Origin of the sequence: Nonomuraea fuscirosea (assembly GCF_003001935.1) — a bacterium.
In the GTDB taxonomy this organism is placed as follows: Bacteria; Actinomycetota; Actinomycetes; order Streptosporangiales; family Streptosporangiaceae; genus Nonomuraea; species Nonomuraea fuscirosea.
Window position 1 is genome coordinate 225057 of record NZ_PVNG01000010.1, and the last position, 56836, is coordinate 281892.

General features: G+C 69.5%; 56 protein-coding genes and 2 tRNA genes (2 of these 58 only partly in view). 42 read left to right on the forward strand and 16 right to left on the reverse strand.

Translation table 11 applies throughout. The features are described 5' to 3' along the window. A protein-coding gene (locus tag B0I32_RS23975; protein WP_106243236.1) for an FAD-dependent monooxygenase crosses the window boundary here: on the reverse strand, window positions 1-169 show its beginning. Its footprint begins 1346 nt before the window's first position; 169 of the gene's 1515 nt are visible here — the first part of the coding sequence; its start codon is at window positions 167-169; its stop codon lies beyond the left edge, outside the window. Window positions 170-348: 179 nt separating this feature from the next. On the opposite strand from B0I32_RS23975, the gene B0I32_RS23980 reads away from it, so the two are divergent. From B0I32_RS23980 to B0I32_RS24025, 11 genes are all read left to right on the forward strand, one after another. Then, window positions 349-765, forward strand: a complete 417-nt coding sequence (locus B0I32_RS23980; RefSeq protein ID WP_245955993.1) for a cupin domain-containing protein — start codon at window positions 349-351, stop codon at window positions 763-765. Continuing rightward, complete coding sequence (locus B0I32_RS23985; RefSeq protein WP_106243241.1) at window positions 762-2033, forward strand: beta-ketoacyl-[acyl-carrier-protein] synthase family protein; 1272 nt, start codon at window positions 762-764, stop codon at window positions 2031-2033. The genes B0I32_RS23980 and B0I32_RS23985 overlap by 4 nt, the downstream gene beginning before the upstream one ends. Continuing rightward, window positions 2030-3253 carry a ketosynthase chain-length factor gene (locus tag B0I32_RS23990; protein ID WP_106243243.1) on the forward strand — a complete coding sequence of 408 codons (1224 nt, stop codon included), beginning with the start codon at window positions 2030-2032 and terminating at the stop codon, window positions 3251-3253. Before B0I32_RS23985 ends, B0I32_RS23990 begins: the two co-directional genes overlap by 4 nt. Before the next feature lie 92 nt (window positions 3254-3345). Next, window positions 3346-3609 carry an acyl carrier protein gene (locus B0I32_RS23995; RefSeq protein WP_106243245.1) on the forward strand — a complete coding sequence of 88 codons (264 nt, stop codon included), beginning with the start codon at window positions 3346-3348 and terminating at the stop codon, window positions 3607-3609. Continuing rightward, the gene (locus B0I32_RS24000; protein ID WP_106243247.1) at window positions 3606-4070 is read left to right on the forward strand and encodes an SRPBCC family protein; all 465 of its coding nucleotides are present in this window, start codon (window positions 3606-3608) and stop codon (window positions 4068-4070) included. The genes B0I32_RS23995 and B0I32_RS24000 overlap by 4 nt, the downstream gene beginning before the upstream one ends. Window positions 4071-4080: 10 nt before the next feature. Beyond that, on the forward strand, window positions 4081-4551 hold the full coding sequence (locus tag B0I32_RS24005; RefSeq protein ID WP_106243249.1) for an anthrone oxygenase family protein: 471 nt from the start codon (window positions 4081-4083) through the stop codon (window positions 4549-4551). A gap of 28 nt (window positions 4552-4579) precedes the next feature. Beyond that, a complete protein-coding gene (locus tag B0I32_RS57825; RefSeq protein WP_181307706.1) occupies window positions 4580-4744 on the forward strand; it encodes a hypothetical protein in 165 nt (54 codons plus the stop codon). Beyond that, window positions 4741-6402: an acetyl-CoA carboxylase carboxyltransferase subunit alpha gene (locus B0I32_RS24010; protein ID WP_106243251.1), complete on the forward strand. Its 1662-nt coding sequence runs from the start codon at window positions 4741-4743 to the stop codon at window positions 6400-6402. Before B0I32_RS57825 ends, B0I32_RS24010 begins: the two co-directional genes overlap by 4 nt. Further along, on the forward strand, window positions 6399-6833 hold the full coding sequence (locus B0I32_RS24015; RefSeq protein WP_106243254.1) for an acetyl-CoA carboxylase biotin carboxyl carrier protein: 435 nt from the start codon (window positions 6399-6401) through the stop codon (window positions 6831-6833). The genes B0I32_RS24010 and B0I32_RS24015 overlap by 4 nt, the downstream gene beginning before the upstream one ends. Window position 6834: 1 nt before the next feature. Then, complete coding sequence (locus B0I32_RS24020; RefSeq protein WP_106243256.1) at window positions 6835-8193, forward strand: acetyl-CoA carboxylase biotin carboxylase subunit; 1359 nt, start codon at window positions 6835-6837, stop codon at window positions 8191-8193. A 415-nt stretch (window positions 8194-8608) separates the two neighbouring features. After that, window positions 8609-9406, forward strand: coding sequence for an AfsR/SARP family transcriptional regulator (locus B0I32_RS24025; RefSeq protein ID WP_106243258.1), 798 nt, complete (start codon window positions 8609-8611; stop codon window positions 9404-9406). Here the strand turns inward: B0I32_RS24025 and B0I32_RS24030 are convergent. Then, complete coding sequence (locus B0I32_RS24030) at window positions 9389-10054, reverse strand: class I SAM-dependent methyltransferase (RefSeq protein ID WP_106243261.1); 666 nt, start codon at window positions 10052-10054, stop codon at window positions 9389-9391. The genes B0I32_RS24025 and B0I32_RS24030 overlap by 18 nt on opposite strands. A gap of 195 nt (window positions 10055-10249) precedes the next feature. Next, a complete protein-coding gene (locus B0I32_RS24035) occupies window positions 10250-11722 on the reverse strand; it encodes a dihydrolipoyl dehydrogenase family protein (protein ID WP_245955994.1) in 1473 nt (490 codons plus the stop codon). 216 nt (window positions 11723-11938) lie between these two features. Between B0I32_RS24035 and B0I32_RS24040 the strand changes: the two genes are divergently transcribed. The 6 genes from B0I32_RS24040 to B0I32_RS24065 all read left to right on the forward strand — a co-directional run bounded on the left by B0I32_RS24040 (window position 11939) and on the right by B0I32_RS24065 (window position 17079). Beyond that, a complete protein-coding gene (locus B0I32_RS24040; RefSeq protein ID WP_219911989.1) occupies window positions 11939-12742 on the forward strand; it encodes an SDR family NAD(P)-dependent oxidoreductase in 804 nt (267 codons plus the stop codon). Between the two features lie 63 nt (window positions 12743-12805). Continuing rightward, complete coding sequence (locus B0I32_RS24045; RefSeq protein ID WP_106243266.1) at window positions 12806-13510, forward strand: alpha/beta fold hydrolase; 705 nt, start codon at window positions 12806-12808, stop codon at window positions 13508-13510. Between the two features lie 65 nt (window positions 13511-13575). Next, a complete protein-coding gene (locus B0I32_RS57830) occupies window positions 13576-13827 on the forward strand; it encodes a response regulator transcription factor (protein ID WP_181307741.1) in 252 nt (83 codons plus the stop codon). Window positions 13828-13930: 103 nt separating this feature from the next. Further along, complete coding sequence (locus tag B0I32_RS24055; protein ID WP_106243268.1) at window positions 13931-14650, forward strand: GntR family transcriptional regulator; 720 nt, start codon at window positions 13931-13933, stop codon at window positions 14648-14650. A gap of 145 nt (window positions 14651-14795) precedes the next feature. Beyond that, window positions 14796-16280: an alpha/beta hydrolase family protein gene (locus tag B0I32_RS24060; protein ID WP_219911990.1), complete on the forward strand. Its 1485-nt coding sequence runs from the start codon at window positions 14796-14798 to the stop codon at window positions 16278-16280. A 79-nt stretch (window positions 16281-16359) separates the two neighbouring features. Then, a complete protein-coding gene (locus B0I32_RS24065; protein ID WP_181307708.1) occupies window positions 16360-17079 on the forward strand; it encodes a GntR family transcriptional regulator in 720 nt (239 codons plus the stop codon). Between the two features lie 89 nt (window positions 17080-17168). On the opposite strand, the gene B0I32_RS24070 is transcribed toward B0I32_RS24065, so the two are convergent. After that, entirely contained in the window at window positions 17169-18158 is a 990-nt protein-coding gene (locus B0I32_RS24070) for an NmrA/HSCARG family protein (RefSeq protein ID WP_106243273.1), read from the reverse strand. Window positions 18159-18250: 92 nt separating this feature from the next. Between B0I32_RS24070 and B0I32_RS24075 the strand changes: the two genes are divergently transcribed. Next, a complete protein-coding gene (locus B0I32_RS24075) occupies window positions 18251-18724 on the forward strand; it encodes a MarR family winged helix-turn-helix transcriptional regulator (protein WP_106243276.1) in 474 nt (157 codons plus the stop codon). A gap of 97 nt (window positions 18725-18821) precedes the next feature. Here the strand turns inward: B0I32_RS24075 and B0I32_RS24080 are convergent, their stop codons facing one another. Further along, window positions 18822-19559, reverse strand: a complete 738-nt coding sequence (locus B0I32_RS24080) for an SDR family NAD(P)-dependent oxidoreductase (protein ID WP_106243279.1) — start codon at window positions 19557-19559, stop codon at window positions 18822-18824. Window positions 19560-19905: 346 nt separating this feature from the next. On the opposite strand from B0I32_RS24080, the gene B0I32_RS24085 reads away from it, so the two are divergent. Together B0I32_RS24085 and B0I32_RS24090 are read left to right on the forward strand one after the other, a co-directional pair. Beyond that, complete coding sequence (locus tag B0I32_RS24085) at window positions 19906-20658, forward strand: SDR family oxidoreductase (RefSeq protein ID WP_106243281.1); 753 nt, start codon at window positions 19906-19908, stop codon at window positions 20656-20658. 152 nt (window positions 20659-20810) lie between these two features. Next, window positions 20811-21830, forward strand: a complete 1020-nt coding sequence (locus tag B0I32_RS24090; RefSeq protein WP_106243284.1) for a ferritin-like domain-containing protein — start codon at window positions 20811-20813, stop codon at window positions 21828-21830. 47 nt (window positions 21831-21877) lie between these two features. On the opposite strand, the gene B0I32_RS24095 is transcribed toward B0I32_RS24090, so the two are convergent. From B0I32_RS24095 to B0I32_RS24105, 3 genes are all read right to left on the reverse strand, one after another. After that, entirely contained in the window at window positions 21878-22759 is an 882-nt protein-coding gene (locus B0I32_RS24095) for a helix-turn-helix transcriptional regulator (RefSeq protein ID WP_219912000.1), read from the reverse strand. Between the two features lie 92 nt (window positions 22760-22851). After that, the gene (locus B0I32_RS24100) at window positions 22852-23649 is read right to left on the reverse strand and encodes an SDR family oxidoreductase (RefSeq protein WP_106243289.1); all 798 of its coding nucleotides are present in this window, start codon (window positions 23647-23649) and stop codon (window positions 22852-22854) included. 204 nt (window positions 23650-23853) lie between these two features. Beyond that, window positions 23854-25407: an extracellular catalytic domain type 1 short-chain-length polyhydroxyalkanoate depolymerase gene (locus B0I32_RS24105; protein ID WP_106243291.1), complete on the reverse strand. Its 1554-nt coding sequence runs from the start codon at window positions 25405-25407 to the stop codon at window positions 23854-23856. A 245-nt stretch (window positions 25408-25652) separates the two neighbouring features. Between B0I32_RS24105 and B0I32_RS24110 the strand changes: the two genes are divergently transcribed. Beyond that, the gene (locus B0I32_RS24110; protein WP_245955995.1) at window positions 25653-26123 is read left to right on the forward strand and encodes a MarR family winged helix-turn-helix transcriptional regulator; all 471 of its coding nucleotides are present in this window, start codon (window positions 25653-25655) and stop codon (window positions 26121-26123) included. 47 nt (window positions 26124-26170) lie between these two features. Here B0I32_RS24110 and B0I32_RS24115 read toward each other — a convergent pair whose 3' ends face one another. The 3 genes from B0I32_RS24115 to B0I32_RS24125 form a co-directional block, all read right to left on the reverse strand. Further along, the gene (locus tag B0I32_RS24115; RefSeq protein ID WP_106243294.1) at window positions 26171-27109 is read right to left on the reverse strand and encodes an aldo/keto reductase; all 939 of its coding nucleotides are present in this window, start codon (window positions 27107-27109) and stop codon (window positions 26171-26173) included. Between the two features lie 49 nt (window positions 27110-27158). Further along, window positions 27159-27500 (reverse strand): winged helix-turn-helix transcriptional regulator, encoded by a 342-nt coding sequence (locus B0I32_RS24120; RefSeq protein WP_106243296.1) that lies wholly within the window; start codon window positions 27498-27500, stop codon window positions 27159-27161. Window positions 27501-27668: 168 nt separating this feature from the next. Then, on the reverse strand, window positions 27669-28418 hold the full coding sequence (locus B0I32_RS24125; RefSeq protein ID WP_106243298.1) for an SDR family NAD(P)-dependent oxidoreductase: 750 nt from the start codon (window positions 28416-28418) through the stop codon (window positions 27669-27671). A gap of 131 nt (window positions 28419-28549) precedes the next feature. Here B0I32_RS24125 and B0I32_RS24130 point away from each other — a divergent pair, with 131 nt between their 5' ends. The 7 genes from B0I32_RS24130 (at window position 28550) to B0I32_RS24160 (ending at window position 35209) form a co-directional block, all read left to right on the forward strand. Then, the gene (locus B0I32_RS24130) at window positions 28550-28984 is read left to right on the forward strand and encodes an Rrf2 family transcriptional regulator (RefSeq protein WP_106243300.1); all 435 of its coding nucleotides are present in this window, start codon (window positions 28550-28552) and stop codon (window positions 28982-28984) included. A 165-nt stretch (window positions 28985-29149) separates the two neighbouring features. Continuing rightward, window positions 29150-30268 (forward strand): sensor histidine kinase, encoded by a 1119-nt coding sequence (locus B0I32_RS24135; RefSeq protein ID WP_106243302.1) that lies wholly within the window; start codon window positions 29150-29152, stop codon window positions 30266-30268. Window positions 30269-30276: 8 nt separating this feature from the next. Then, on the forward strand, window positions 30277-30879 hold the full coding sequence (locus B0I32_RS24140; RefSeq protein WP_106243304.1) for a response regulator transcription factor: 603 nt from the start codon (window positions 30277-30279) through the stop codon (window positions 30877-30879). Between the two features lie 119 nt (window positions 30880-30998). Continuing rightward, entirely contained in the window at window positions 30999-31883 is an 885-nt protein-coding gene (locus B0I32_RS24145) for an ABC transporter ATP-binding protein (protein ID WP_106243306.1), read from the forward strand. 46 nt (window positions 31884-31929) lie between these two features. Continuing rightward, a complete protein-coding gene (locus B0I32_RS24150) occupies window positions 31930-32709 on the forward strand; it encodes an ABC transporter permease (protein ID WP_106243309.1) in 780 nt (259 codons plus the stop codon). An 11-nt stretch (window positions 32710-32720) separates the two neighbouring features. Then, window positions 32721-34478, forward strand: coding sequence for an alpha/beta fold hydrolase (locus tag B0I32_RS24155; protein WP_181307709.1), 1758 nt, complete (start codon window positions 32721-32723; stop codon window positions 34476-34478). Further along, window positions 34475-35209 (forward strand): GOLPH3/VPS74 family protein, encoded by a 735-nt coding sequence (locus B0I32_RS24160; RefSeq protein ID WP_106243313.1) that lies wholly within the window; start codon window positions 34475-34477, stop codon window positions 35207-35209. Before B0I32_RS24155 ends, B0I32_RS24160 begins: the two co-directional genes overlap by 4 nt. A 214-nt stretch (window positions 35210-35423) precedes the next feature. Here the strand turns inward: B0I32_RS24160 and B0I32_RS24165 are convergent, their stop codons facing one another. Together B0I32_RS24165 and B0I32_RS24170 are read right to left on the reverse strand one after the other, a co-directional pair. Continuing rightward, window positions 35424-37505, reverse strand: coding sequence for a tetratricopeptide repeat protein (locus B0I32_RS24165; protein ID WP_106243316.1), 2082 nt, complete (start codon window positions 37503-37505; stop codon window positions 35424-35426). A gap of 245 nt (window positions 37506-37750) precedes the next feature. Beyond that, window positions 37751-38215 carry a hypothetical protein gene (locus tag B0I32_RS24170; protein WP_146178295.1) on the reverse strand — a complete coding sequence of 155 codons (465 nt, stop codon included), beginning with the start codon at window positions 38213-38215 and terminating at the stop codon, window positions 37751-37753. Window positions 38216-38876: 661 nt separating this feature from the next. Here B0I32_RS24170 and B0I32_RS24185 point away from each other — a divergent pair. Next, entirely contained in the window at window positions 38877-40109 is a 1233-nt protein-coding gene (locus tag B0I32_RS24185) for an IS256 family transposase (RefSeq protein ID WP_106243326.1), read from the forward strand. Between the two features lie 217 nt (window positions 40110-40326). On the opposite strand, the gene B0I32_RS24190 is transcribed toward B0I32_RS24185, so the two are convergent. Beyond that, a tRNA-Leu gene (locus B0I32_RS24190) sits at window positions 40327-40412 on the reverse strand. Window positions 40413-40833: 421 nt separating this feature from the next. Here B0I32_RS24190 and B0I32_RS24195 point away from each other — a divergent pair. Beyond that, window positions 40834-41397 (forward strand): hypothetical protein, encoded by a 564-nt coding sequence (locus tag B0I32_RS24195; protein WP_245955996.1) that lies wholly within the window; start codon window positions 40834-40836, stop codon window positions 41395-41397. Between the two features lie 382 nt (window positions 41398-41779). Next, window positions 41780-43819 (forward strand): chaplin, encoded by a 2040-nt coding sequence (locus tag B0I32_RS24200; RefSeq protein WP_106243328.1) that lies wholly within the window; start codon window positions 41780-41782, stop codon window positions 43817-43819. 117 nt (window positions 43820-43936) lie between these two features. Here B0I32_RS24200 and B0I32_RS24205 read toward each other — a convergent pair whose 3' ends face one another. After that, window positions 43937-44122, reverse strand: coding sequence for a DUF5703 family protein (locus B0I32_RS24205; protein ID WP_106243331.1), 186 nt, complete (start codon window positions 44120-44122; stop codon window positions 43937-43939). Window positions 44123-44312: 190 nt separating this feature from the next. Between B0I32_RS24205 and topA the strand changes: the two genes are divergently transcribed. From topA to B0I32_RS24250, 9 genes are all read left to right on the forward strand, one after another. Beyond that, the gene (topA, locus tag B0I32_RS24210) at window positions 44313-47012 is read left to right on the forward strand and encodes a type I DNA topoisomerase (protein ID WP_106243334.1); all 2700 of its coding nucleotides are present in this window, start codon (window positions 44313-44315) and stop codon (window positions 47010-47012) included. Between the two features lie 70 nt (window positions 47013-47082). After that, complete coding sequence (locus tag B0I32_RS24215; protein WP_106243336.1) at window positions 47083-48372, forward strand: metallophosphoesterase; 1290 nt, start codon at window positions 47083-47085, stop codon at window positions 48370-48372. 75 nt (window positions 48373-48447) lie between these two features. After that, window positions 48448-49005 (forward strand): helix-turn-helix transcriptional regulator, encoded by a 558-nt coding sequence (locus B0I32_RS24220; RefSeq protein ID WP_106243339.1) that lies wholly within the window; start codon window positions 48448-48450, stop codon window positions 49003-49005. Between the two features lie 139 nt (window positions 49006-49144). Next, the gene (gene tmk / locus B0I32_RS24225) at window positions 49145-51187 is read left to right on the forward strand and encodes a dTMP kinase (RefSeq protein ID WP_106243340.1); all 2043 of its coding nucleotides are present in this window, start codon (window positions 49145-49147) and stop codon (window positions 51185-51187) included. 9 nt (window positions 51188-51196) lie between these two features. Then, a complete protein-coding gene (locus B0I32_RS24230) occupies window positions 51197-52369 on the forward strand; it encodes a DNA polymerase III subunit delta' (protein ID WP_106243344.1) in 1173 nt (390 codons plus the stop codon). 63 nt (window positions 52370-52432) lie between these two features. Then, entirely contained in the window at window positions 52433-53002 is a 570-nt protein-coding gene (locus B0I32_RS24235; protein WP_245955997.1) for a SigE family RNA polymerase sigma factor, read from the forward strand. Next, a complete protein-coding gene (locus B0I32_RS24240; RefSeq protein WP_146178296.1) occupies window positions 52999-54042 on the forward strand; it encodes a permease-like cell division protein FtsX in 1044 nt (347 codons plus the stop codon). Before B0I32_RS24235 ends, B0I32_RS24240 begins: the two co-directional genes overlap by 4 nt. Window positions 54043-54186: 144 nt before the next feature. Next, on the forward strand, window positions 54187-55011 hold the full coding sequence (locus B0I32_RS24245) for a PSP1 domain-containing protein (protein ID WP_245956008.1): 825 nt from the start codon (window positions 54187-54189) through the stop codon (window positions 55009-55011). A 504-nt stretch (window positions 55012-55515) separates the two neighbouring features. Further along, window positions 55516-55589, forward strand: a tRNA-Thr gene (locus B0I32_RS24250). A 74-nt stretch (window positions 55590-55663) separates the two neighbouring features. Here B0I32_RS24250 and B0I32_RS24255 read toward each other — a convergent pair. Beyond that, window positions 55664-56083, reverse strand: a complete 420-nt coding sequence (locus tag B0I32_RS24255) for a tyrosine-type recombinase/integrase (RefSeq protein WP_219911991.1) — start codon at window positions 56081-56083, stop codon at window positions 55664-55666. A gap of 191 nt (window positions 56084-56274) precedes the next feature. Here B0I32_RS24255 and B0I32_RS24260 point away from each other — a divergent pair, with 191 nt between their 5' ends. Together B0I32_RS24260 and B0I32_RS24265 are read left to right on the forward strand one after the other, a co-directional pair. Further along, a complete protein-coding gene (locus tag B0I32_RS24260; RefSeq protein WP_281262616.1) occupies window positions 56275-56481 on the forward strand; it encodes a UTRA domain-containing protein in 207 nt (68 codons plus the stop codon). 76 nt (window positions 56482-56557) lie between these two features. Further along, window positions 56558-56836, forward strand: the 5' portion of a protein-coding gene (locus tag B0I32_RS24265; protein WP_181307710.1) for a GIY-YIG nuclease family protein. Its footprint extends 105 nt past the window's final position; only the first 279 of its 384 coding nucleotides appear in the window; it begins with the start codon at window positions 56558-56560; the stop codon falls past the right edge of the window.

Here is a 56836-nt window from a genome sequence, read left to right on the forward strand (position 1 = left end):
GCAGTTCCATGCCCCTGGGGTTGAACCCCCGGGCACGCGGATGAATGGAGAGCCCTTCATGCTTCTCCACGAGCAGGTTGGCCACGCCCTGGGCCGAGAGGAAGGCGGCGGCGGAGAGCCCGGTGAGTCCACCCCCCACGATCAGCACCTCGGTCGTCTCGTGCCTCATCGTTCCTCCTTGAGTCCTGACGTCGCGTTGCCGGAGGTCTGCGAGTGAAGCACCGGCGGCTCGCGATCCGCTTGGAGACGGTTCGAGCCTGTCTCACGAACCATTCCCTAACGGCCTTCGAAGCGCTTCGTTCACATTGAGGGGATATCCGCGCGCTCATAGGGAGTCTCATGCCGACCATGGACACTGTGATCGACTTCAGTGACGCCGTCGTCAACACCAAGCGCGGCGGCGAGATCCGCATCCTGCTCAGCCCGAAGAGCGGAGGCTCCTCCACGGGCCTGATGGGTGTCGTCACGCTGGCCCCTGGAGAGTTCGTCTCCGAGCACTACCATCCCTATTCGGAAGAGCACCTCTACGTGATGTCCGGGCGGCCGGTGCTGCGGATCGAGGGAAGCCCCGTTCCGCTCGCGCCGCGCCAGGCGATCCTCGTCCCCAAGGGCATCCGCCACCGGCTGGAGAACCCGTCGAGCGACCCGGTCGAGGTCGTCTTCCACCTGTGCCCGCTGGCCCCCGCACCTGAGCTCGGGCACGTCGACACGGAGGAGCCGCCGGGCAGCCGGGCGACGCGACCTGACGGGGAGCCGACTCGATGAGTCCCCGGCGGGCCGTCATCACCGGCATCGGTGTCATGGCACCGGGCGGCACGGGCCGGGAGGCGTTCTGGGACCTGGTGACGTCCGGCAAAACGGCGACGCGCACCATCTCGCTGTTCGATCCCACCGGCTTCCGGTCCAGGGTCGCCGCCGAATGTGACTTCGACGCGGCGGCGCTCGGGCTCACCCCGCGGGAGATCCGCCGTATGGACCGCGCGGCCCAGCTGGCCGTGGTGAGCGCGCGGGAGGCGGTGTCCGACTCGGGGCTGGAGCCGGAACGGCTGAATCCGCACCGGGTGGGCGTGGCGCTCGGCAGCGCTGTGGGCTGCACGATGCGGCTGGAGCAGGAGTACGTCGTGCTGAGTGACCACGGCAGGCACTGGGACGTCGACCACGCCTACGCCGTGCCGCACCTGTACGACTACATGGTGCCCAGCACGCTGGCCCGCGAGGTGGCCTGGGCCTGCGGCGCCGAGGGCCCGGTGGCCCTGATCTCGACGGGCTGCACCTCCGGCATGGACGCGGTGGGCCACGGTGCCCGCATCATCGAGGAGGGGGCCGCCGACGTGGTCGTCGCGGGGGCGACCGACGCCCCCATCTCGCCGATCAGTGTCGCGTGCTTCGACGCGATCAAGGCCACATCGCCCAACAACGACGATCCCGAGCACGCCTCCCGGCCCTTCGATCTGAACCGTGACGGGTTCGTGCTGGGTGAGGGGGCCGCCGCGTTCGTTCTGGAGCCGGAGGACGAGGCGAGGCGGCGTGGAGCACACATCTATGCCGCCATCACCGGCTACGCCACGCGCAGCAACGCCTTTCACATGACCGGTCTCAAACCCGACGGGCGCGAGATGGCCGAGGCCATCGGGCACGCTTTGCACGAGGCCCAGGCGTCCGCCGAGGACGTCCACTACATCAACGCCCACGGTTCGGGGACCAAACAGAACGACAGGCACGAGACCGCCGCCTTCAAGCGGAGTCTCGGCGATCGGGCTCGCGAGATCCCGGTCAGCTCGATCAAGTCCATGGTGGGGCATTCGCTGGGCTCGATCGGCGCCATCGAACTGGCGGCGTGCGCCCTGGTGATCAACCGCGGTGTGGTCCCGCCTACGGCCAACCTGCACACCCCCGACCCCGAATGCGATCTGGACTACGTTCCGCTCACGGCGCGGGAATGCCGGGTGGCCGGCGTGCTCAGCGTGGCCAGCGGCTTCGGTGGTTTCCAGAGCGCGATGATCCTCCAGGAGCTGGGGGCGGTCCGGGGATGAGAGCTCGATCCGTGGTGACGGGCATCGGCGTCGTCGCCCCCAACGGCGCCGATCTCGAGGACTACTGGGCGGCCACGCTGAGCGGCAGGAGCGGCATCGCTCCCATGACCCGGCCGGCCGCCTCGTCCTACCCCCTCCGCCTGGCGGGGGAGGTGCCGGCGTTCGCCGCCGAGGACCACGTGCCGGGGCGCATCGCCGTCCAGACCGACCGCTGGACCCATCTCGGCCTGGCCGCGTCGGCCATGGCCCTGGCCGACGCCGACGCCGATCCGGCCGCCTTTCCCGAATACGACATGGCCGTGGTCACGGCCAGCTCCTCCGGCGGCACGGAGTTCGGCCAGCGGGAGATCCAGAAGCTGTGGAGCAGGGGACCGCGGTCCGTGGGGGCCTACCAGTCGATCGCCTGGTTCTACGCCGCCTCCACCGGACAGACCTCCATCAGGTACGGAATGCGCGGTCCCTGCCGCGTGCTGGCCACCGAGCAGACCGGAGGGATCGAGGCGCTGGCCGAGGCCAGGCGGATCCTGCGTGGTGGCGCCCGCCTGGTGCTGGCCGGCGGCACGGACGCCTCGCTGTGTCCGTACGGGATCGTGGCCCAGTTCACCAACGGGCAGATCAGCCGCGCAACCGTCCCCGAGCAGGCCTACCTGCCCTTCGATCGGCGAGCCGACGGCTACGTGCCCGGCGAGGGCGGCGCCATGATGGTGCTGGAGGATCTCGACGAGGCGCGGCGGCGCGGCGTCACCGACGTGTACGGCGAGATCGTGGGTTACGGCGCCACATTCGACCCCCCTCCCGATTCGCGACGACCTCCCAACCTGCGCCGCGCCATTCAGGTCGCCTTCGACGACGCCGGACTGACCGCCGGGGACATCGATGTCGTGTTCGCCGATGCCCATGGGACGCCGTCGGCCGACCGGCTGGAGGCGGAGACCCTGGTCTCGCTGTTCGGCGAGCGGAGTGTCCCGGTGACCGCGCCCAAGACCATGACGGGCCGGTTGTACGCCGGCGGCGCCGCTCTGGACGTGGCCACCGCGCTGCTGTCGCTACGCGACCAGACCATCCCGCCCACGGTGGGAATCCACCGTCCTGCCTTCGCGTCCGCCCTCGATCTGGTCGTCGATCAGGCTCGTCCCGCCACACTCCGCACCGCGCTCGTCGTGGCGCGCGGCCATGGCGGATTCAACGCCGCGTTGATCGTTCGACTGATTCTCGACTGAACGTCGTTCGGTAACCGACCCGTCTTTACCAGGATCACCAATGGTCGTTTCACCGTAACCGGAAACGACACGTCACTAGGGGAGAACGCATCGTGAGAGAGTTCACGCTCGATGATCTCAAGCGCATCCTCCGAGCGAGCGGAGGGGAGTCCGACGTCACCTCGCTGGAAGGCGACATAGCCGACATCGCCTTCGGCGATCTCGGCTATGACTCCCTGGCCGTCCTCGAACTGGCCGGCCGCGTCGAGGACGAGTACGCCGTGGTCGTGCCCGACGCCGCCGTCCAGGAACTGCCCACGCCCGCGGCCGTGGTCGACTTCGTGAACGCGCGACTGCGTGAGGCGGTCAGCCGATGAGCGTGCACACCGACAACGCCGTCGTCATCGACGCTCCGATGGACCTCGTCTGGCGTATGACCAACGATGTCTCCACCTGGCCGGACCTGTTCAGCGAGTACTCGGCGGCCGAGATCCTGGAGACGCGTGGCGCGACGATCCGTTTCCGGCTCACCATGCACCCTGACGAGAACGGCAATCAGTGGACCTGGGTGTCCGAGCGTACGCCTGACCCCGAGTCGCGCACCGTCACCGCACACCGGGTGGAGAAGGGCGTGTTCGAGTTCATGAACATCCGCTGGGAGTATCACGAGGTGCCCGGTGGCGTGGAGATGCGCTGGCTGCAGGACTTCGCGATGAGGTCCGACGCTCCCGTGGACGACGCGACGATGCGGGATCGGATCAACCGCAACTCCGTGGTTCAGCTGGCCCGGATCAAGAAGCAGGTCGAGGCCGCGGCCGCCCCGTCGAGCGATCGGTGACGGAGGAGACATGCAGGCCTACCTCCCGATCCTCATCGCTGTCGCGCTCCTGGCCAGCGGCATCGCCGCAGGCGTCCTGCTGTGGTCGGTCATGGGCGGAGTCCCGCTCCTGCTCAGCCTGCCCGCGGAGCGCTACGTCGAGATCCACCAGTTCTGGGGTAGCCGCTTCGACGGGCTCCAGCCGCTGCTCGTCAGCGTGACCGTGGTCCTGGGTGCGCTCCTGGCGATCCTCGCGCCGGCGCGACCGGCCAGTGCGCTCTTCGCCGTGTCGGCCGTCGCCGCGCTCGCCGTGATCATCATCTCCCGCTTCAGGAACGTCCCGCTGAAGCGCAAGGTGATGCGCCTGGACGCGCACAACCTGCCAGCCGACTGGGAGCAGCTGGACCCACGGCGCGCGTGGGCCGCCTGGAACCTGGCCCGCACCGTCTGCGGAGTCCTGGCGTTCACGGTCAACGTGGCCGCCGTCTCCCTGCTCATCTGACGTGCGGCCGGAAGAGGTGACACGGCGCATGAGCCTCGCGAAGACCTCGGTCCGCCGCCTGATCCGTCGCATTGGCGCCTACCTGCTGAGCGGGCTCAGCGAGATCGGCGCCACGTGGCACCAGTGGGACTACCTCACCTTCACCCCCATGATCCCGTTCCCGCCCGAGACGGAAGAGAGGACGGATCGGTGACGGAAGCCCCGGTGTGGATCGTCTGCCGGCAGTGCGGCGTCCGCCTGTACCGGAAGAGGTTCGAGCAGGAGCTCCAGGTGTGCCGCGAGTGCGGCCACCACGCCAGACTCGACGCGTTCCAGCGGATCGACCAGCTCCTCGACCAGGGCTCGGCCGGCGAGATGGACTTCGGGACCCCGGCCGGAGATCCGCTCGGTTTCACCGACCGGATGGCCTATCCCGACCGGCTCGCGGCGGCGCGTGCGGCCACGGGCCTGTGCGATGCCGCGGTCAGCGTGCGGGGCACGATCGAGGGCCGGCCGGTGATCCTGCTGGTGATGGACTTCGCGTTCCTCGGCGGCAGCCTGGGCGCCAGCGTAGGTGACCTGGTGGTCGGCGCGGCGGACGCCGCTCGTCAGGAGCGGATCCCGCTGATCGTGGTGACCGCCTCCGGTGGCGCTCGCATGCAGGAGGGCGTCCTGGCGCTCATGCAGATGGCCAGGACGAGCCAGGCGCTGGCCGAGCTCGACGAGGCGGGTGTCCTGACGATCACCATCGTCACCGATCCCACGTTCGGCGGCGTGGCCGCCTCCTTCGCCACACAGACCGATGTGATCATCGCCGAGCCGGGCGCCCGCATGGGGTTCGCCGGGAAGCGGGTCATCGAGCAGACGATCGGAAAACGACTGCCCGCCGACTTCCAGACCGCGTCCTCCCTCATGGAGCACGGTCTCATCGACGACGTCGTACCCCGCGTCAGGTTGCGCACGGTCCTGTCCAGGCTGCTCTCCCTCACGGATCCGCCGTCCGGCGGCGACGTCCTCCTGCCGGTGACGCCGCCCGACCGGCTCGGGGAGCCGGAGACCTCGGACCCCTGGCAGATGGTACGCAGGGCGCGCGAGCTGGAGCGGCCCACCACCCTGGACTACATCCACCACATGTACGACGGGTTCAAGGAGCTGCACGGGGACCGGGTCTCCGGAGACTGCCCCGCCATGATCGCCGGATTCGGTCACCTGGCCGGACGACCGGTCGGCATCATCGGCCAGCAGAAGGGCCATGACGCGGCGGAGCTGGCGCGGCGGAACTTCGGGATGGCCTCACCGGCCGGATACCGTAAGGCCGCCAGGCTGATGGCGCTGGCGGAGAAGCTCCGCATCCCGATCATCACGCTCATCGACACACCGGGCGCCTATCCGGGCGTGGAGGCCGAGGCGAACGGGCAGATGAACGCCATCGCCGCCAGCCTCCGCCTCATGTCCGGACTGCGCGTCCCGCTGATCGCGGTGCTCACCGGCGAGGGCGGGAGCGGTGGCGCGCTGGCTCTGGCGCTCGCCGACCGCGTCCTGGCTCTGGAACACGCGGTCTACTCGGTCATCTCACCTGAGGGATGTGCGAGCATCCTCTGGCGATCGCAGGACGCCGCCCCGACGGCCGCCCGGGCGCTGAAGGTGACGCCGTCGGACCTGTTGCGCCTGGGGATCGTCGACGACATGGTGCCCGAGCCTCCCGGGGGAGCTCAGCGCGACCACGCGCGAGCCGCGGAGATCCTGCGGGCGCGCCTCACCGCGGCTCTCGACGAGCTCACTCCTTGGGACTCCGACGCACTCGTCCGCGGGCGCCGTGCCCGCTTCGCCCGCTTCGGAGCGCAGCCGGTAAAGAAGGAGGTCAGCTTGTGAACGACGCAGAGAACCTGGCCCATCAGCTGGTGACGTTGCTGCGGCAGTTGCCGGAAACGCCCACGCGCATCCGCGTACAGCAGGGCTCCAACAGCCTTGAGGTGGAGTGGCCGGACACCGCCACCGGACCCGCCCGGCCGGCCCCGGCCACCGAGGCGCTCGATGCGCCGGACGACGGCGCCGAGCGGATGGAGTGTGTGCGCGCGCCGATGATCGGCACCTTCTACCGCGCGGCCAAACCCGGCGCGCCGCCATTCGTCGAGGAGGGCGCCGAAGTCGTCGCGGGCCAGCAGGTGGGAGTCATCGAGTCCATGAAACTCATGACACCGATCGAGACCAAGTGTTCAGGGATCGTCCGGCGGATCCTCGTACCGGACGCGACGTCCGTGGAGTACGACCACCCATTGATCGAGATCGCGATGGAAGGGTGAGATGTTCAACAGCGTACTGATAGCCAACCGCGGCGAGATCGCGTTGAGGATCGCGCGAACCTGCCGGGAGATGGGCTTACGGACGATCGCGGTCTACTCCACCCCTGATCGCGATTCTCCCGTCGTGCGCTTCGCGGACGAGGCCGTGCACATCGGCCCTGCCGCCATCAGGCACAGCTACCTCAACATCCCCGCGATCATCGAGGCGGGTAAGGCCACGGGGGCCGAGGCGATCCATCCGGGGTACGGTTTCCTGTCCGAGGACCCGGACTTCGCGGAGATCTGCGAGATGGAGGGACTGACCTTCATCGGTCCTCCGCCCGGCCTCATCGCTCAGTTCGGTGACAAAGCCGAGGCCCGCAAGCTGATGGCCGAGGCCGGCCTGCCGGTACTGCCGGGGAGCGAGCGCGCCCTGGAGAGCACCGAGGCGCGCGAGCTGGCCGATGCCATCGGCTTTCCGGTCATCCTGAAGGCCTGCGCGGGCGGAGGCGGGCGCGGGCTGAGCGTCGTCCACAGCCTCAGGGACTTCCCGCAGGCTTATCGCAACGCCCGCGCCACGGCCAACGCGGCCTTCAACGACGGTCGCGTCTACCTGGAGCGCTTCGTCGAGAACGCGCGGCACATCGAGATCCAGGTGCTGTGCGACAACCACGGCAACGTGCTGCACCTCGGCGAGCGCGACTGCTCGGTGCAGCGGCGGCACCAGAAGCTGGTCGAAGAGACCCCGGCGCCCGGCCTGGCTCCTGACCTGGCCGGAAGGATGGCAGCAGGGGCGATGGAGGCGGCCAGGCGCCTGGGTTATCGAGGACTCGGCACCTTCGAGTTCCTCGTCGACGAGCTCGGGCGCTTCTACTTCATGGAGATCAACTGCCGGATCCAGGTGGAGCACCCGGTCACCGAGATGGTGACGGGGCTCGACCTGGTACGCGAGCAGATCAGAGTCGCGGGAGGGCTGCCGGCCTCGGTGTCCCAGAGCGACATATCGCTGCGCGGTGTGGCCATCGAGTGCAGGCTCAACGCCGAGGATCCGGAGAAGGGGTTCACGCCGACGCCGGGCACTCTCACCGAGTTCGTGCCGCCCGCCGGGCCGTTCATCAGGACGGACAGCCATGCCACCACCGGATACACCATTCCCGCTGAGTACGACTCGCTCCTGGCGAAGATCGTGTCATGGGGGCCCGACCGCCAGCAGGCGCTCAATCGCATGACCCGCGCCCTCGGCGAACTCCGGGTCTCGGGACCGGGAATACGAACAACGCTCACATTCATCGAGGAGGTGATTACGCATCCGGCGTATCAGGACGGAAAACACACGACCGCACTCGTCCAGAAGCTCATCTCCGAGAGAAAGGAGCGGTAGGAGGGCGGAAGGAACGAGCATTCGGTATATAGCCAGTATATGTCGAGTATACGGCGCGCATGCGACGGAGCGCTCTGCCGGGCGGGCTTCAACGCGTCCCAGGTCGTAGCCGCGCCGCTACGAGCTGGGAGTATACGGCATTGTCTCGTTGTCATGGCCGCACCGGACCGCCTTGATGCGGCCCGGTGAGATGGCAATCCTGCGAATTTTCCGCCGAGCACAACCGGCGCTGAGCGGCGTGAAGTGCGGAGTCCTTGCCTGCCCAGATCAATTGACCTAGCATGAACGAAACTCAATAAAGATAAAATGTCTCTGCCAATGGGGGAGCCTCCCGTCGCAAAGTGACGCGCCATGAATGCTCCGCCGCTGAAAGTCATGCCAGCATCTGCCTTCGCGCCCATCCTGGAGCACTGAAATGACTCGATTGCGAGTACTCGGCACCTTGGAGCTTGAAATCCAAGATAAAATCTACTCGCCACGCCCCCCGAAGCAGCGTCAGGTCCTGGGGTTACTCTCGGTTCGCGCCAATCGGATCGTGTCACTGGAGTCCATCATCGAGGAACTCTGGGGAGACGCACCGCCCCGGAGCGCCACGACCACGGCTCAGACGTACGTCTACCAGATTCGCAAGAACCTCGGCCGGCTGTGTGACGGCCCGGAAGGCGAACTGCTCGAAACCGCCTCCCCGGGTTACATCCTCCATCTCGCTCCCGAACAGCTTGACGTGGCGGTGTTCCGCGAGCATCTGGCCAATGCGCGGGCGCATTTCAAAGAGGGCGACCGCGTGGAAGCCTCCCGCCTGCTGTGGCGGGCGTTACGGCTGTGGCGCGGTGGAGCCTTGGAAGACATCCCGCGCGGCCCTCTGCTCAGAGCGCATGTCGCGCATCTGGAGGAACAGCGCCTCCAGGCTCTGGAGATGCGGATACAGATGGATCTGCTGATGAACCGTCATCGCGACATGGTGGGCGAGCTGAAACAGCTCATCGCCGAATATCCGCTCAACGAATGGTTCTACGCACAACTCATGAGGACGCTGCAACGGTCAGGGCGCCGCGGCGAAGCCCTCCAGGTCTATCAGGTGCTCAGGCGGACCCTGCAGGAAGAGCTGGGGATCGAGCCTTCTCTCGAACTCCAGCAGCTTCAGCGGGCCGTCCTGAAAAGCGGCGAAGCGGGACAGGAGCACCTGCGCGTCCCGTCAGTGGAAGCCGGCTGAGCCGTTCCTGGTCGCGCGGAAGAACAGCATGGCGCCACTGTGCCTGAACCGCAGATCGCCGAACCCGGCGGCACCCAGCCAGCCGCGCACCTCGGCGCCCGTCCCGACCCGCCCGAATATGCCGAGCTCGCGATTCTTGGCGATCACCGCGTCCTGGCGGCGGCCCGCACCCAGCACGATGGCCGTCCCGATCAACTCCCCTCCCGCCCGGAGCACCCGCGCCATCTCGGCGACAGCGGACGGGGGATCGGGGAAGCAGTGCAGCCCGTTGTAGCTGACACACAGGTCGAAGGTCTCGTCCGGGTACGGCAGGTGCGCCACGTCGGCCTGCGCGAACTCGATGTGGGTCAGGCCACGGCGAGCCGCCTCCGTCCTGGCCCTGTCCAGCATCACGGAGGACAGATCGGCAGCCACGTAACGCGGACCGACGGACGCCCGCAGACCGCGGAACGCCACGCCGCCTCCGCACGGCACGTCGAGCACCGACTTGCTCGCCGCCATGCTTCCCAGATCGTCGAGTTCCCTGTACCACGACCTCAGCCTGGCGCCCCACAGCAGCCATGCCATGACGCGTGCCAGGCGCTGCCGTTCGACGACGCGGTCGTAGAGCGACACGTTCGTCGAACTCTTCCAGTGATCGGTTCTCATCGGGTCTCCGGTGATCTCGCGAAGGGCGCCGCCGCTTCTCGGATGGCTGCGCCTCAAGCGAACACCTCTCTGGTCAAGGCGCCTTAGGAGGCCGTTCGAGTGACCACGGGGTCCGGCTCTCAGACGACGAGGTAGGGTGAACCGGGCCTTCGAGTCGGTGAGATCGCGTGCCGGGCGAAGCGGTGGTGGCTCGGCTCAGTGCCGCTGCTCGGCGGTCGTCGTGTCGCGGTAGGCCTCGAGCAGGCGGAGCCAGACCTCGCTGATGGACGGGAAGCAGGGCACCGCGTGCCAGAGGCGGCTGACCGGCACCTGGGCGGCGACGGCGACGGTGGCCGAGTGGATCAGTTCCTCGATCGCGGGGCCGACCATGGTGACGCCGAGCAGCAGGCCGTGGTCCTCGTCCACGACCATGCGGGCGCGGCCGGTGTAGCCGTCCGCGTAGAGTCCCGCTCCGGCGACCTTCCCGCCGGTGTCGACGTCGACCACGCGGATCCGGTGCCCGGCGCGTTCGGCCTGGTCGGCGGTCAGGCCCACCGCGCCGGCCTGCGGGTCGCAGAAGTAGACCTGCGGCACCGCACGGCTGTCGGCGGTGGTGGCGTGCGGGCCCCACGGGGCGGGGTCCACCGGCCGTCCGGCCGCACGGGCGGCGATCACGGCGCCGGCCACGCGAGCCTGGTACTTGCCCTGGTGGGTGAGCAGGGCGCGGCCGTTGACGTCGCCGAGCGCGTACAGCCATCTGTCGCCCGCGACGGCGCGGACGGCGCAGGTGTCGTCCACCTCCAGCCATGAGCCCGGCTCCAGGCCGACGGTCTGCAGGCCGATGTCGCCGGTCAGCGGCCTGCGCCCGATGGCGAGGAGCACCTCGTCGGCCTCCAGCTCCGCACCGCCCGCGAGGGACAGGGTGACCGGGCCGGTGCGGTCCTGGCGGCGCAGGCCCTCGACGGTGACCCCGATCCGTACGTCGATGCCGGCCTCGGCGTAGGAGCGCGCGATCATCTCGCCGACGAAGGGCTCCATCTTCGGCAGCAGCCCTTCGGACCGTGCCAGCAGGGTGACGGAGGACCCCAGCCCCTGCCAGGCGGTGGCCATCTCGACGCCGACCCCGCCGCCGCCGATGATGGCCAGCCGCCCGGGGACCTTGGGGGAGTCGGTGGCCTCCCGGTTCGTCCACGGCCGCACGTCGGCCAGGCCCGGCAGTTCGGGGTAGTTCGGGCGGCTGCCGGTGCAGACGACCACCGCGTGGCGGGCGGTCAGGGCGACGGCGGAGCCGCCCGGGAGCTCCACGGACACGCGCCGCGGGCCGTCCAGGCGCGCGTGGCCGCGGATCAGGTCGGCGCCGATGTCCTTCAGGAACCGAGCCTGCCCCCGGTCGTCCCAGCCGGTCACCCAGGCGTCCCGCCGGGCGAGCACGGCCGTGGCGTCCGCGTTCCCGGTCACCGCCTCGCGGGCTCCGCCGATCCGGCGGGCGTCGGCGAGCGCCGTGACGGGCCGGAGCATCGCCTTGCTCGGAATGCAGGCCCAGTACGAGCATTCGCCGCCGACCAGCTCTCTTTCCACGGCGGCCACGGTCAGCCCGGCCGAGCGGACCCGCTCGGCGATCGTCTGCCCGACCGGTCCCGTGCCGATCACGATCACGTCGTATTCCTCGGCGGCCTCGTGTGCGCTCACGGCCTGCTCCTCTTCCTCGTTGCGGTGACTCCTGCCTTGGTACGCCGCCGTCGAAGGCCGCGACATCCCCGTACTTGACGGTTTCGAAGGGCACCCCGATGCACGCCGGGATTAGCCGCTTTGACGATGTGGGCTCCGGCCCGGCCGGGTGACGTGGGTCGTGACCAGGGCGCCGGCCCATGGCGGGCAGGGCGCCGAAGCGGAAGGGAGTGCTGGATGAGCATGAACTGGCTCGACCGGATGGAATCCATGCCGGTCTTCGCGGAGCGGAAACTCATCGTCGTCGGGGGCAGCAGCGGCATGGGCCGCCAGACCGCCGCGGACGTGGTCGGAGCAGGGGGAACGGCCGTCATCATCGGGCGGAACCCCGCCAAGGTGGAGGCCACCGTCAAGGAACTGGGCGGTGACGGCCGCGCGGCCGGGATCGCGGCGGACCTGTCCGATCCGACGGCCGCCGAGGAGACCCGCTGGCACCTGGCGGCCGAGCACGCCGACGCGACGCTGCTGGTCAACGCCGCGGGGTTGTTCCTGCCCAAGCCGTTCCTCGACTACGTGGGCGAGGACTACGACGCCTACCAGCAGCTGGACCGGGCGATCTTCTTCCTGACCCAGACGGTGGCCAGGGGCATGTCCGAGAGCGGGCAGGGCGGGTCGATCGTGAACATCGGCAGCATGTGGGCGCACCAGGCGGTCGGGGCGACGCCGTCGTCCGGCTATTCCCTGGCCAAGGGCGGGCTGCACTCCCTGACCCACAACCTGGCGCTGGAACTGGCGCCGCACGGAATCCGGGTGAACACCGTGGCCCCGGCCGTGGTCGCGACGCCGATCTACGAGAAGTTCGTGCCGGAGGAGCAACTGGAGGCGACGCTGCGCAGTTTCGACGCCTTCCACCCCGCCGGCCGGATCGGCACCGTCCGGGACGTGGCCAACACCATCACCTTCCTGCTGTCCCCGGCGACCGACTGGGTCACCGGCGCCGTCTGGAACGTCGACGGCGGCGTCATGGCAGGACGTAACTGACTCAGCGAGGATCCGGCCGCCTCAGGAGCGGTCGGATCCGGACCGCCACCGGAGGAATCGATCATGGCGTCCGTTCATCACCGCTACGCGACGGTGCGAGGGCACCGGCTGTTCTACCGTGAGGCAGGACCGGCCGACGCGCCGGTCGTCGTGCTCCTGCACGGCTTTCCCACCAGCTCGTTCATGTTCCGCGACCTGATCCCGCCGCTGGCGGGGCAGTACCGGGTGATCGCTCCTGACCTGCTCGGATTCGGGCTCTCCGACGCCCCGCCCGCCGACGCGTTCGACCACACCTTCGACGCCCTCCACCGGCTGACCGCCGGCCTGCTCGACGAACTGGGGGTCACCCGCTACGCCGTCTACGTGCCCGACTACGGCGCACCGATCGGCTGGCGGCTCGCGCTGGCCGACCCGCGGGCCATCACGGCGATCATCACGCAGAACGGCAACGGCTACGAGGCCGGATTCGTCGAGAGCTTCTGGAAGACCGTATGGGACTACCAGGACGTCCAGACCCCGCGGACCGAAGAGGCCGTCAGGGGCGCGCTGAGCCTGGAGACCACCCGGTGGCAGTACGTCACCAGCGTCCCGGACGAGACCCTCGTCAGCCCCGACGCCTGGCACCACGACTACGCGCTCCTGTCGCGACCAGGCAACGACGCCATTCAGTTCGCGCTCTTCCGCGACGGGACGCGGCCTCCGCGGCAGAGGACCTCGGCGTCCTGTACGGCGACCAAGGCGACCGGAACCAGACGATCCACCGCCTGAAAGAGGCGCTCGCCGGGTACCGGCAGGCCGGCGCCGACCGCGACCAGGCCCGCGTCCGGCGCCGGTTGCGCCGACTCGGCATCCGCGACCGCCACTGGACGGCCGTACCCGGCAAGCCGGTCTCCGGCTGGAACAGCCTCACCCACACGGAGCAGGCCATCGCCGAACTCGTCGCGCAGGGGCTGAACAACAAACAGGTCGCCGGGCGCATGTACCTCAGCCCCCACACCGTCGCCCACCACCTCCGCCAGGCGTTCCGCAAGCTCAGCATCGCCTCGCGGGTGGAACTCACCCGCATCGTCATCGAACGGACATGACGCTCGTCGGGCTCCCCGGTGCCGAGCTTGGTGGTGCAGTTCCCGGGCGCGATCGCGTCAGCGGCGGATTGACAAGGATGCTGTAGCACATACCATCCCCTCCATGGCCGCTCTTCCCCAGCTCCCCGCGCCGGTGACCCTCGGCGACCAGGCGTACGCGGCGATCCGTGAGGCCATCGTCACCGGCTCGCTGAGGCGGGGGGAGAAGGTCACCGAGCGCGGGCTGGCCGAGTCGCTCAACATCAGCGCGACCCCCGTCCGCGAGGCGCTGCGACGGTTGGAGCAGGACCGGCTGGTGGAGCGGACGGGCCCGCGGTCGGTCCGCATCGCCGAGTTCGGCAAGGACGAACTGCGCGAGTTCACCATGATCGAGGATGTGCTCCGGGCGCTGGCCGCCCGGCTGGCCGCGGAGAAGTCGACGGCGGCCCAGCGGCGCGCGATGGCGGGCTGCCTCGACGAGGCGGACGCGCTGCGTGCCGAGATGCGCCAGGTCGCCCCGGGTGGCGAGCGGGAGCGGGAGCTGGTGGGTGAGATCCAGGAGCTCATGCGGCGTTTCCACCTGCTCGTGGACGAGGCCGGCGGCAACGCGACGCTGATCCAGATGCTGCGTACCGTCGACGCCTTCGGTACGGCGGAGCGACGCGACAGCGTGCTGTCCCAGGCGCGCGGTGAGCACCGGGAGCGCCTCGATGAGCGTTACGGGCAGCACCGGGCCATCTTCGCGGCCATCGCCGCCGGTGACGGGGACCGGGCCGAGGAGCTGATGAGGGCCCACAGTCACGACTCGAACGTCTCCCGGATCGCCGGCCGTTTCCTCGACTGACAGTGCCTCCACTCGGGGCGCCTGTCGACCGCTGTTTGCTATAGCACATAGAACGTTACGCTCCAAGGGCGGTCCTGGCAGGGGGCGTTTCCCCTGCCTTCCACCCGATCCGCGGACCGCACCGAGCGTACGAAGGAGCGACTCCTTGACCACCTCTGACGCGTCCGCACCGACGCATCCCGGCCGCCGCCGCACGGTGATCACGGCGGTGACCTTGCTCACCGCCGTGCTCGCCGGCCCGCTCGGCGTCCCGCCCGCCCAGGCCGCCGCCTCCGCCCAAGCCGTCACACCCGCCGCCAGGGCCGACGCGCCCGCCACGAAACCCAGGCGCGCGGCCTGCCCGTCCGGCCTGGCCGCCAAGGCCACCTGCTACACCGGCCGGGACACCCACGGCGCGTACTACACGATGGCCGTCCCGAAGCGCTGGAACGGCTCCCTCGTCGTGCACGCCCACGGCGGCCCCGACGCCTCCTACGACGCCTCCACCCCGACCGAGGACCTCGCGCGCTGGGCGGTGATGGTCGACCAGGGATACGCCTGGGCCGCCTCCTCCTACCGGCGCGGCGGCTACGGCGTCAGGATGGCCGCCGCCGACACCGAGAACGTGCGCCGCCTGTTCGTGGCGCGCTTCGGCCGCCCCTCCCGCACGTACCTCCACGGCCAGTCGTGGGGCGGCAACGTCGCGGCCAAGGTCGCCGAGACCTACGGCGCCAAGCGCGGCGCGTACCACGGGATGCTGCTGACCAGCGGCAATCTGAGCGGCGGCTCGCGCGGCTACGACCACCGCGTGGACCTGCGGGTGGTCTACCAGTACTACTGCCGCAATCTTCCCCGCCCGTCGGAGCGGCAGTACCCGCTGTGGCAGGGGCTCCCCGCCGGCTCCACCCTGACGCCCGCCGCGATCCAGGCCCGCCTGCAGGAGTGCACCGGCATCGACTCCGACGAGCGGACCGCGCGGCAGCAGCGCAATCTCGACGACATCCTCGCCGTCACCCGCATCCAGGAGAAGTCCCTGAAAACAGATCTGCTGTACGCGACCTACCTGTTCCAGGACATCGTGTTCAAGCGGCTCGACGGCCGTAACCCGTTCGGCAACCGGGGCGTGCGCTACACCGGCTCCCACGACGACAAGGCGCTCAACGCGGGCGTGGCCCGATTCTCGCCCGACCCCAGCGCGCGCCGCGACCTGTCCTACGACAGCGACCTCACCGGCCGGGTGAACATCCCGGTCCTGTCCCTGCACGCGATCGACGACCCGCAGGTCGTCGTCGAGCACGAGGCGGCCTACCGCGCCACCCTCAAGGCCGCCGGCCGCGACGGGCGTCTCGTCCAGACGTTCACGACGGAGTCCGAGCACGGCGAGTTGAGCAACTCCGAGTACGCCGCCTCCATCACCGCGCTCGACAAGTGGGCACGCACCGGCCGGAAGCCGGCCCTGGACGCGATCGCCCGCTCCTGCGATTCTTTCGAACGCACGTACGACAGCGGATGCTACTACGACTCGAGCTTCCACCCAGAGGCGTTCGCCACCAAGATCCGGCCCCGGCCCGGCGGCCTGCGCTGGCCCGCGATGACCGCCGCGCAGGAGCGCGCCTGGAGCCGGATCGACGGCGTCGGCATCGCACCCTGACGGGACCCGCTCTCCGCCATCTTCGGGGCATTGGGGCCCGCGCTTGTGTCCCATTTTTGCTACAGCATATGGTGTTGGTGTGGCATTCGATCCCTGGGGCGGCGTCTGGGCCACCAGCCTGGCCGACCAGGTGTACGCCTGGCTGCGCGCCGCGGTGCAGGACGGCACGCTGGCGCGCGGGCAGAAGGTCACCGAGCGGGAGCTGGCGGCCCGGCTCGGCGTGAGCCCGACACCCGTACGCGAGGCGTTGCGGCAGCTCATCCACGAACGGGTCGTCGTACGCACCGGGCCGCGCTCCCTGCAGATCGCGCGGTACGATCCCGAGACGCTGGACGAGATCGCCGAGACGGAGGCCCGGCTGCGCGGGCTCGTGGCCCGGTTCGCCGCCCGCAAACGATCGCAGGCACTGGTCACCAGCCTGTACGAGAGCCTGGCCGAGGCGGACGCGCTGGTCGCCCGCCTCACCAGCGCGCAGCGGGACGGCACGCTGAACGAATGCGCCGAATCGCTGGCCCGGGTGATGGCGATCCTCGCCCGCTTCCACCAACGGATCGAGAGCGCCGCGGGCAACCCGGTCATGGAGGCCCTGCTCGCGCAGTCGCGGGTGTTCTCACGGGACGGACGGCTGCACCGCACCATCGAGCGGATCGACAGCCGGCCCGAACGCTTCATCCGCCGGTACCGGGAGCACCAGGCGCTCCTCGACGCGATAGCCGAAGGCGACGAGGAACGAGCCGACCACCTGGCCTACACCCACCACGTCACAGCCGCCCGCCGCCGCGGAACACCCCGCCCCTGAACCCCGCCCCTCTACGACGGCTCCTCCGGCCGGAGGAATCTGGCACCGGCACCGCCTCCGCCTCCATCGAGGGGCGCCGCCGCCACCGGTTACGACGGCGCACTTGAGGAAAAGTTCGCCGAGGTCGGCAGGTGGGTGGTCAGCCACGTGTCGAATGACTGCAGGCTCGGGTTGAGCTCGCGCAGCTGCTCATAGTCGATGAGCTCGGCGATGTCCGGGGCGGCCGCGATCAGGTACTGGAGCATGTTGCCGACCTCGGCCGCGCCCGGGAATCCCGCGGCCCGGATCAGGGCGGGGTTGACCGACTGGTAGGTGACGGGCTCGCCGAGCGCCAGGCACAGGGCGGCGGCGTACTGCTCGCCGGTGAGCAGGGACCCGGCGACGCTCACCCGCCGGCCGGCCAGCCCGAGCCCGTGGCGGAAGATCCCCAGCGCGGTCCTGCCGACGTCCTCCGCGGCGTGTGCGGCCACCCGCGCCTCGCCGAACCCGAGCGGCAGCACCAGGGCGCCCGACTCGTCACGCCGGGGCGCGAACATGTCCAGGAACGCCTCGTAGTAGACGTTCGCCTGCAGGAAGGTGGTGGGCACGCCCGACTCCAGGAAGAACCGGTCGGCCTCGGCCTTGCCGTCGGCGTGCGGCACCTTGTACGAGCCCCCGAAGGTCGGCGTCCCGTCGTCCGGCCGGAAGTAGCCGCGGGTGTCGGGCAGCGTGGACCAGACGAAATGCCGTACGCCGGCCTCCTGTCCCGCCCGCGCCGCGTTGCCGGCCTGCTCCCGCTCCCTGGCGGTCGCGGGCCGTACCAGCTCCTCCTCGGGTGTACGAGGCTCCCAGAAGTTGGTCACCACGAAGGCGCCGTGGGCGCCGTCGAACGCCTTGCGCAGGCTGTCGGCGTCGTCGAGGTCGGCCCCGACGACCTCGGCCCCGAGTGCGGCCAGCTCCGTGGCCCGGGCCGAAGCCGGGTCCCGGGTCAGGGCTCGCGCGGCGAACCGCCCGCTGCGATCGTCGAGGATCGCGCGGACCAGCCCGCCCCCTTGCGCTCCGGTCGCGCCCACCACGGCGATGATCTGCTGCTCGCTCATGGAAACCAACTCCTCACAGGTAGGTTGATGTATCAACCTGACTACCGTACAGCGCCAGGTTGATACGTCAAGCAATGAGTAGGCTGGGCGTCATGGGATGGGAACAGGAACTCGGCGAGGCCGACCGGATGTGGCGCACGTACATCGAAATGGCCAAGCACCTCAACTCGCACCTGCAGCAGCACCTGCAGCGCGAGTGCGACCTGTCCGCGGCCGACTTCGAGGTCCTGGTCCGGCTCACGGAGTCGGAGCGGCGGGAGATGCCTGTCGCGGAGGTGGCCGCCGCGACCCAGTGGGAGAAGAGCCGCCTGTCCCACCAGCTCACCCGGATGGCGCAACGCGGGCTGGTCGAGCGAGTGGACTCCGACGACCGGCGCTACCCCGACGTGCGGCTCACCGACAAGGGCTACGCGGCGATCAGCAAGGCCGTCCCCGAGCACACCGAGATGGTGCATGCCCTGTTCGTCGACGTGCTGGGGCCCGAACGGCTGGCCGGCTTCGCGCAGGCCTGCGCCGACGTGCTCCGCGCACTCGACCGGCACCGGAAGCGGGACTGCACGTTGTGAGCATGCTCCCGCGCCGCCCCCCGGTCCCGGCCCGCGGTGCGTCTTCCGCCGCGTTCGGGTGTGCGGCCGGTGGCACGTACGGAGTGGCGGAGGTCGCCTATCGGGTCTGGTCGGTCGGGCGGATGAGGATCTCGTTGACGGCGACGTGCTCCGGCTGGGTGACCGCGTACACGACGGCGTTGGCGATGTCCTCCGACCGCAGGGTGCGCATGGAGGCGGCCATCTCCTGCGCGGCGGCCACCATCGTGGGGTCCGTGTTGTGGCTGGTCAGCTCGGTGGCGACGAAGCCGGGTTCGACGACCACGACACGGACGCCCCGGGTGGTGACCTCCTGCCGCAGTGACTCGGAGAAGGCGGCGATGCCGAACTTGGTCGCGGAATAGACGCCGGAGTAGGCCGACGCGATCCGGCCCGAGGTGGAGGAGACCTGCACGATCGTGCCACCGCGCTCCAGCAGGTGGGGAAGACTCGCGTGGACCATGTACATCGAGCCGAGCAGGTTGGTCTCGACCATGCGGGTCCACTGCGTGATGTCCGCACCCAGGATCGGGCCGTTGAGCATCACCCCGGCGTTGTTCACCAGGACGTCCAGGGCGCCGAAGCGCTCGACGGTCGCCGCGACCGCGGCCCGTACCGACTCCTGGTCGGTCACGTCCAGGTCGAGGGCCAGCATCTCATCGGGCGCCTTGCGCGCCAGCGACTCCAACCGGTCGGCGCGCCGGGCCGCGACCGCGACCCGTGCCCCTTCCGCTGAGAGGGCCAGCGCGGTGGCCTCGCCGATGCCCGACGACGCTCCGGTGACGAGGGCGACCAGTCCGTTCAACGTGTTGCTCATGTGCTTCCTTCGCAGAGAATCCCAGGTTTCGGTCATGCCGCGATAGCTCGGTTGCGATCAACGAGGGAGCACGGTGTTACTCGCACTGAGCGAGCCGCGTCGTCTCCCCGGACGAGCGTCGGCTGGCCGGGGTCGCCCCCGGCCGCCAGCTAAGACCGGACAGGGTCCGGACTTGTGACAGCTGCCGCGAAAGAGGGGGCGTCGTGGCGAGGCGCGCCCGGTGAGGCGAACATTGCACCCTTTGCCCTCGAACATGAGGTCGCCTGTCACAACCGAGGCGGCTGCCTTGTCCTGGCTGTCAGCGGGGGCGCACCACAGCGCCCCGAAAGGCAGAAAGGGAACAGCAATGAAGATCGTGGTGATCGGCGGGACCGGGCTCATCGGGTCGAAGCTGGTGAAGAAGCTGGGCGAGCACGGCCACGAGGCCGTGGCCGCGGCGCCGAACACCGGCGTCGACACGCTGACCGGCGAGGGCCTGGCCGAGGTGCTGAAGGGCGCCCAGGTCGTGATCGACGTGTCGAACTCGCCCTCGTTCGAGCGCGAGGCCGTGATGAAGTTCTTCCAGACCTCCACCGGCAACCTGCTGGCGGCCGAGGCGGCGGCGGGTGTGGGCCACCACGTCGCGGTCTCGATCGTGGGGACCGAGCGGATGCCGGAGAACGACTACTTCGCGGCGAAGATCGCCCAGGAGAAGCTGATCGAGAAGTCGGGCATCCCGTTCTCGCTGGTGCACTCCACCCAGTTCTTCGAGTTCGCCCGCGGCATCGCCGACGAGGGCACGGTCGACGGCAAGGTGCACATCGCGCCGGTGCTGTTCCAGCCGATCGCGGGTGACGACGTGGCCAAGGCGGTCGGCAGGACGGCGGTGGGGACGCCGCTGAACGGCCGGATCGAGATCGCCGGGCCGACCACGTACAGGATGGACGAGTTCTTCCGCAAGGCGCTGGCCGCCTGGGGCGACACCCGCGAGGTCGTGACCGACCCGCAGGCGCGCTACTTCGGCAGCGTGCCCGGCGAGCGCTCGCTGGTGCCCGGTGACGGCGCGCAGCTCGGCACCATCACCTACCGCGACTGGCTCGACCAGTCCACCGCGAAGTAGGGCCGGGCCCAGCGCGCCCCTCCTGAACCCCGGCGAAGTACCCGCGGCGACGGGCTGCCGCCGTCCCCGCATGAATTCAGGATCGAACCAGACCGCCGGCCGACCGGCCGGCGGTCCGATCCGCCATGCCGACAACCCGAGGATTGACACGAATGAACGACGAACGACCGGTGCGGATCGACACGCTCGACAGCCTGCGCGAGCACCTGCAATGGGCGATCGAGCTGGAGCACGCGACGCTGCCGCCGTACCTGACCACGCTGTACTCCCTCGACCCTGAGCGCAACCCGGCGGCCGTCGAGCTGGTGAGCGGCGTCTTCGTGGAGGAGATGCTGCACCTGGCGCTGGCCGCGAACCTGCTCAACGCCGTCGGCGGCACGCCGCGCCTGGACACGCCGGAGATGCTGCCGCCGCACCCGCGCAAGCTGCCGCACAGCGATCTGGAGCTGTCGCTGGTGCCGTTCGGCCCGGAGGCGCTGGAGATGTTCCTGCGCCTGGAGCAGCCGGCGGCACCCGGCGCGCCGCCGGAGGACGAGGGCTACGAGACGATCGGGCAGTTCTACGCCGCGATCGAGCAGGGGTTGCGCTACCTGTGCGAAACGCTCGGCGAGAAGGAGGTCTTCTGCGGAGACCCCGCGCGGCAGGTGTACGGCGCCCGCTTCCGTCACACCGCCGGAGCGCTGTTCGCCGTCGAGGATCTGGAGTCCGCGCTGGGCGCGCTGAGGGAGATCGTCGAGCAGGGGGAGGGCAACGCCGGCGGCGACGTGTGGGACGGTGACCAGGACGTCCTCCACCCCGAACGGGAAGAGGTCGCGCACTACTACCGCTTCCAGGAGCTCAAGCTCGGCCGCCGTTACCAGCGGGGCGACACCCCGAAGTCCGGACCGACCGGTGAGCAGGTCGGCGTCGACCCGGACGGTGTGGTCCCGATGACGCCCAACCCGCGGCCGGCCGAGCCGGGCAGTGCCGTACGGGCGGCGCAGGATCTGTTCGACACCAGCTACAGCACGCTGCTGAACCAGCTGGAGCAGGCGTTCAACGGCGACCCGAAGCGGCTCACGGACGCCGTCCGGACCATGTTCACGCTCAGGGCCCAGGCACAGGCCCTGATGGCGCTGCCCGGCGGCGCCGGTCCTACCTTCGCGTACGTGCCGCCGGAAGCACGTGGCTGATCCGCGAAAGAAGACCTGCTCGGAGCCGTGCACGCCGGTGGGAGATATCAGCTGCGCGCGTGGATCCCGGTCGCCGGCCGCTCCTGGCCGGCCGCCCACGACGCCAGCAGGGCCAGACCCTCCGCGGTCGCCGTGCCGGCCGGCGCGGTGTAGACGTTCAGGAGCAGGCCGGGTTCGGCGGGCAGCTCCATCGACTCGACGTCCAGGTCGAGCCGGCCCACCACCGGATGGTGCACACGCTTGCGTCCGGACCGGTGGAGCCGGACGTCCTGAGATGCCCACCGCCGCCGGAACAGTTCACTGCGTGTCGACAGTTCACCGACCAGGGCGATCAGCTCCTCGTCGTGCGGATTGCGGCCGGCCTCCATGCGTAGCTTCGCGGCCACGTCGAAGGCGATCCGGTCGTAGTCGACGAAGAACGTTCGTGCTGCTTCGGGATCGAGATACACGAACCGCGCGGTGTTCGCCGGTCGCCGCGTGCCGGTCAGCATTGGTGCATACAGCGCGCGGGCAAGGTGATTGGTGGCCAGCACGTCATAACGGCTGTTGCAGATCCACGCCGGCGCATCGGTGATGGCGTCGAGCACCTGCTGAAGCGCCGGACGTACGGTCACGGCGGGTCGCCGGCGGCGGGCACCGCCGGGCGTCCTGGACTGCCGCGCGAGGTGGAAGAGGTGATCGCGCTCGGCCTCGTCGAGCTGCAAGGCAGAGGCCAACGCGTCGAGCACCCCGTCGGAGGCGCCGGTGAGGCTGCCACGCTCCATGCGTACGTAGTAGTCGACCGACACCCCCGCCAGCAGAGCCACCTCTTCGCGACGCAGACCTTTGACCCGGCGGTTGCCGCCGTAGGCGGGCAGTCCGGCCCGCTCGGGCGCGATCCGCGCGCGCCGCGAGCTCAGGAACTCTTTGATCTCAGTGCGCATATCGATCGTGGCCACCCATTCACCATAGGGTCCGTCCGCAGGTGGAGGGAGGTACTGCGAGTAACCCCCACCCCGGCCTGGAGGTGTGGCACAGCCTCTCAGGTGCCTGATGCGGTCGTGGCGATGCCGCCGTCGACCGGGATGACGGCGCCCGTGAGGTAGGACCCGGCCCGGCTGGCGAGGAACACGGCGATACCCGCCATGTCGTCGTCGCGGCCGAGCCGGCGCAGAGGGGCCTTCGCCGCGATCGCGTCGCCGATGGCATCGAGCGTGGACGCCATCATCTGCGACGGGAACGGCCCTGGGGCTACCGCGTTCACGGTGACGTGCCGCGGGCCCAGCTCTCTGGCGAGCACTCTGGTGAGTTGGTGGAGTCCCGCCTTGCTGCTGGCGTACGAGTAGTTGGGCGAATCGGCGACGTGGATGGCCGCGATGCTGCCGATGTTGATGATCCGCGCGGGATCATCGGCGGTGCCCGCCCTGCTCAGTGCGGGGAGCAGCGCCTGCGCCAGCCAGAACGGCGACTTGAGGTTGAGGTCGATCACCGAGCCCCAGGCCTCGGCCGGGAACGTCTCCAGCGGCTCACGCCACATCGCTCCCGCGTTGTTGACGAGGATGTCCAGGCGCTCCGCCTTGACGAGATCGGCGAGACGCTGACACTCGTCGTACCTGGACAGGTCGGCGGGGATCGCTTGAACGTCGCCGAATTCGGACAGCAGACGCTGTGCCTCCGCGCACACGTCCGCTTTGCGTGAGCTGATGATGACGCGGGCGCCCGCCTGCAGAAGGCCGCGCGCTATCATCATCCCGATTCCTCTGGTGCCGCCAGTGACAAGTGCGCATTTCCCACTCAGGTCGAAAAGATCTGCGTGAGTGGTGAACTGGTTGTCCGTCATTGAATTTCGTCCCATCTGTCGTTGCGCGCCTCCCGTGGATCCATTACTTCTTCCTCTGTGTGGCTGGGAGCCGACTCACCCAGGCTGACAGGCGTCCTAGACGTCCGGGAGACCCTGGTGAAACAGGTACTGGGAGAGCCCCTCTTGCCTGGTGCGCCGGCTCCCGCTGCCACAATTCCCTCTTCACTTTCTTGAGGCTGACGGTCAGGTGCAGGTGTAGCCGGACGGCAGGGCGGTGTCGCCGTTGGGCCTGCTCGCTTGGAAGCCGAAGCTGGTGGTGCCGGCGCCCGGCGCGAGCGTGCCGTTGTGGCTGACGCTTCTGACCGTGACGGTCTGGCCGCTGGTGCTGATGGTGGCGTTCCACGAGCCGGTCAGGGTGTGCCCGGCCGGCAGGGTGAAGGTGACGGTCCAGCTGGTCATCGTCGAGGTGCTGGTGTTGGTGATGGTCAGCGGCTGGATCACGTACCCGTTCCCCCACTGGGACTGCACGGTCGGAGTGGCGGAGCAGGCGCCGGTCGTACCTCCCTGCGTGGTGATCTGGACGGTGCCGGAGACCGATGAGACGTTGCCGGCGGCATCGCGCGCCCGGACCTGGTAGCGGTATGTGGTGGCCGCGGACAGGCCCGTGTCGGTGAACGAGGTCGTGCCCGAGGTGCCGACCTGGGTGAACGTGCCGCCCGTCGCGCCGGGAGCGCGCAGGATCTCGTAGCCGGTCACACCGGTGTCGTCGGTGGAGGCCGTCCAGGTCAGGCTGGTGCCGGTCGCGGTGGTGCCCGAGGCGGTGAGCCCGGCCGGGGCGGTCGGCGGCGTGGTGTCGGTCGGGCTGGTGGTCAGGCCGAAGAACTCGATGGCGTAGCGGGCCATACCGCTCTGCGGAAGAGCATGCCCGGCGCCCTGGATGCTGTACGCCTCCACCTGCACGCTGCCGGACGGATTGGCGTACCGGCTGCGGTTCCAGCCTGCCTGCGGGGTGTCGGTGCTGGTCGGGGTCTGGCTCAGCCCGAAGACATTGGTCCACTGCTCGATCGACTCTCGCAGCAGCGAGTAGGGCACGAGGGTGTCGCTGGTGCCGTGCCACAGTTGCATGCGCGGGCGGGGCCCGGAATATCCCGGGTACGCCTGGCGGACCGCGTCGCCCCACTGCTGAGGTGTCCGGTCCATGCTCCCGCCGGTGCACCTGCTGCTCCCTGGCGGGTAGTCGGAGGCGCCGGCGAAGCAGTTGAAGGGCACACCCATGAAGGAGGCCCCTGCCTTGAACACGTCCGGGTGGACGGCGAGCATGTGCTGGGTCATCATGCCGCCGGACGAGCTTCCAGTGGCGTAGACCCGGTTCGGGTCTCCCTGATGGTTCCGCTCGACATAGTCGATCATCGAGATGATCGAGACCGGATCGCTGCCGCCGCCGCGCTGCTTGGCCGCGTCCGACCAGGTGTCGAAGCAGTTGCCGAACCCCGCCGACTGGGTGGCGGTCGGGTAGATGACGATGAAGCCGTGTCGATCCGCCAGCGAGGCGAACTCACTGCCCTGGTAGAAGCCGGGACCGGAGCCACCGCAGCCATGCATCGCGACCACGATCGCCGGCGAGGCCGGGCGCGAGTCCGGCACATAGAGGTGCATCCGCATGTTGCCCGGGTTGCTGCCGAAGCTGGTCACCTCCACCAGAGTGGCGGCGAGGGCCGGCGATCCGAGTACAACGGTCATGACGGCAAAGAGCGCTGCGGCGCAGACACCGGCCAGCACCGTGGTCAATCGTCTCATTCGCGCTCCTCCTCTCCATGTCCGCGGCGCGCCGCGGATCGGTCCGCCGCGTATTGACGTCGGTCGCTGGAAAATAAAAGGGCGGCGATCCACCGTCAATGCACGCCTGGTGCGCTCGCCCGCCGGTTCACCTGGCAGTGAGCCGTTTACCCTGGTTATCAAGTAACTTGCTATCAAGGTCCTTGATAACAGGGTGGGAAACTTACATTGGAGCCCGTACTTACGGGGCGCGATATCGTCTCCTGGTGACCGATCCGGGTGTCCCCGCCGCCGCCGCGCCGGACGCACCGCCGCCCCGTGTGAGCTACCTGGTGTTCCGGCTGGAACGCCGCATCCGCGCCTGCCTGGATGAAGCGCTCGCCCGGCACGGCATGACGACCACCGGATACATGGCGCTCAGCGAGCTGCGCCTGCGCGACGCCCCATCCTCGGCCGACCTGGCCCGTATCGCCTTCGTCACTCCGCAGGCGATGAACCTGGTCATCCGCGATCTCGAACAACGCGGCCTGATCCGCCGCGACCCGCATCCCCGTGGCGGCCGCGCTCTGCGCACCCGCCTCACCCCGAAAGGTCTGACCACCCTCCGGCGCTGCGACCGCTCCCTCGACGGCATCGAAGCCGTCATGCTCGCCGAGATCGACGACCCGGACCGCACGACACTCGCGGAAGCGCTCACGCTGTGCGCCCGAGCCCTCCACCCGGACCCGCGCCCCTGACCCCGGTCTTCCGCTCGCGGCAGCAGAGATGGCTTGTCGATGGTGGTCTATGCCCAGGCACTGGCCTTGTCCAGCAGGGCGACTTCGTCGGTGGTGAGCCGTAGCGTCAGGAACGGGAGCAGGTCGGCAAGCTGGTCCGGGTTGCGGGCGCCGGCCAGGGGAGTGGCCACGGTGGGCTGGGCGGCCAGCCAGGCGAGCGAGACCGCGGCCATCGAGGTCTGGTGCGCGGCGGCGACCTCGTCCAGGGCCGCCAGCACCGCGGGGCCGTTGCCCTCGAGATGAGCACGTGCCCGGTCGGCGCGGGGACTGTCCACCTGCGGGCCGCCGGGGCGGTACTTCCCGGTGAGGAACCCGCGTGCCAGCGCGACGTAGGGCAGGCAGGCCAGCCCGGTCCGGGCGACGGTGGGTGCCAGATCTCGTTCGTAGCCCTCGCGCTGCACCAGGTTGTACTCCGCCTGCAGGGCGACGTACGGCGCCAGCCCTTCGCGTGCCGAGATCTCCAAAGCCGCTGACAACCGGTCCGCGGTGATGTTGGACGCCGCGATGTGGCGGACCAGGCCGGCCCTCACCAGCGCGTCGAATGCACCGAGCGTCTCGGCGAGCGGGGTGCTGGGGTCGTCCACGTGCGCGTAGTAGAGGTCGATGTGGTCGATCCCCAGGCGTCGCAGCGAATCCTCGGCACCGCGCCGGATCGTCCGCGCCGCCAGATCGTCCAAGCCCGGAAGAGCTCCGACCTTGGTCGCGATCACCATCTGGTCGCGGTTGCCGCGGGCCTTCATCCAGCGGCCGATGATCCGCTCCGATTCGCCGCCGCTTCCGCCGGGTATCCAGTGGCTGTACATGTCCGCGGTGTCGATGAAGTTGCCGCCCGCCTCGGCGTAGGCGTCCAGCACGGCGAACGAGGTGTCCTCATCGGCCGTCCAGCCGAAGGCGTTGCCCCCCAGGCACAGCGGTGACACCTCCAGGTCACTGTCTCCGATCTTCATGGCGGCAACGTTAGGAGGCCGTGGGGAACCCGCTGGTTCCCCACACAGGTCAGCCGCCGTCGGAGTCTGCGAGCTCGTCGGCGTGCTCCTCGGCCCACTGGGCGAGCACCGACACCGGCCCGAGCAGGCTCTGGCCGAGAGGAGTCAGCCGGTACTCCACGCCCGCGGGCGCGGTGGGCAGGGTTCGCCGCTCCACGAGCTTGCCGTGCTCCAGTTTGCGCAGCGTCTGGGTCAGCATCTTGTTGCTGATCCCGCCGATCCGGCCGCGCAGTTCGGTATAGCGCAGCGGACCGCGCCCCAGCCCGAACACGACGACGACGGCCCAGGTATCGGCCACCAGATTCAAGGTGGTATGGGCGGGGCAGTCGGCCAGGAACACGTCGGATCTCATGAGAACGCCCCGCGCGAATCTTGTGTGATCTCGCTGCCGAGCAGCGTCTCCACTCGCTGCGAACGGAAGGTCGTCATGTCCGGGCACAGTACGCGTCGTGGCCGACAACGTCCCGTCGAAATCGTTCTGAGCGCGGGATCCAGCAGGGTGAGCGGACGGGGCCGCAGGTCAGGCGTTGTAGCCGCCGTGGGCGTCCAGCACGGCGCCCGTGACGTACGACGCGGCGGGGCCGGCCAGGAAGGCGATCGCCGCCGCGATCTCGTCGGGGTGTCCCATGCGCTGCAGGGACAGCGAGCTGAGCAGGGCCTTGAGGGTCTCGGGGTTCGGCGTCTCCATGCCGCCCACCATCAGCCCGGCTTCCACCACGTTGGCGGTGATGCCTCGGGAGCCTAGGTCACGGGCGACGCCCATGGTGTACCGCTCGACCCCCGCCTTGGTCGCCGCGTAGTCGGCCACGCCCGGGACGCCGGCTCGAGTGCCCAACCCGGAGCTCACCGTGACGACGCGGCCGCCCTCGCGCAGCACTCGGGAGGCGGCCCGGATGACGGCGATCACCCCGAGGTAGTTGGTGGCGTGCATCCGGTCCAGCGCGGCGGTGTCGGCATCTGGATCGTCCACCGTCCCGCTCACCGAGATCGCCGCGTTGTTGACCAGGATGTCCAGGCCACCGAAGTGCGCGATCACGTCGTCGATCAGCGCCGGAGCCTGGCTCACGTCCGCCTGGTCGGACTTGAACGCCACGACCTTCGCTCCCTTGCCGCGCACCTCGTCGACGACGTCCTGCGCCTGCTTGTCGGAGCTGACGTAGGTGAACGCGACGTCGGCGCCCTGCTCGGCAAGCAGCCGCACGGTAGCGGCTCCCAGCCCGCGGGACCCTCCAGTGACCAAGGCGACCTTGCCCGTCAGCGGCTTGTTCATGGTTTCTCACCTCACTGCTTGACCTCTTCTGGCAGTCGGAACATTAACGGTTACGACAGGTTGTCGCAACTGTAGTTGTTACGACAGGCGTTGTCGTAACATCAGGAGTTGCGACCGAGGGGAACGAGTTCATGAGCGCCAACAGCAGGTTGACCATCGCCGCCCACGCGCTGGCCTGGATCGGCCTCTACCAGCGCCAGGGCCACGAGGTCGCCACCTCCGAGCAGATCGCGCCCAGCGCGAACACGAATCCGGTGGTGATCCGGCGGCTGCTCGGCGACCTGCGCAGGGCGGGGCTCGTGGAGTCCCGGCGCGGGGTGGGTGCGGGCTGGTCGCTGGCGCGCGACCTGGAGTCGATCACGCTGCTCGACGTGTACGAAGCGGTGGAACCCGGTCCGCTGTTCGCGCTGCACCGCGCGGCCCCGGACCCGGGATGCGTGGTGGGTCACGGCATCCAGCCGGCGATGCAGCGCGTCTACGACGGCGTCGAGGAGGCCCTCCGGCGTGAGCTGGCCCGCGTCACGCTGGAGGACGTACTCCAGGATGTCCTCGCGGCACCTCGCTGAGCGGTCCTGCCCGTGAGTCCTTCGGGGTCGGTGACTGAGGTGGAGATCGCCGGCGCGATCGAGGGCTTCCGTCCGGTCAACGCGCATCGCCGGTTGTCATACCCTCAACGGCAGTGACCTGAGCTGAGGAGCAGACCCCTGCCGTTCGATCCCGGAGAGCCACCCATGGACACCGAGCCTGCGCAGGGGCAGCTCCGCAGGCTCAACCTCACCATGTTCCTGCCGTTGCTCGCCGTGGTCGGGGCGATCTCGGTGGCGGACTACGCCCGGTCCTGGTGGGAGGCCGTCGTCCTCGGCGCCGGTGTGGTGGCGACCATGGTCTGCTTCACGCGGTGGGCGGCGGGTGATGTGCTGCGCGTCGCGCTCCCCTGTCTGGTCGTCACCGCGGCCGTGTGGCCCTTCGCGGTGCTGGTGGTCGGCAGCTCGGCGGCGTTCTTCGGCGTCTCCTGTGTGGGCTCCTACGTCATCCCCCAGTTGCCTCGGTACCGGGTGGCGGCGGCCGCGGCGCTCGCCGTCTACGTCGGCGTGGTGGGCGCGACGCGGCTGCTGGTGTCGCATGAGGACGTTCCCGGTGTGTTGTTCCAGTTCGTCCTCGTCCCCGTCGGCGTCACCGTGGTGGTGGTCGGGCTGATGTTCCCCAACAAGGGGTTCTACGACGTCGTCGACGAGTTGGAGGAGGCACGCGAACGGGAGGCGGAGCTGGCCGTCATCCGCGAACGCGTCCGGTTCGCCGGTGACCTGCACGACATCCAGGGCCACACGCTGCACGTGGTGAAGTTGAAGACCGCGCTCGCGCAGAAGCTGGTGGACGGCGACACCGACGCCGACACCGAACGAGCCAAGCAGGAACTGCGCGAGATCCACGCCCTCGTCAGCGAAACCATCGCCCAGACCAAGGAACTCGCCTACGCGCAGCGACGGCTCAACCTGTCCGCCGAGCTGGAGAACGCGCGCAACCTCTTCGAGGCCGCCGGCATCAGGGTGCGCGTCAACCGCGAGGCCGACGTCGACCAGGACGCGAGCGAACTGCTGGGCCAGGTCCTCCGCGAGACGACCACCAACATCCTCCGCCACGCCCAGGCGACGCGCGTGCGGATCACCCTGTCGGCGACGAGCATCACCATCGTCAACGACGGCGCCCAGCGCGCACCACTGCCCGAACTCCGGGGGCTGGCCGCCCTGCGGCAACGCGTCGCCGGCGACGGCGGTGAACTGACGGTCGAGCAGGACGATGGACGGTTCCTGACCGCCGCGACCCTGCCGCACCGACGTTCAGAAGCATAGGAGAACCGATGACCACGGTGGTACTCGCCGACGACGAAGCCCTGCTGCGCAAGGCGATGGCCGCGCTGCTGCCGCTCGAGGGCGAGATCACCGTGCTCGCCGAGGCCGCGAGCGGCGAGAGCGCCGTCGACGCCACCTTGCGACACCAGCCCGACGTGCTCGTCATCGACCTGGAGATGCCCGGCGTGGACGGTCTCGGCGCTGTCGCCGAAATCCGCCGCACCCGGCCGAACCAGGTCATCCTCATGCTCACCCGCCACGCCAAACCCGGAGTGCTCCGCAAGGCGCTCAAACTCGGCGTCCAGGGCTTCGTCACCAAGTCGGCCGAACCGGCGCACATCGCCAAGGTCATCGCCACCCTGCACGAAGGAAAGCGCTGGATCGACCCGGACGTCTCCGCGCTGGCCCTCGTCGACGACTGCCCGCTCACCGACCGCGAGCTCGACGTGCTGCGCGTGACCCGTGACGGCTACTCGGTCGCCGACATCGCCGCCCAGCTCCACCTCGCGGAAGGCACCGTACGCAACTACCTCTCCAACGCCATGCAGAAAACCCAGACCCGCACCCGGCACGAAGCCGCCCGGTACGCGCGCGAACACGACTGGCTGTAACAGCCGGGACGTCCGGCACCAGTGACGTGGTGTCATGTGTTCACTCGACGGAATGTCATCGCAGATCAGTGACGTGGTCGCACTGCCGTCCTGGGGGCGGTGGCACTGAGATGTCAGGTATGACTTCCACACCAGTGATCGATGTCGAGCGGTTGGACCTGAAGTACGGGGACTTCCACGCGGTGAAGGATCTGTCCTTCCAGGTGCGGCGGGGTGAGTTCTACGCGTTGCTGGGGACGAACGGTGCGGGTAAGACCTCGACGCTGGAGACGATCGAGGGGCATCGTGTGCCCACGTCGGGGGCCGTGCGGGTGCTGGACCAGAGTCCGCGGAATCGGGCGGCGGTGCGGCCGAGGATGGGCATCATGTTGCAGGAGAGCGGCTTCAGCCCGGATCTGACGGTGCGGGAGTCGATCGGGCTGATCGGTGCGCTGACCCGGCGGCAGGACCGGCTGCAGCGAGTGCTGAGCATCGTGGACCTGACGAGCAAGGCGGGCACGAAGGTGTCGCAGCTCTCGGGTGGGGAGAAGCGGCGGCTGGATTTCGCGACGGCGGTGTGGGGGACGCCGGAGCTGGTGTTCCTGGACGAGCCGACGACGGGGCTGGACATCCAGTCGCGGGACGCGCTGTGGGACGCGGTGGACAAGCTGCGTGAGGACGGCTCCACGATTGTGCTCACCACGCACTATCTGGAGGAGGCGCAGCAGCGCGCGGACCGGATCGGGCTGATGCACCGGGGGACCTTTCACCAGGAGGGCACCGTGGCGGAGCTGACGCGGACGCTGCCCGCGGTGATCCAGTTCAGGCTGCCGGGGACGTCGCCCGCGCTGCCGCTGCCCGGCCGCCGCGAGAGTGGTGGCACGTTCCTGATCGAGACCCACCAGCTGCAGAAAGACCTGTTCGTCCTGCTGCGATGGGCCCAGGACAACGCGATAGAGCTGCGGGAGCTCGCAGCCGGGCCGACCCGGCTCGACGATGTCTTCCGCGCGATCAACAACCACTGACGGCTTTCTCGCCGACGGCTTTCCCCAGAGAGGCAGCGCCGTAGTCATGCTTTCGATCGCTCGCAGTGAGCTGATCCAGATCTTCCGGAACCGGTCGGTACTGATCACCAGCTTCGTGATCCCGATCGCGGTCTGTGCGTTCTTCCTCTACCAGCACGAGTTGTTCGCACAGGTCGGCTCCCTCGGCTACATCGCGGGGATCGTGATGTTCACCGTGTGCGCGTTCGGCTTGTACTCCACCGTGGTGACCACGCTGGCCTCGCGACGACAGAACCTGTTCCTCAAGCGACTGCGCTCCACCGCCGCCGCCGACGCGCAGATCCTGGTCGGGCTGGTGTTGCCGGTCACCGTGATCGCGCTGATCCAGGTCGCGGCGATCATGACCGTGCTCGGTGTGGTCGCCGGCGGCCCGGAGAATGCCGGGCTGCTGGTGGTGGCCGTGCTGGTCACCGTGGCGATGATGATCGGCCTCGGCCTGGCCACCGCCGGTGTGACCAACTCGCCCGAGCACGCGCAGGTCACCATCCTGCCCGTCACTCTAGGCGTGATCGCGGTGACGACTTGGGTCGGCCTCACCGGCACCGAGGACCTGGCCATGCTCAAACGCCTGCTACCCGGTGGCGCGGCCACCGAACTCGTGATGAACGCCTGGAACGGCGGTGTCGCCCTCAGCGACTCCCTCCTCCTGCTCGCCCCCACCCTCGCCTGGGTCGCCATCGCCGTCACCCTGGCCACCCGCTACTTCCGCTGGGATCCCCGGGCGGCCTCCGACCAGCGCCTGGCCATCGCTCGACGCATGCGGCGATCCGCGCTTCGCGACCGATGAGGAGACCACTCATGCCCAGTGACAGTTCCGCGCACGCGGAGACCGGGCGGCCCCGGAGACTCAGGCGGCTGACAGTGAGGATCGCGGCCGCCGGAGCAGTGGCCGCCGCTCTCGTGGCGGGCACGATCGCGTTCCGGAGCGGCGGTAACGGTGAAGAGAGGCAGACACCGGATGTCGCCGCACTCGCCGGCCCGCTTGCGGACCAGGAGCCGGCCTGGGAGGCCTGCGAGTTCAACGATGACGGCCCGCCCCTGCCGGGCGCAGATCTGTCCAACGTGGAGTGCGCCACCATCCAGGTCCCTCGGAACTGGCACGACCCCGATCCCGAGGTGACCTGGGATGTCCGGATCTCTCAGGCGCGCAACATCGATCCCGCGAACCCCGGCTACCGTACGACGATCATCACGCACCCCGGCGGACCTTACGCATCCGGGCTGTCCTACAGCGCCACCGTCCAGGCGTACACGCCGGAGCTCCGTCCGAGCACGAACTACGTCAGTTTCGACCAGCGCGGTCTCGGTCAGTCGAGCCACGCGGAATGCGAGTACGCATACGAGTACGTCCCGGACGACGAGCGTTCGGCCGAGGCGCGAGCGATCGGCGAAGCCTGCTCGCAGGACGCCGACGTGGCGACCATGACGACCGAGCAGGCCGCCTACGACATGGACTTCATCCGCCACCTTCTCGGGCTCGAGTCGGTGACCTACATGGGCTACTCCTACGGCACCTGGCTCGGGACCTGGTTCGGCAGCCTCTTCTCCGACAACATCGAGCGGATGGTGCTCGACTCGGCGACGGACTCGACACAGAAGTCGATCCAGACCTTGTACAACGCCGCCCACCAGGGCCGTGATCGCCAGTTCCGCCTGCACATGATGAACTGGATCGCCCGCAACGACGCGACTTTCGGGCTCGGGTCCGACCCGGAAACCATCTGGAAGCGGTACTTCGCGGCCACGAGCACCCCGGAGCGGTCGCTGGCGGCGCGCCACGCCTGGAACTCGGTCAACGGCCCGGTCGCCTTCTCCAACCCCGCCGCGTATCCGGCGGCCGCGAGCCTAGTGTCGAGCATCATCGCCGAGGGCGAGACACCGACGGACCCGGTGATCCCCGTGGAGTCGGCTGCTCGCATCGTCGATCGGACGGACCTGCCCGACAAGCTACGGGCCGCGGCGCACGAACGTCTCGCAGGACTCGGCGACGCCCCTGTCCACGAACCGGGCGAAACAGTCCGCGGCACGCACGGCTACGTGATCGAGTTCACCGCGTGCACGGACGGCCAGTGGACGCAGGGCCTCGACTACTGGGAGGAGTTCAACGAACGCACGGCAGCGGTCGCGCCGCTGTCAGCGCAGCTGGGGCTGCTGGTCACGCCGACGTGCGCGTTCTGGCCTACGGACTCGAAGATGCCGCCCCTGGACGACAGCTTCCCCGAGACGATCGTCCTGCAGAGCGAGCTCGACTCGATGACGCCGTTCGAGCAGGGCCGGGCCGCCGGCACAGGACTGCCGAACACGAGCCTGATCGCCGTGGACAACGAGAGCATCCACGGGGTGTTCCCCTACGGCACAGAGGAGGTGGACCAACCGGTGATCGACTTCCTCCTCGGCGGCGACCGGCCCGCACGGACGATCGTCGCCGCCGGCAAGGCCCTACCCCTGGAGCGCTCCACGTACGAGTCGTGGACACCGCTCGGCGAGAACGCCGAGCACGTCACCGACGTCCCTCGGTTCACCGACCCGACCATCCCCGCTGAGAGGCAACGATGAACGACGAGAACCAGGTACCGGCCGATCGGGCGGACGATGCGCCGCCCGTGCGCTCGATCGACGAGCCACTGCTCGTCGAGGACGTGCTGCTGCTGCTCTACCAGCCGTCCTCCGGCGCGATCGCGGGCGAGAACCACCTGTACTACGTGCTGGGCGGCGCCGTCGTCGCGGATCTCACCCTCCGCGGCCTCACCGAGGTGCAGGAGGCAGGCCGGCTCGTCCGCCGCGTCGCCGCACGCGGCGACGCCCCGCACGACGACATCCTCCGCGCGGCGTGGGACTACCTCGCCACGAAGCCGCGCGGTGTGCAGACGGTGATCGCGGGGATCGGTCCGGAACTGCGCAGCAAGGTCCTCGGCAAGCTCGTCGACGACGGGCATCTGCGACGCGAGCGCAAGAAGGTGCTCGGCTTCATCCCGTCGGAGTCCTTCGAGCTCGGGAGCACACGGCGTGCGGAACTGCTCGCGCGGGTGCGCGCGACGCTCGTCGATGGGACCGAGCCCGACGCCAGAACCGCCGCGATCACGGCGCTGCTCTCGGCGAGTGCCAACCTGCACCAGTTCGATCCCGAGATCCCGTGGACGTCGACGGTCATCCACCGGGCGAAGGAGCTCGAGAACGGCAACTGGGGCGCGGCGGCGGTGGGAGCGGCCGTCACCCGGGCGACGATCGCCGCCATCAGCGGTGCCCTGAGCGCGTCAGCCGCCGCGAACGCGGCCGGCAGCGGCTAGTGCCCCGTGCCTCGTCCGCCCTATCGAGCCGCACGGCCGAAGGGAGTCCTTCCGCCACGGCCACTCTGCACCCTTTCGAGGGCACGTGGCAGGCCGAGACTCCTCAGGAGTACCGCCGTGCATGACGCGCCCAACGTCAGGTTCTCCTCGATGCCGCCCATGTCCATCTGGCCGACAGCTGCACGCGTCTGTCGGCGGCCCCACCCATCACTCGTCATCGAGACCGATCTGCGGCCTTTGCCCAGTGGAGGAGGTTCTCCCTGGTGGCAAGGGTGCTCGGATGGTCGGGACCTTGCACGCGTTCGCGCAGCGGCAGCAGCGCGGCAAGCTGGTTACGAGCCGCCGCCGGATCTCCCGCCCGGCCCGTCCAACGGGCCAGGTCGGCCCGGTCGGTGAGCGTTTCAGGGTGTTCGGCGCCTTGCACACGCTGCCGGAGCGGCAGCAAGGCGGCGAGTTGGTCGCGGGCGGCGACCGCGTCCCCGGCTTGCCCGGTCCATGTGGCGAGGTTGCTGCGGGTTGCCAAGGTGTGCGGGTGCTCGGGGCCTTGGACGCGTTCCTGTACGGGCAGCAGTGCCGCCAGCTGATCCCTGGCGGCCACCGGATCGCCGGCCTGCCCGGTGAAGAAGGCCAGCTCGGCCCGGGCGATGAGGACGCTGGGATGTTCGGGGCCTTGGACGCGTTCGCGCAGCGGTAGCAGTGCGGCGTACTGGTCGCGGGCGGCGGCCGGGTCGCCCGCGCGGCCCGTCCAGTAGGCCAGCTCGGCGCGGCTGGTGAGGGTATGGCGGTGTTCGGGCCCCAGCGCCCGTTCGCGAAGCGGCACCAGCGCGGCGTACTGGTCGCGGGCAGCCGCCGCGTCCCCCGTCCGCCCGGTGAAGCGGGCTAGGTGTGCCCGGGTAGTGAGGGTATGGGGATGCTCTGGGCCTTGAACGCGTTCCTGGACCGTCAACAGCGCCGCCAGTTGCTCCCGGGCGGTCACGGGATCCCCCGCCTGACCGGTCCAGTAGGCGAGGTCGGCCTGGTCGGTGAGGGTCTCGGGGTGTTCGTTGCCCAGCACCTGCTCACGCGTGCGCAGCAGGGCGGCGTACTGCTTGGCCGCGCCCATCGGATCTCCGGCCCGACCTGTCCAGCGCGCGAGCTCGGACCGGGCGGTCAGGGTGAGCGGGTGGTCGGGGCCCAGCCGTTGCAGATAGCTGTCGAGTACCTGTCGTTGGAGGATCATCGCGGTCGCGTAGTCGCCGCTGGCGTTCAGGTACGCGACGGCCTTCTGGAAGCCGCTGGACTCGGGAGGGAGGGTGGCCCGCGCGTGAGCCAGCAGGGTGGTGAAGGTGGCCCAGTTGTGGCGTTGCTTCGGCTCCTCGGGCAGGACGGCGTCCAGCAAAGCGGCTGCGGCAGCGCGCCAGTGGCCGCGCTGGGCGCTGGGCAGTTGGTCGACGGTGATCGCCTGGACGAGGCGGTGAATCGATGCCCTGCCCTCCAGGGGCGGGCCGATCAAGGAATGGCGACGCAGCGCGGCGACGGCCTCGTCACCGGCCAGCGGGCTGACCGCCAGCGCCTCGATGGAACGCTGGACGTGTGCGTCACCCCACTCGCGTACGCGTTCGTAGCCCGACAGCAGCAGCCGGATCGGTATGGCCTCCGCGGCATAGCAGGCCAGCAGCCGAAGCAAGGTGATCGCCTGCGGATCCGTCCGGCCCAGCTCCTGGAACGCCAGGCCCCATGTCGAGACGACGTGTTTGTCGTACCCCCACGGTCGCCCTCGCGAGAGCAGCTCGACGCGCTGCTCTCGCAGCAGGTCAAGGTAGCGGCGCAGGCTGCCCCCGGTCGCCTGGATATAGGCGGCGGCCTGCTCTAGGGCCAGCGGCAGCGATCCGAGCTCCGCGGCCAGGGCGTCCGCAGTGTCCGTGTCCGTGTCCTGTGCGCTCACTTGGAGGAAACGGGACGCCACCGCTTGCTCGAGTACGGGCACCTCCACCGCTTGGGTGGCCGGCCAGTGCGCGTACTGGGTGCTGATCAGCACGTGACCGCGTCCCGCCGGAGGCAGGGAGCGCCGGATCGATTCAGGAGCCGTCACGTTGTCCAGGACGAGCAGCCACTGGTCCGGCCGGGCGGCCAGGGCCGCGTGCACCTGCGCCACCGGGTCGGACCGGTCGATCAGCTCCCGTACACGCAGCAGCGACGCCAGCTCCGCGAACTCGGCCGTCAAGGTGGCCGCGTCTCCGGCCGCCACCTGCCAGATGAGCCCGTACTCGTGCTGGAAGCGGTGCGCGTACTCCACCGCCACGCTGGTCTTCCCCACACCGCCAAGTCCGTGGAGTACGACCACCCTCGGTTGCGGGCCCGCGGCAGTGAACCGCTCTCGGACCACTCCCAGCAACCGCTCCCGACCGGCCAGTTGCAGGGGGCGGGGCATAAGCCGCACCGGACGGGTAGGCGTCGGCGGACGCTCACCACCGAGGGCCCCGACCGCTATCGCCGAGTCGTAGGCATGCACGGACGTGCCGCTGAGCGTGGTGTGACCTGCGATTGAGCGGCCGGGCGCGGTCAGGCCCGGTCCGGGCCCGGCGATGGAGGGCGGTTCGTCAGCACCGATCCCTCGATCATCACCGCAGCGACGCCACCGCCGGTCGCCTCCATGGTGACGTCGCCGCCTACGGCGACCGCGTGATCTCCCGCCGTCACGGTCGCCTTGGAGGCCTGCACCTGGGCGATCATCGTGCGTACCTGATCGGCCACCTCGGGGTGATCCTCCAGCAGGTCGGCCAGCCGCGTGCGCCAAGCCGCCGCCTGTGCGTCGCCGGCCCGTTCCAGCTCGACGCCTGACAGGACTGCCAGCTCGGCCTTGGCACGCTCCAGGCGGTGCTCAGTCGCCGCCGCTCGAGCGCCATCCCCACGTCCGAACATCCGCCCGAGCCCCGCCTTGACGGATTCCCAGGTGTCAGTGGCCATCGCGCTGACCACCGCGGTTCCACCCGCGGCGGCCAGCGCTGCCAACGCTTCCGGCAGCACGGACTCACCTCACACAAGTGAAGAAGACATCCCTTATTTCGAAGTTACCCACTATTGACCGGTTACTGGGGGCCTGTCGCGGCCTACTACTCATGGTGATCAGAGCGGACCGATCGTGTTCGGAACGCCTTCGGATCGTGAGGGGAAGCGGCACCGTGTGCGCGGCCTGCGAAGGCAAGCCGTCTTCGGCGTGCAGGAGGAAGAACTCCTCCTGCACGCACTGGAGTCGCTGCTGCATCGCTCCTTGCCGTGGATGACGTCGGTCTGGGCCACATCACCAGACTCCGGTGGAACGTCTACCTACGAGAGGACCGAGTCGTCCCGCGACTCGACTGTTGGCTTTGCCAGCTGTTCGCGCCGCACAACGTAGACCAGCACCGGGCGACCCTTGAGGCCGGGGCCGACCCGGCTCTGGTCGCCGGTTGGATTCAGGAGGAGCTCGTCCGCAAGAAGGCGGCCGAGCAACGGCTCGACAGCGTGCACGTACTGCCTCAGAAGCGGCTGGGACGTGATGAGCTGGCGGAGATCACACACAGCAGACTCGGTTGCGTCCCGTCCAGTGGTGTAGATCGGGCTACGAACGGCGCGTCGTGTTCAACGGCGAGGGCCATCGCGTGAATCTCTGCGTGATACCGCCAAGCAACACGGAAAGGACAACGCGATGGCCCTGGACCAGTCTGCCCTGTTAGAGGTCCTTGCGGTACTGAAGAACTCCGAGGCGAGCGAACGTATCCGGCACGCCGCCGAAACCATCTACCAAGCCCTCATCGAGGCCGAGCTGACCGCGGTGATCGGCGCCGCCCCGAACGAGCGCACCCCGGACCGCCTCGCGCAGCGCAACGGGCACCGGCCGCGGACGCTGACCACCACCGCCGGGGACCTGGAGTTGCAGATCCCGAAGCTGCGCACCGGCTCGTTCTTCCCCTGCCTGCTGGAACGCCGCCGCCGCGTGGATCAGGCGCTGTTCGCGGTGGTGATGGAGGCCTACCTGCACGGAGTATCCACCCGCAAGGTCGACGACCTGGTCAAAGCCCTCGGCGCCGAGTCCGGCATCTCCAAGAGCGAGGTCTCGCGCATCTGCGCCGACCTGGACGAGGAGGTGTCGGCCTTCCGCGACCGGTCACTGGCCGGCCAGAGCTTCCCGTATCTGTTCCTGGACGCCACCTACTGCAAAGCACGCGTGAACCGGCGGGTGGTCTCCCAGGCCGTCATCGTGGCCACCGGCGTCACCGCCGACGGCCGCCGCGAAGTCCTCGGCTTCTGCGTCGGTGACAGCGAGGACGGCGCCTTCTGGACCGCATTCCTGCGCTCGCTGAAAGCCCGCGGCCTGGCTGGGGTGCAGCTGGTCATCAGCGACGCCCACGCCGGCCTGGTCACCTCCATCAGCGCCGTCCTGCTCGGCGCAGCCTGGCAGCGATGCCGGGTTCATTTCCTGCGCAACGTGCTCGCGAGTGTCCCGAAGGGGTCAGCCGAGATGGTCGCCGCCGCCATCCGCACCATCTTCGCGCAGCCCACCCCCGACATGGTCCGCGACCAGCTCGCCGTGATCGCCTCCATGCTCGGCCGCCAGTTCCCCAAGGTCGAGACCATGCTGCACGAAGCCGCCGACGACATCCTGGCCTTCACCGCGTTCCCGCCCGCGCACTGGAAGAAGATCTGGTCGACCAACCCGCTCGAGCGGCTCAACAAGGAGATCAAACGCCGCACCGACGTCGTCGGCGTCTTCCCCAACCCCGAAGCCCTGCTCCGCCTGGCCGGCGCCGTCCTGGTCGAAGCCCACGACGAATGGCAAGTCGCCGACCGCCGCTACCTATCCGAAAGCTCCATGGCCCTACTCACCCCACCCAGCACCGACCCCAAGGAGGTGGCGCACACCGAACTCATGACGGCATAGTCGAACCAGCAGAGCCTCACGCGAGAACCGAACTACACCACTCCGTGGGACGTGACCCACAGACTCGGCGGCATGGTGCGAGTGCTCTCGAACGCGGACCCACTCCGCAAGGCGAAGATCTATGCGGACATCGGCCTGCGGCTGACCTACCACCCGTCAAAACAAAAAGTCCTGGTCACGTCTGCTTGTGACCAGGACCCTATCGGCAATCGGTACGTGTCCGAGGGGGGACTTGAACCCCCATGCCCATCACTGGGCACTAGCACCTCAAGCTAGCGCGTCTGCCTATTCCGCCACCCGGACTTGGTGCCTGCACGCGGGACCGTCATCTCGCGTCGGCTCCGTAAGGTTAGCAAACTCTGAGCAGTGCGTCATACCAAGTATCGCGACCTTGCCGGAGGCGTGCCGTAAGCCCTCGTGCAAAGGCGCGATGGGGGGTGGGGATGGGGGCGGCATGGGGGTGGGCGGAGGTTCGTGGGGTGGTTGGGGAGGGTTTGGGTGGAGGGGGTTGGCCAAATTCTGGGTCTCGGGTGAAAAGCTCTTGCGGCAACCATGGGTGCTGCTACGGTTACGGAACGTTGAGGGGTGAGTCCACGGACCGGCCTCACGGTGTGAGGTCGGTTCTGGATACTCGGGAGGAACTGTGGCGCGTGAGGCGGTGTGGCGGCAGAGGGCTCAGGCCCGGGCTGTCCGCCGCCCTCGTGTGTTCACCCCGGCGCAGGACGTGACCACCGATCGGGCTGACCGGATGGCGCGGTTCGCGGCCGGCGCCCGTCGGGTCGTCGTGCGGGCAGCCGCTTTTGGCGCCCTGGTGGCCACCGGCTGGCTGCTCGCTGTCCTGTTCAGCACGTTCACCGCCGCCCCGGCGGCCGCGGATTCCACCGCGGCGACAGGGAGGGCGACGGACGCGAGTGCGGAGACGGGAGCGGCAGCGGCCACCACAGCGGCGGCGAGAGCGGCTCTGTCCGGGGTCGCGCAGCAGTCCCTCCTAGACCCGGACCACGCCTCGGCTTCGGACAACGCCGAAGCCATGGCAGGACGTACGGTCGACGGCCTCAACAGCCAGCAGGATCCTGGCCTGCCTGTACCTTCTTCCGCCGGAGAGATCCTGGACACCAATGGTTTGGTGCCCACCGGCGGTAACAGCGGTCCCTTCGGGGCCGCGACCGGGGATGTCGCGAGGTCCGGGTTCGACCCGCGGCTCCAGGCTGGGCGCGCCCCCCTGGCGCGCCTGCTTCCCCCCGTCGTCCGCACAGCGGCGGACGACCCTTCTTTCTCACCTGACTGAGTGAATTCCCGGCTGGTCCCCGGTCTTACTCCCCCGGCTAGGTCCTCACAGGTCCGCGTCTGATTCGTCTGGTCCGTCATGGGCCGCGATCGGGCTGACCGGAGCGAGGTCCCTGAGGTCGGGACGGAGCAGACCCTAGCGGGGCCAGAGCCGACCGTGATCGAGGCCGGTTCCTGATCGCCCATCGAAGCGACGGGGACGAGGCCGGCCGACAGGCCGAAATGACGGCGGAGCGTGGCACGAATCCCTCCGCCCGCAGGTGAAAGACATCCGTTCGACTGGTTCGCGAATCCGAGGTCTCCGCTGTGCGCGAAACCTCGCACGGCTTCGGGCTGCCCGCGAACCGTTCAGGTATCCCCCCAAACCACTAGGAGCATCCATCATGCGTACGTGGGCGAAGGCAACGAGCCCTGCGGCTCTCCTGGCCGTGGCCGTCATGTCGTTCGGCGGCGGCACCGCGCTGGCCGACACCTCCGGCGACGGGTCCGTCGCGGGCGGCAACCAGGTCGACCTGCCGGTCTCCATCCCGATCGACATCAGCGGCAACGCCATCGCCGCGGTCGGCAAGTCGGAGGCCACCTCCCAGGGCGGCGCCGAGGTCGTCAACTCTGGCCGGCCCGGCATCCCCAACGAGACGTCCGGCAACGGGTCCGTCGGGGGCGGTAACCAGGTCAACGCGCCGATCAGCGTCCCGATCAACGCCTGCGGCAACGCGGTCTCGCTGATCGGCAAGTCCGACGCGGGCTGCAAGGGCGGGGCCACCGTTCGTAACCAGGGCAAGGGCGGGGCCGGCGGCAACCGTACCTCCGGCGACGGCAGCGTGCTCGGCGGCAACCAGATCACCGCGCCGATCAGCGCGCCGATCAACGCCTGCGGCAACGCGGTGGCGATCTTCGGCGACGCGACGGCGGGCTGCAAGGGCGGATCGGCCGTGCACAACACCGGCGTGGGGGCGGGCGGCAACCGTACCTCGGGCAACGGGTCCGTGCTGGGCGGCAACCAGGTCATCGCGCCGATCAGCGCGCCGATCAACATCTGCGGCAACTCGGTCGCCGCGGTCGGCCGGGCGTTCTCCGGCTGCGCGGGCGGCTCGACCGTCACCAACAACGGCGGGCCGGGCAACCGCTACCGCGCCCACCACCAGGCCGCCGGCTCCACCGGCAACGACACCGACGGGCGGTTCGGGGTCGGCAGCGGCAACCAGGTCATCGCCCCGATCAGCCTGCCGATCGACGCCTGCGGCAACGCCGTGGGCAACGCGGTCGCCGGGTGCAAGGGCGGCGCCGAGGTGCACAACACCCGCCGCGGCTCCGGCGCCGGCGGCAACCGTACCTCGGGAACCGGGGGTGTGCTGAGCGGCAACCAGGCGGTCGCGCCGATCAGCGCGCCGATCGACGTCTGCGGCAACGCGGTGGCCGTGCTCGGCCACGCGTTCGCCGGCTGCAAGGGCGGCGCCGTGGTGAAGAACGGCGGCAAGGGCGTCGGCGGCAACCGTACGTCCGGCGCGGGTGGCGTGCTGTCGGGCAACCAGGTCATCGCGCCGATCACCGCGCCGATCAACGTCTGCGGCAACGCGGCCGCCGTGCTCGGCGCGTCGCGGGCCCACTGCAAGGGCGGCGCGGGCGTCTGGCCGCAGCACGGGGTCGGGGGCGGCGGCAACCGTACGTCCGGCGCCGGCGGGGTGCTGTCGGGCAACCAGGTCGTGGCGCCGATCAGCGCGCCGATCAACGTCTGCGGCAACGCCGCGGCCGTCCTGGGCGACGCCGCAGCCGGATGCCTCGGCGGGTCGAACGTCGGCCGGCCCGGCTTCCAGCGTCCCGACGGATTCGAGCGTTTCGCCCGGTTCAACAGCAAGGTGTCGGGCGCCAAGGGCGGCACGCTGCCCATCACGCCGTCCCTGCCGGTCCTCGGCGGGGTGCAGGAGGCCGGCGGCAAGGTCGGCGGCCTCACCCAGGGGCTCGGCAGCGCCAACGACCTGACCAAGCAGCTCCCCGACGTGACCAAGCAGCTGGAGAGCGTCGGCGGCGTCACCCACCAGCTCCCCGTCGTCGACGACGCGGCCAAGACGTTCGGCCTGCCCCAGCTCCCCGAGCTGCCCGGCATGCCCGCCGCTCCGGCCCAGCCGAAGCGCACCGCGGTCTCCGCGCCGGTCGACGGCAAGGGCCGCTCCGTCGCGCCCCGTTCGAGCTCCCCGCTGGCCCCGGCCACCGACCTGGTCTCCTCCACCCCGCTCGGCGGGGCCGTCAACTCCACCACCCGCGCCCTGCCGGTGCCCCAGCTGGGCCTGATGAGCGCCGAGCAGCCCGCGGGCGTGACCGGGCTGAACTCGGGCTCCCTGCTCGCGCTGCTGGCCGGCGCCATGCTCGCCGCCTCGGCGACGCTGTTCGGCGCCACCCGCCGGTTCCGGATCGGCCGTAAGTAAGGGATCAGGCAGTACGTAACACAGGACGGCTTCCGCTCACAGCCTGTGAGTAGGCGGCGATAGACGCTTTGCCCGTTCCGGGGGCGCGGCCCGGGACGGGCAAAGCCATGTTCGCGTTCAAAGCGTGCTACGCACCTTCATGATCTTGCGCCGCAGGCGGACCCGGCGGCTGCCGTCGGGGTACACCCGGACGCGCGCGAGCTCCCACTGACCGTACTCTGCGTGTTCGGTCAGCAGTTGACGTGCTGCTTCGCGAGTGAGATCGCGTGGAATGAAGATATCCATGTAGGAGTAGTCGAGCACAACGATTAGTCTCCAGGGTGAGTCAGGGCGTCAGGCCGCTCGATGGGCCTTATTCTGCGTGCTTGCGGGTGGACCCGGAAGCTAGTGGGTAGCCCGGGGGAAGGAAATTTCCGCGAGTCGGGTTACCTTTCAGATCTGTGCCGACTCCCGGCAGGGGGATTTGCAAGCGAACAGCGAGGTAGGAAGCAGCGTGCCAGCCAAGAACGGCAGCGCCGGCGGAACACGCCTGGTGATCGTCGAGTCGCCCGCCAAGGCGAAGACGATCGCGGGGTACCTCGGGCGCGGCTACATCGTCGAATCGAGCATCGGTCACATCCGCGACCTGCCGGAGAAGGCCGACGACATCCCCGAGAAGTTCAAGGGGGCGCCGTGGGCGCGTCTCGGAGTGAACGTCGAGCACGAGTTCGAACCGCTGTACGTCGTCAACCCCGACAAGCGGTCGCAGGTCAACAAGCTGCGGCAGCTGCTCAAGGACGCCGACGAGCTCTATCTGGCCACTGACGAGGACCGCGAGGGCGAGGCCATCGCCTGGCACCTGCGCGAGGTGCTCAAGCCCAAGGTGCCCGTGCACCGCATGGTGTTCCACGAGATCACCCCGCAGGCGATCCGCGACGCCGTGGCCAACCCGCGCGACCTCAACCTCCGCCTGGTGGACGCCCAGGAGACCCGGCGCATCCTCGACCGCCTCTACGGTTACGAGGTCAGCCCGGTCCTGTGGAAGAAGGTCAAGCCCAGGCTGTCCGCCGGCCGGGTGCAGTCGGTGGCGACGCGGCTGGTCGTGGAGCGCGAACGGGAGCGCATGGCGTTCACGGTCGCCCACTACTGGGACCTGCAGGCGCTGTTCGACACGGGCAAGGCCGACGAGCGGCCGCGCGACTTCACCGGCACGCTGACCGGGGTCGACGGCAAGCGGGTGGCGCAGGGCCGCGACTTCGCCAGCACCGGCCAGCTCAAGGGCAACGCCAATGTGCTGCACCTGTCGGAGGCCGCCGCGGGCGAGCTGGCCGGTCGGCTGCAGGGGGCGTCGTTCGCGGTCAAATCCGTCGAGCGCAAGCCGTACACGCGCAAGCCTTACGCGCCGTTCAGGACGACCACGCTGCAGCAGGAGGCCAGCAGGAAGCTGGGGTTCTCCGCGAAGTACACGATGCAGGTGGCGCAGCGGCTCTATGAGAACGGCTTCATCACCTACATGCGTACCGACAGCATCACGCTGTCGGAGACGGCGGTCGCGGCGGCGCGGTCGCAGGCGGTCAAGCTGTACGGCGCCGCGTACGTTCCGGACAAGCCGCGCGTCTACTCCAGCAAGGTGAAGAGCGCGCAGGAGGCGCACGAGGCGATCCGGCCGTCGGGCGAGGAGTTCCGCACGCCGGGCGAGACCGGGCTTTCCGGCGACATGTTCCGCCTGTACGAGCTGATCTGGCAGCGTACGGTCTCCTCCCAGATGAAGGACGCGGTCGGCGAGTCGATCACCGTGAAGGTGGGCGGCAGGTCGTCGGCCGGCGAGGACGTCGAGTTCAGCGCGTCCGGGCGGACGATCACCTTCTACGGCTTCCTGAAGGCGTACGTCGAGGGCGCCGACGACCCCGCGACCGACCGCGACGACTCGGAGAAGCGGCTGCCGAACCTGGTGGAGGGCGACGCGCTCAGCGTGACGCGCCTCGACGTGGCCGGCCACTCGACCAAGCCGCCGGCGCGCTACACCGAGGCCTCGCTGGTCAAGGAGCTGGAGGATCGGGAGATCGGGCGGCCGTCGACGTACGCCTCGATCATCGGCACCATCCTCGACCGCGGTTACGTGTTCAAGAAGGGCACGGCGCTGGTGCCGTCGTTCCTGGCGTTCGCCGTGGTCAACCTGCTGGAGCAGCATTTCGGCAACCTGGTCGACTACGACTTCACCGCCGACATGGAGAAGGTGCTCGACGACATCGCCAACGACCGGGCGGAGCGCGTTCCCGAGCTGCAGCGCTTCTACTACGGCGGCGGCGACGACGGCGACGAGGGCTTGAAGGAGATGGTCACCGACCTCGGCGACATCGACGCCAAGGAGATCAGCTCGTTCCCGGTCAGGGGCAGCGACATCGTGCTGCGGGTCGGGCGCTACGGGCCCTACCTCGACCGCGACGGCGCGCGGGTCAACGTGCCCGAGGACATGACGCCCGACGAGCTGACGGCGGACAAGGCCGAGGAGCTGTTCTCGCGGCCGACGGGTGACCGGCAGCTGGGCGCCGACCCGGTGACGGGTCACATGATCGTGGCCAAGGATGGGCGTTACGGGCCTTATGTGACGGAGGTCCTGCCCGAGCCGGCCGCCGACGAAGAGGCTCCCAAGCGGCGGACGAAGAAGGCGGACGCGGTCAAGCCCCGTACGAGCTCGCTGTTCAAGACGATGTCGCTCGACACCATCACGCTGGACGACGCGCTCAAGCTGCTGACGATCCCGAGGGTCGTGGGCGAGCTGGAGGGCGAGGAGGTCGTGGCGCACAACGGGAAGTTCGGTCCTTATCTGAAGAAGGGCACCGACTCGCGTTCCCTGGGCTCCGAGGACGATCTGCTGACGGTCACCATCGACCAGGCGAAGGAGCTGTTCGCGCAGCCCAAGCAGCGGGGCAGGGGCCGGGCGGCGGCGGCCGCGCCGCTGCGGGAGCTGGGCGACGACCCCAACTCGAAGAAGCCGGTCGTGGTCAAGGAGGGGCGTTTCGGTCCGTACGTGACCGACGGCGAGACCAACGCGTCGCTGCGCAAGGGCGACACGGTGGAGGACATCACGATCGAACGGGCGGCCGAGCTGCTGGCCGAACGGCGTGAGCGGGCGCCCGCGCCCAAGAAGACGACCACGCGCAAGGCGCCGGCGAAGAAGGCTCCGGCCAAGAAGCCCGCGGCCAAGTCGTAGATCATCACATTCCGGCGGCCGCCGAGGCCGGGGCCGCCGGAAGTGGGTCGCCGCAAGTAGCATCGTTCATGTGTTCGTCCTGTTCTTCGTGGTCGTGGTGCTGCTCGCGCACGGGTACCTGTGGTTTCGGCTGGTGCGCCGCACGACGGGGCCTGGGAGGCTGCGTAAGGCGCTGACCTGGGGTGTCGTCGCGCTGTTCGCGGTGCTCGTGGCGACGCTGGTGGGCAGCAGGATGGGGCTGGAGGGGTGGGCGGTCTGGCCTGGGTTCGTCTGGCTGGCGGTGATGTTCTACCTGGTCGTGATCCTCGTGGTGCTGGAGGTGCCGCGGGGGGTGGCGGCGGCCGTTCTGCGGCGGCGGTCGGAGAGCGTTCCCGCGCCGGCCGTCGCGGAGCCGCCTGCCGTGGTGCCGGCCGGGGTCGGTGCGGCTGTCGAGGACGAGGTCGGGCCGGCCGATCTTGCCGCTTCGGGGGACGTTCCCGCTTCTGCGGACGTTCCCGCTTCTGGGGACAGCTCTGCGGCGCTTGCCATGAGCAGGCGGCTCTTCCTCGACCGGACCACCGCCGCGATCGCCGGGGTGGGCGCGCTGGGCACGGTCGGGTACGGGATGGCCGGCGCGCTGGGCGATCCCGTGATCGAGCCGGTCAAGGTCACGCTGCCGAAGCTGGATCAGCGGCTCGCCGGGCTGCGCTTCGCCGTGGTGAGCGACATCCACCTCGGGCCGCTCACGGGCATCGGGCACACCGAGCGGATCGTACGGATGATCAACGGGCTAGAGGCCGACGTGGTCGCGATCGTGGGTGACCTCGTGGACGGCTCGGTGGCGCAGCTCGGGGCGCTGGCCCGGCCGCTGCAGCACCTCGAATCCCGATATGGCGCCTATTTCGTGACCGGTAACCACGAGTACTTCACGGCCGAGGGCCCGGGGGAGTGGGTCGAGGAGCTGGCCGAGCTCGGCGTACGCTCCTTGCGAAACGAGCGGGTGGAGATCAGGCACCAGGGCGCCGTGCTCGACCTGGCCGGCGTGAACGACGTCGGGGGCGCCGCGGCCGGCGAGTCGCCCGACTTCGCCAAGGCGCTCGGCGGACGCGACCAGAGCCGCTCCACGGTGCTGCTGGCGCACCAGCCGATCCAGGTGAAGGAGGCCGCGCGGCACGGCGTCGACCTGCAGCTCTCCGGTCATACGCACGGCGGGCAGATCGCGCCGTTCAACCTGGTGGTGGGGCTGCAGCAGCCGGTCGTGTCGGGGCTGGCGACCGTGGACGGCGTGCAGGTGTACGTCACCAGGGGCGCGGGGTTCTGGGGCCCTCCCGTGCGCGTCGGGGCGCCGCCCGAGATCACGATTCTCGAACTGCGCGGTTGACCTTTCGTAATCCGGTGGTCACGCCATGCCATGATGGCGTACAGTATCCGAGCGGATACTTTCGGAGGTGCGGGCATGGTCTCCTCGCCGTTGGAGCGAGCGCTGCGGCAGGACGTGGCCCTCTGGGCCAGACGTGGCGGGCTGCTGTTCAAGCAGGCCAGGCATGCCGCCAGCCTCAACCAGAAGGCGCTGGCCAGCGTGAGCGGCACCTCGCGCACGACGCTTTCGGCGTACGAGCACGGCAGGAAGTCGCCGACGCTGGAGACCGCGGGGCGCATCCTCGACGCCGCCGGGTTCCGGCTGGTGCTGGAGGCCAAGGTCGAGTGCGTGACGCGGGTGACCGGCGAGGGGCGGACGGTCCACGTGCCCAGCCGGCTGAGCCGGCTGCCGGTGGCCGCGGCGCTGGGGTCCGTGCGGGTCGGCGGGCGCGACTACGATCTGTCCGACCGGGACGAGCGCCGGGCGGCCTACACGGCGTTGCTGTGCGCGGGCGAGCCCGGAGAGCTGCTCGCTCACGTCGACGGCGTGCTGCTGATCGACCTGTGGGACGAGCTCGTTCTCCCCGACGACGTACGGGCCGAGTGGCGGCCATTGGTGGAAGAGGCGCGACATGAGGCCGGAGTTGTGAATTGATGAGGTTTTCGGGGGCCTATTCGAGCGGCGAAACCTGCGCCCGAGCCCGATCACGTAATACTCTCAGCCACGAGCGGCCGGGAATATTCGGCTCGTCTTGTCCCCTCCCTTCCGGTCAACACCTGGATACGCTGAAATCATGACTGCCCTTGGCCGTAGCCGCTCGACCCATGTGCTGGCCAATACGCCGTTTCGACGGCTGTGGACGGCCATGTCGGTGTGCAGTCTGGGCGACTGGCTCAACCTGCTGGCGCTGACGGCCCTCGCGGCCAACCTCACCCAGGGCGACTACCGGGTGCAGTCGCTCGCCGTGGGCGGCGTGTTCGTCGCCAAGATGCTGCCCGCCGTGCTGCTCGGGCCGCTGGCCGGCGTCTTCGCCGACCGGTTCGACCGGCGGCTGACGATGTTCTCGGCCGACCTGGCCCGGTTCGCGATCGTGCTGTCGATCCCGTTCGTGGGCAGCTACCAGTGGGTCATCGTCGCGACGATCCTGGTCGAGTGCGTCAACCTGTTCTGGGTCCCGGCCAAGGACGCGACGGTGCCCAACCTGGTGCCGAAGGCGCAGCTCGAGTCGGCCAACCAGCTCAACCTGCTGGTCACGTACGGCACCGCGCCGGTCGCGGCGATGCTGTTCGCCGCGCTGTCGGTGGCGGGCGACCTGATCGGCGGGGTGGTGCCGTTCGTGGAGGGGCGCGACGCCACGGGGCTCGCGCTGATCGTCAACGCGTGCGCCTACCTCGTGTCGGCCTTCCTCATCTTCACCCTGCGCGACATCCCCAAGCGTGACGGCGCGATCTCCACGCCCTCCGTGCTCAAGCAGGTCGTCGAGGGCTGGCGCTTCGTCGGCGGCAACCGGCTGGTGCGCGGCCTGGTCATCGGCATGCTGGGCGCGTTCGCCGCGGGCGGAGCGGTCGTCGGCGTGGCCAAGGTCTACGTGGCGGCCCTCGGCGGCGGCGACGCGGCCTACGGCGTGGTGTTCGGCGCGGTCTTCGTCGGCATGGCGCTGGGCATGTTCTTCGGGCTGCGGCTGCTGCGCGAGCTGTCCAGGCGGCGGCTGTTCGGGCTGTCCATCACGATCGCCGGGCAGGTGCTGATCGCCATCGCGCTGGTGCACAACCTGGTGATCGTGGTCATGCTGACCGTGGTGCTGGGGGCGTGCGCGGGCATCGCCTGGATCATCGGCTACACCCTGATCGGGCTGGAGGTCGAAGACGGGCTGCGCGGCCGTACGTTCTCATTCCTGCAGTCCACGGCGCGGGTGACGCTGCTGCTGGTGGTGGCCCTGGCCAACCCGCTGGCCGCGCTCTTCGGCCTGCACGTGCTGGAGTTCGGCACGCTCAGCTACCGCTTCGACGGCACCAACCTGGTGCTGGTGATCGGCGGGGCGCTCGCGACGGGCGTCGGCATCCTGGCGCTGCGGCACATGGACGACAGGAAGGGCGTCTCCCTGGCGGGCGACCTCATCGCGGCGGTGCGCGGCGAGCGCTTCCCGGCCCAGTCGGCCGAGCACGTGCCCGGGCTGTTCGTGGCGTTCGAGGGCGGCGAGGGCTCGGGCAAGACCACGCAGTCGCGGCTGGTCGCGATCTGGCTGCGCGACCAGGGCTACGACGTCGTGCAGACGCGCGAGCCCGGCTCGACCAAGGTCGGCATGCGGCTGCGCGCCATCCTGCTCGACGCGGCCGAGCGCGGGCTGTCCGCGCGGGCCGAGGCACTGCTGTACGCCGCCGACCGGGCCGAGCACGTGGAGAAGGTGATCAGGCCGGCCCTCTACCGGGGCTCGCTGGTGGTCACCGACCGCTACGTGGACTCCTCGCTGGCCTACCAGGGCGCGGGGCGCTCGCTCGACCCCGCCGACGTGTCCAAGATCAACGCCTGGGCGACCGGTGGGCTGGTGCCGCACCTGACCGTGCTCATCGACACGCCGCCCGAGATCGGGCTGACCCGGCTGGGCGGGGCGGCCGACCGGATCGAGTCCGAGCCGCTGGAGTTCCACGAGCGGGTGCGCAAGGAGTTCAGGGCGCTCGCGGCGGCGGCGCCCGAGCGCTACCTCGTGGTCGACGGCACGATGCCGCAGGAGGCGATCACCCGCCGGGTCCAGGACCGGATCAGGGAGATCCTGCCCGACCCGGTGCCGAGGGAGTCCGAGGACATCACGGGGACGATGCCCGCCATCCGCGACTAGCCTTACCTCGTGACCGTTTTCGATGACCTCGTAGGGCAGGAGCAGGCGGCGGCCGTGCTGTCGCGTGCCGCGGCGGCGGCCGGCGAGGTCGTCGCGGGTGGGCGGGGCGCCGGCATGACGCACGCCTGGCTGTTCACCGGCCCGCCGGGCTCGGGCCGGGAGGAGGCCGCGCGCGCCTTCGCCGCGTCCCTGATGTGCCCGCAGGGCGGCTGTGGCCACTGTGACCAGTGCCACCAGGTGTTCATCGGCTCGCATCCCGACCTGGAGTCCGTACGCCCGCAGGGGCTGTCCTACAGCGTCAAGCAGACCAGGGAGCTGATCCTGCGCGCGGCCGGGGCGCCGACGCAGGGGCGGTGGCGGGTCATCCTGTTCGAGGACGCCGACCGGGCCACCGAGTCCGCCGCTAACGCCCTGCTCAAGGCCGTGGAGGAGCCGCCGCCCCGTACGGTATGGCTGCTGTGCGCGCCCGCGCCCGACGACCTGATGATCACCATCAGGTCCCGGTGCCGCGTCGTCAACCTCACCACGCCCGCGACGGAGGCCGTCGCGCACGTGCTGGCCACCCGCGACAGCGTGCCCTGGGAGACCGCCAGGTTCGCCGCCAGGGCCGCCCAGGGACACATCGCCAGAGCCCGCTCCCTCGCGCTCGACGAGGGCGTCAGGAGCCGCAGGGAGGCGGTGCTGAGCATCCCGCGCACGCTGACCGGGGTCGGCGAATGCGTCTCCGCCGCCGAACGGCTGGTGAAGACGGCCGAGGAGGAGGCCGCCGCCGCCACGGCCGCGCTCAACGAGAACGAGACGGCGGAGCTGCGCAAGCTGTACGGGGAGGGGTCCACCGGCAAGGGGCTCAACCGGGGGCTGGTGCGCGGCGGCGCTGGGGCGCTCAAGGAGCTGGAGGACCGGCAGAAGTCCCGGGCCACCCGGATCAAACGCGACTCGCTCGACTCGGCGCTGCTGGAGCTTGTGGCGTTCTATCGTGACGTGCTGACGCTGCAGTTCGGGGCGGCCGGGGTCGAGCTGGCCAACGACGACATCCGGTTCGACCTCGACCAGCTCGCGCGGTCCTCCACGCCCGAGGAGACGCTGCGGCGGATCGACGCGATCATGCAATGCAGGGAAAGGCTGGCGGCGAACGTCAACCCGCAGATGGCCGTCGAGGCGATGATGCTGGCGCTGCGCTGAGGTTTTCCACAGGCCTGCCTGCCGGCAGGCTGACGGCTGCTTCGGGGACCGCAAGATATTCCGGTGACCCAAGCAGCAGACGAGGCCCTGAAGCGTCTCTGTTACGTGGAAGCCGAACTACTCATCCAGCAGGATGCCCTGGCGCCGGGGCAGGTCGACGTCGCGTCGATCTTCGCCGAGCACCACGTCGGTCTGGTGCGGCTGGCGCTCATCATGGTCGGCGATCAGGCCACCGCCGAGGACGTCGTGCAGGAGGCGTTCGCGCGCACTCACGCCGGCCGGGCCCGGCTGCGTGACGCCGACCGGGCGCTCGCCTACGTGCGCTCCGCGGTGCTCAACGGCTGCCGGTCGGTGCTGCGCCGGCGGGCGACGGTGTTCAGACGGGCGGTCCCGTACGAGCCGCCCGTCTGGTCGGCGGAGAGCGCCGCGATGCTGGGCGAGGAGCGGCGTGAGGTGCTGCTCGCGCTGCACGGGCTGCCGCGCAGGCAGCGGGAGGCGTTGACGCTGCGCTACTACTTCGACCTCACCGACCAGGAGATCGCCGAGACGATGCGGGTCAGCGCGAGCACGGTGAGGTCCACGATCACGCGAGGGCTGGCCGCCCTCGGGCGGGTGCTTGGGGAGGAATCATGAACAGCCCTGTGGAAGACCGGCTGCGGGAGGCCCTCACCGACGCGGGGGCGACGATCGACACCAGCACGCTGCGGCCGCTGCGGTCGCCGGAGCGGCGGCGGTTCCGGATGGATCTGCGGATGGTGAGCGTGGCGACGGCGGTGGTGCTCGCGGGCACGGCGGCTTTCGCGGCGTTCGGCCCCGGCGGCGGCGACCAGGACAGCGCGGTGACGATGAACCCTCCGGCTGTCCAGAGCAAGCAGTCCGAGCTGGTCGCCTTCCTCTGCACGGCGTCGTCGAAGCAGGAGCGGTGCGGCGCGGGCGACGTCCCCGCGGACCGGATCCAGCAGATCGAAACCACGCTCAAAGAGCTTCCCCAGGTGGAGAGTGTGCGCTACACGAGCAGGGCGTCGGCCTACGAGAGCCTCAGCAGAGACTTCGCGCAGAACCAAGCCGTGCTGAAGGCGGTGAAGATCACCGATGTCCCCGCCTCGTTCACCATGACCCTGAGCCAGGGCGCCGACGTCAGCGAGACGCTGGGCAGGCTCAGATCGGTGACCGACATAGACCAGGTCGTCAATCCCACCGACGGGCCACCCTGGGAGCAGACCGCGGAACAACGCGAGTGGCCGCTCAAAGTCTTCCTGTGCAAGAAGGACACGATGATGCCCGCGTGCGGTGCGAAGCGCAGCAAGAACCAGGTCGTGAAGGAGGGGAAGGGCGCGACTCCCGCCGAGAAGAAGGCGCTCGAAGAGCTGATGGGGAAGATGCCTGAGGTCGCGAAATATGAGTACATCGACGAGCAGGCGTCGTACGAGGACTTCCGGAAGGCGTTCGAGACCAACCAGGCCCTGCTCGACGCGACCAGACCGGAAGACTTGCCGGCGGCCTTCCGGCTCAAGCTGAAGCCCGGCTCCTCGGCTCAAGCCGTGCTCTCCAAGCTGCGCGAGCAGCCGGGTGTCGCTGCGACTTATCACCTGCCGTGCTCCGACAGCGCGGCCCTCTCCTTCACGTACGGAATCGAGCTGCCGGAAAGCGAGGTGTGCCCGGCGAACGGCTGACCGGCCACCCGGGCCTGCCGACCCGGCCAAGATCCGCGCCACCACCCCTGACCACTGACGCACGCACCCACGTAATGTGTCAACGAAGGCCGTAAGCAATCCCCCAGGCCGTCAGGAGGCGAGCTCGAGCCCATGGGCATGATGATGGCTGTGAGCTTCACCCGTTACGGGAGGCTCTACTACCTCGATCCCGGCGAGCACAGTCCGAAGGTGGGCGACAAGGTGCTCGTGCCGACGGACTCGGGCCCGGAGGTGGCGGAGTGCGTCTGGGCGCCCCAATACACCAGCGAAGACGTCGAGGGCCTCCCGCTGTGCGCGGGGCCGGCCGGCGAGGAGCACCTGGCCCGCGACGAATCCAACAAACGCCGCCGTGCCGAGGCCCGCAGCGTCTCCAAACGCCTGATCAAACGGCACGCGCTGCCGATGAAGGTCGTCGGCGTCGACTACCTCGACGCGGACAACGTCTACACGGTCTACTTCTCCGCCCCCCACCGGGTCGACTTCCGCGCTCTGGTCCGCGACCTGGCCCGCAACCTGCGCGCCAGAGTCGAGCTCCGCCAGATCGGGCCGCGGGATGAGGCACGCCTCCAGGGTGGCATCGGCCCCTGCGGCCGCGACCTGTGCTGCGCCACGTTCCTCAAGGACTTCGAACCGGTCTCCGTCCGCATGGCCAAAGACCAGGACCTCCCGGTCAACCCGCTGCGGATCGCGGGCGCCTGCGGGCGACTCATGTGCTGCCTCAAGTACGAGCACCCGCTCTACCAGGAGTTCCGCGCCTCAGCTCCCCGGGTGGGGGCGAGCGTGGAGACCCCGGAGGGAGCGGGGACCGTGGTGGGCCACAACGTGCCGTCCGACTCGGTGGTGGTGCGGCTGAACGACGGGGGGCGCCGGTGCGCCTGCTCGAAGGCCAGCGTCTGCGCGCCGCGGAAGGCTTATGACTCGACGTACGGGGACGGGGAACCGGTCTGACGGGCGGATCCCGCCTTGCCGTAGGTCGGTGATGCCTGGCGCGGGCGGGGGTGCTTGGTTGCGGAAAGCCCTGACGCCGGGCCCTTGGTGGCGTCGGGCGTTGGGATCGTGTTTCGGGGAGCGGCGCGTGCGGGTGTCTGCGGGGCGTTAAGCGAAGGGCCCTGACGTCGGGTCCCTGATGGCGTCCCCCGCCGGGATCGTCGTGCTCGTCGGCCGCGGGGTGCTGGGCCGAGGAGGAGCCCTGACGCCGTTTCTCTGGTGGTGTCCGCTCTTGGCTTCGCGTTGCCGACGGGCGGGGCGTACAGGGGTTGCACGGGGCGCGGGGAGGGCGTGGTGGCGGGGCCAGAGGTCGGGGATCGCGTTCCCGAAGGATGAGGCGGGCAGGTGGCCGTTGCGGGCGCTGATGAAGCGGAGAGCACGGGGCGGTCCGTCCCGGCATCGGATGATCGGTGGGAGCGAGAACCCCTTCGGCTCCTGTAGACTCTTTCAAGCTGCACGGCAGATGCCGCCTTAGCTCAGTCGGCCAGAGCACTTCACTCGTAATGAAGGGGTCTGGGGTTCGAATCCCCAAGGCGGCTCACGGTCTGACCAGGGCGTTCACTCTCTACGAGTGAACGCCCTGGCTTGTTCCTGTTGCAATCCTCGTTGCGGTTCACGTCCCAGAGCCCCACAGAGCGCGCCCCATGCGCTGCATTCCGTCCGCCGCCATCGGTGAGGCCACGTGCGTATACCGCTGTGTCAGCCGGATGTCCGAGTGCCCCAGAATCTCCTGCACCGTACGCACGTGCACGCCCTGCTCGATGAGCAGCGTGCCTGCGGTGTGCCGGCCGTCGTGCACCCGCGCGTCCCGGACACCGGCGACGCCGAGCAGCTCCTTCCAGTCGTCCCAGTCGTCGCGCGGATCGATCGGCCGGCCGTTCGGCTGGCAGAACACGAGGTCGTGGTCTTCCCACACGTTCGCCGCGGCGATGCGCTCCTCACGCTGCCGCTTGCGGTGCGCCTTCAGGATTGGGAGGAGTTCGGGCGGTAGCGGCACCGTGCGCTTGGACTTTCCCTTGGGCGGCCGGAACACCAGGCCTCCGCCTGTCCGCTCTGGGCATGTGCTCGCATGCCGGTCGCAGTCCTTCGGGCACAGCCGCTCCGCGTTCGCCGGGATACACACGTGCGGGCGGCCCGACTTCCGCCGCGCCTTCGCGCAGCGTTGCGCGCACGGCCGCCGGTGCTTGCTCTTAGTGCACGCGGCCACGTCCTCGCAGCCGTGGCCTGGCACCTGACGAAATCACAGAAGACCTCCACGCGCGCATGCCCACCGCCGATGAGGCGATGATCCTGGAGCTACCGCCGGGCGAACCGGTCGTTGAACTTCATCGCGTGACTCGCACAGCCGATGGCCGGGTTGTGGAGTACGCCCGTGGAGTGCATGCAGCCAACCGCTTCGTGTGGAGCTTCACCTACAAGATTCCTGACTAGCTCTGACCGCCGCGCACACCAGCCGAAAGAGTCACCGAAACAACCGAAGGCTCCGACCGACCAGAGGAGATTCGCGATGAGCCAGGCAGCCGTCTATCGACTGTTCAACACCGATGACGAGATGATCTATGTCGGTTCTACCGTGAATCTCCCAGCGCGGCTCCGCGCCCACGCCAAGCAAAAGCGGTGGTGGCCTGAGGTCCACCGCCGAGAGATCTCGTGGCATGAAACGCCCGAAGAGGCCCAAGCCGTTGAGAGCGAGATCATCCGCGCGACGCGACCAATCCACAACCGGGGGGTTCAGGTCGCGCAAGCGGTCGCACACGAGCTGCGTGAGGCAATCGAGAACGGCGTC

Bases quoted from the DNA above. Each gene is read 5' to 3' on its own strand.
- B0I32_RS23980 (WP_245955993.1), top strand. From the start codon at position 349: ATGGACACTGTGATCGACTTCAGTGACGCCGTCGTCAACACCAAGCGC.
- B0I32_RS23985 (WP_106243241.1), top strand. From the start codon at position 762: ATGAGTCCCCGGCGGGCCGTCATCACCGGCATCGGTGTCATGGCACCG.
- B0I32_RS23990 (WP_106243243.1), top strand. From the start codon at position 2,030: ATGAGAGCTCGATCCGTGGTGACGGGCATCGGCGTCGTCGCCCCCAAC.
- B0I32_RS24000 (WP_106243247.1), top strand. From the start codon at position 3,606: ATGAGCGTGCACACCGACAACGCCGTCGTCATCGACGCTCCGATGGAC.
- B0I32_RS24005 (WP_106243249.1), top strand. From the start codon at position 4,081: ATGCAGGCCTACCTCCCGATCCTCATCGCTGTCGCGCTCCTGGCCAGC.
- B0I32_RS57825 (WP_181307706.1), top strand. From the start codon at position 4,580: ATGAGCCTCGCGAAGACCTCGGTCCGCCGCCTGATCCGTCGCATTGGC.
- B0I32_RS24020 (WP_106243256.1), top strand. From the start codon at position 6,835: ATGTTCAACAGCGTACTGATAGCCAACCGCGGCGAGATCGCGTTGAGG.
- B0I32_RS24025 (WP_106243258.1), top strand. From the start codon at position 8,609: ATGACTCGATTGCGAGTACTCGGCACCTTGGAGCTTGAAATCCAAGAT.
- B0I32_RS24030 (WP_106243261.1), bottom strand. From the start codon at position 10,054: ATGAGAACCGATCACTGGAAGAGTTCGACGAACGTGTCGCTCTACGAC.
- B0I32_RS24040 (WP_219911989.1), top strand. From the start codon at position 11,939: ATGAGCATGAACTGGCTCGACCGGATGGAATCCATGCCGGTCTTCGCG.
- B0I32_RS24045 (WP_106243266.1), top strand. From the start codon at position 12,806: ATGGCGTCCGTTCATCACCGCTACGCGACGGTGCGAGGGCACCGGCTG.
- B0I32_RS24055 (WP_106243268.1), top strand. From the start codon at position 13,931: ATGGCCGCTCTTCCCCAGCTCCCCGCGCCGGTGACCCTCGGCGACCAG.
- B0I32_RS24070 (WP_106243273.1), bottom strand. From the start codon at position 18,158: ATGAGCGAGCAGCAGATCATCGCCGTGGTGGGCGCGACCGGAGCGCAA.
- B0I32_RS24075 (WP_106243276.1), top strand. From the start codon at position 18,251: ATGGGATGGGAACAGGAACTCGGCGAGGCCGACCGGATGTGGCGCACG.
- B0I32_RS24080 (WP_106243279.1), bottom strand. From the start codon at position 19,559: ATGAGCAACACGTTGAACGGACTGGTCGCCCTCGTCACCGGAGCGTCG.
- B0I32_RS24085 (WP_106243281.1), top strand. From the start codon at position 19,906: ATGAAGATCGTGGTGATCGGCGGGACCGGGCTCATCGGGTCGAAGCTG.
- B0I32_RS24090 (WP_106243284.1), top strand. From the start codon at position 20,811: ATGAACGACGAACGACCGGTGCGGATCGACACGCTCGACAGCCTGCGC.
- B0I32_RS24100 (WP_106243289.1), bottom strand. From the start codon at position 23,649: ATGACGGACAACCAGTTCACCACTCACGCAGATCTTTTCGACCTGAGT.
- B0I32_RS24105 (WP_106243291.1), bottom strand. From the start codon at position 25,407: ATGAGACGATTGACCACGGTGCTGGCCGGTGTCTGCGCCGCAGCGCTC.
- B0I32_RS24115 (WP_106243294.1), bottom strand. From the start codon at position 27,109: ATGAAGATCGGAGACAGTGACCTGGAGGTGTCACCGCTGTGCCTGGGG.
- B0I32_RS24120 (WP_106243296.1), bottom strand. From the start codon at position 27,500: ATGAGATCCGACGTGTTCCTGGCCGACTGCCCCGCCCATACCACCTTG.
- B0I32_RS24125 (WP_106243298.1), bottom strand. From the start codon at position 28,418: ATGAACAAGCCGCTGACGGGCAAGGTCGCCTTGGTCACTGGAGGGTCC.
- B0I32_RS24130 (WP_106243300.1), top strand. From the start codon at position 28,550: ATGAGCGCCAACAGCAGGTTGACCATCGCCGCCCACGCGCTGGCCTGG.
- B0I32_RS24135 (WP_106243302.1), top strand. From the start codon at position 29,150: ATGGACACCGAGCCTGCGCAGGGGCAGCTCCGCAGGCTCAACCTCACC.
- B0I32_RS24140 (WP_106243304.1), top strand. From the start codon at position 30,277: ATGACCACGGTGGTACTCGCCGACGACGAAGCCCTGCTGCGCAAGGCG.
- B0I32_RS24145 (WP_106243306.1), top strand. From the start codon at position 30,999: ATGACTTCCACACCAGTGATCGATGTCGAGCGGTTGGACCTGAAGTAC.
- B0I32_RS24150 (WP_106243309.1), top strand. From the start codon at position 31,930: ATGCTTTCGATCGCTCGCAGTGAGCTGATCCAGATCTTCCGGAACCGG.
- B0I32_RS24155 (WP_181307709.1), top strand. From the start codon at position 32,721: ATGCCCAGTGACAGTTCCGCGCACGCGGAGACCGGGCGGCCCCGGAGA.
- B0I32_RS24160 (WP_106243313.1), top strand. From the start codon at position 34,475: ATGAACGACGAGAACCAGGTACCGGCCGATCGGGCGGACGATGCGCCG.
- B0I32_RS24185 (WP_106243326.1), top strand. From the start codon at position 38,877: ATGGCCCTGGACCAGTCTGCCCTGTTAGAGGTCCTTGCGGTACTGAAG.
- B0I32_RS24200 (WP_106243328.1), top strand. From the start codon at position 41,780: ATGCGTACGTGGGCGAAGGCAACGAGCCCTGCGGCTCTCCTGGCCGTG.
- B0I32_RS24220 (WP_106243339.1), top strand. From the start codon at position 48,448: ATGGTCTCCTCGCCGTTGGAGCGAGCGCTGCGGCAGGACGTGGCCCTC.
- tmk (WP_106243340.1), top strand. From the start codon at position 49,145: ATGACTGCCCTTGGCCGTAGCCGCTCGACCCATGTGCTGGCCAATACG.
- B0I32_RS24240 (WP_146178296.1), top strand. From the start codon at position 52,999: ATGAACAGCCCTGTGGAAGACCGGCTGCGGGAGGCCCTCACCGACGCG.
- B0I32_RS24245 (WP_245956008.1), top strand. From the start codon at position 54,187: ATGGCTGTGAGCTTCACCCGTTACGGGAGGCTCTACTACCTCGATCCC.